The 57671-nt window shown below is 62.5% G+C and carries 46 protein-coding genes (1 of these 46 running past the window's edge); 12 read left to right on the top strand and 34 right to left on the bottom strand.

Annotated features, from left to right (window positions below):
- Positions 1-50 precede the first annotated feature (50 nt).
- From PG062_RS12345 to PG062_RS12365, 5 genes are read right to left on the bottom strand one after another with little or no spacing between them, the layout of a single operon-like run.
- A complete protein-coding gene (locus PG062_RS12345) occupies positions 51-3110 on the bottom strand; it encodes a type III restriction-modification system endonuclease (protein WP_113998981.1) in 3060 nt (1019 codons plus the stop codon).
- Positions 3110-4951: a site-specific DNA-methyltransferase gene (locus PG062_RS12350; RefSeq protein ID WP_270752519.1), complete on the bottom strand. Its 1842-nt coding sequence runs from the start codon at positions 4949-4951 to the stop codon at positions 3110-3112. The genes PG062_RS12345 and PG062_RS12350 overlap by 1 nt, the downstream gene beginning before the upstream one ends.
- Positions 4952-4969: 18 nt before the next feature.
- Positions 4970-5761, bottom strand: coding sequence for a DUF2971 domain-containing protein (locus tag PG062_RS12355; RefSeq protein WP_270752520.1), 792 nt, complete (start codon positions 5759-5761; stop codon positions 4970-4972).
- Positions 5742-6404, bottom strand: a complete 663-nt coding sequence (locus PG062_RS12360; protein WP_270752521.1) for a DUF4391 domain-containing protein — start codon at positions 6402-6404, stop codon at positions 5742-5744. The genes PG062_RS12355 and PG062_RS12360 overlap by 20 nt, the downstream gene beginning before the upstream one ends.
- 3 nt (positions 6405-6407) lie before the next feature.
- Entirely contained in the window at positions 6408-9218 is a 2811-nt protein-coding gene (locus PG062_RS12365; protein WP_333559424.1) for a helicase-related protein, read from the bottom strand.
- 253 nt (positions 9219-9471) lie between these two features.
- On the opposite strand from PG062_RS12365, the gene PG062_RS12370 reads away from it, so the two are divergent.
- Complete coding sequence (locus PG062_RS12370; RefSeq protein ID WP_333559425.1) at positions 9472-10674, top strand: helix-turn-helix domain-containing protein; 1203 nt, start codon at positions 9472-9474, stop codon at positions 10672-10674.
- Positions 10675-10827: 153 nt separating this feature from the next.
- Here the strand turns inward: PG062_RS12370 and PG062_RS12375 are convergent, their stop codons facing one another.
- The 16 genes from PG062_RS12375 to PG062_RS12450 all read right to left on the bottom strand — a co-directional run bounded on the left by PG062_RS12375 (position 10828) and on the right by PG062_RS12450 (position 33138).
- Complete coding sequence (locus PG062_RS12375) at positions 10828-12099, bottom strand: redoxin family protein (protein ID WP_113998978.1); 1272 nt, start codon at positions 12097-12099, stop codon at positions 10828-10830.
- A complete protein-coding gene (locus PG062_RS12380) occupies positions 12089-12544 on the bottom strand; it encodes an RrF2 family transcriptional regulator (protein WP_113998977.1) in 456 nt (151 codons plus the stop codon). Before PG062_RS12380 ends, PG062_RS12375 begins: the two co-directional genes overlap by 11 nt.
- Before the next feature lie 33 nt (positions 12545-12577).
- Positions 12578-13501, bottom strand: a complete 924-nt coding sequence (gene trxB, locus PG062_RS12385; protein ID WP_113998976.1) for a thioredoxin-disulfide reductase — start codon at positions 13499-13501, stop codon at positions 12578-12580.
- A 15-nt stretch (positions 13502-13516) separates the two neighbouring features.
- Positions 13517-13840, bottom strand: a complete 324-nt coding sequence (locus tag PG062_RS12390; protein ID WP_113998975.1) for a thioredoxin family protein — start codon at positions 13838-13840, stop codon at positions 13517-13519.
- A gap of 213 nt (positions 13841-14053) precedes the next feature.
- Positions 14054-16372 carry a helix-turn-helix domain-containing protein gene (locus PG062_RS12395; protein WP_113998974.1) on the bottom strand — a complete coding sequence of 773 codons (2319 nt, stop codon included), beginning with the start codon at positions 16370-16372 and terminating at the stop codon, positions 14054-14056.
- 144 nt (positions 16373-16516) lie between these two features.
- Positions 16517-17329, bottom strand: a complete 813-nt coding sequence (locus PG062_RS12400; protein WP_113998973.1) for a polysaccharide deacetylase family protein — start codon at positions 17327-17329, stop codon at positions 16517-16519.
- Between the two features lie 5 nt (positions 17330-17334).
- Positions 17335-18522, bottom strand: coding sequence for an oligogalacturonate lyase family protein (locus PG062_RS12405; protein WP_113998972.1), 1188 nt, complete (start codon positions 18520-18522; stop codon positions 17335-17337).
- Positions 18523-18525: 3 nt separating this feature from the next.
- Positions 18526-21681 carry a rhamnogalacturonan lyase family protein gene (locus PG062_RS12410; protein WP_113998971.1) on the bottom strand — a complete coding sequence of 1052 codons (3156 nt, stop codon included), beginning with the start codon at positions 21679-21681 and terminating at the stop codon, positions 18526-18528.
- Positions 21682-21819: 138 nt separating this feature from the next.
- Positions 21820-23409 carry an extracellular solute-binding protein gene (locus PG062_RS12415; RefSeq protein WP_113998970.1) on the bottom strand — a complete coding sequence of 530 codons (1590 nt, stop codon included), beginning with the start codon at positions 23407-23409 and terminating at the stop codon, positions 21820-21822.
- Between the two features lie 61 nt (positions 23410-23470).
- Complete coding sequence (locus PG062_RS12420) at positions 23471-24409, bottom strand: carbohydrate ABC transporter permease (protein WP_270752523.1); 939 nt, start codon at positions 24407-24409, stop codon at positions 23471-23473.
- Positions 24410-24427: 18 nt separating this feature from the next.
- The gene (locus tag PG062_RS12425; protein WP_242979463.1) at positions 24428-25435 is read right to left on the bottom strand and encodes an ABC transporter permease; all 1008 of its coding nucleotides are present in this window, start codon (positions 25433-25435) and stop codon (positions 24428-24430) included.
- Positions 25436-25888: 453 nt separating this feature from the next.
- Positions 25889-26707, bottom strand: a complete 819-nt coding sequence (locus PG062_RS12430; protein WP_113998968.1) for an MBL fold metallo-hydrolase — start codon at positions 26705-26707, stop codon at positions 25889-25891.
- Between the two features lie 90 nt (positions 26708-26797).
- On the bottom strand, positions 26798-28258 hold the full coding sequence (locus PG062_RS12435) for an alpha-N-arabinofuranosidase (protein WP_113998967.1): 1461 nt from the start codon (positions 28256-28258) through the stop codon (positions 26798-26800).
- A 13-nt stretch (positions 28259-28271) separates the two neighbouring features.
- Positions 28272-30431 (bottom strand): 1,3-beta-galactosyl-N-acetylhexosamine phosphorylase, encoded by a 2160-nt coding sequence (gene gnpA / locus PG062_RS12440; RefSeq protein ID WP_113998966.1) that lies wholly within the window; start codon positions 30429-30431, stop codon positions 28272-28274.
- Positions 30432-30452: 21 nt separating this feature from the next.
- Complete coding sequence (locus PG062_RS12445) at positions 30453-32087, bottom strand: GDSL-type esterase/lipase family protein (RefSeq protein WP_113998965.1); 1635 nt, start codon at positions 32085-32087, stop codon at positions 30453-30455.
- Between the two features lies 1 nt (position 32088).
- Positions 32089-33138, bottom strand: coding sequence for a glycoside hydrolase family 88 protein (locus tag PG062_RS12450; RefSeq protein ID WP_113998964.1), 1050 nt, complete (start codon positions 33136-33138; stop codon positions 32089-32091).
- A gap of 325 nt (positions 33139-33463) precedes the next feature.
- Here PG062_RS12450 and PG062_RS12455 point away from each other — a divergent pair, with 325 nt between their 5' ends.
- Genes PG062_RS12455 through PG062_RS12465 form a run of 3 tightly spaced genes read left to right on the top strand, consistent with a single transcriptional unit; the run spans position 33464 to position 36027 of the window.
- On the top strand, positions 33464-34393 hold the full coding sequence (locus PG062_RS12455; RefSeq protein WP_158538791.1) for an AraC family transcriptional regulator: 930 nt from the start codon (positions 33464-33466) through the stop codon (positions 34391-34393).
- A gap of 14 nt (positions 34394-34407) precedes the next feature.
- Positions 34408-35748, top strand: a complete 1341-nt coding sequence (locus tag PG062_RS12460; RefSeq protein ID WP_113998962.1) for a glycoside hydrolase family 28 protein — start codon at positions 34408-34410, stop codon at positions 35746-35748.
- Positions 35749-35760: 12 nt separating this feature from the next.
- Positions 35761-36027 carry a DUF6171 family protein gene (locus PG062_RS12465; RefSeq protein WP_113998961.1) on the top strand — a complete coding sequence of 89 codons (267 nt, stop codon included), beginning with the start codon at positions 35761-35763 and terminating at the stop codon, positions 36025-36027.
- Between the two features lie 121 nt (positions 36028-36148).
- Here the strand turns inward: PG062_RS12465 and PG062_RS12470 are convergent, their stop codons facing one another.
- Genes PG062_RS12470 through PG062_RS12485 form a run of 4 tightly spaced genes read right to left on the bottom strand, consistent with a single transcriptional unit; the run spans position 36149 to position 39962 of the window.
- On the bottom strand, positions 36149-37825 hold the full coding sequence (locus tag PG062_RS12470) for an ABC transporter ATP-binding protein (RefSeq protein ID WP_113998960.1): 1677 nt from the start codon (positions 37823-37825) through the stop codon (positions 36149-36151).
- Entirely contained in the window at positions 37816-38589 is a 774-nt protein-coding gene (locus PG062_RS12475) for an energy-coupling factor transporter transmembrane component T family protein (protein WP_113998959.1), read from the bottom strand. The genes PG062_RS12470 and PG062_RS12475 overlap by 10 nt, the downstream gene beginning before the upstream one ends.
- 3 nt (positions 38590-38592) lie before the next feature.
- Positions 38593-39192, bottom strand: coding sequence for an ECF transporter S component (locus PG062_RS12480; RefSeq protein ID WP_113998958.1), 600 nt, complete (start codon positions 39190-39192; stop codon positions 38593-38595).
- A gap of 29 nt (positions 39193-39221) precedes the next feature.
- A complete protein-coding gene (locus PG062_RS12485; protein ID WP_270752524.1) occupies positions 39222-39962 on the bottom strand; it encodes a nucleoside phosphorylase in 741 nt (246 codons plus the stop codon).
- A 186-nt stretch (positions 39963-40148) separates the two neighbouring features.
- Between PG062_RS12485 and PG062_RS12490 the strand changes: the two genes are divergently transcribed.
- On the top strand, positions 40149-40706 hold the full coding sequence (locus PG062_RS12490) for a cysteine hydrolase family protein (RefSeq protein WP_113998956.1): 558 nt from the start codon (positions 40149-40151) through the stop codon (positions 40704-40706).
- A 113-nt stretch (positions 40707-40819) separates the two neighbouring features.
- Here PG062_RS12490 and PG062_RS12495 read toward each other — a convergent pair whose 3' ends face one another.
- From PG062_RS12495 to PG062_RS12505, 3 genes are all read right to left on the bottom strand, one after another.
- Positions 40820-41176, bottom strand: coding sequence for an MmcQ/YjbR family DNA-binding protein (locus PG062_RS12495; protein WP_199488070.1), 357 nt, complete (start codon positions 41174-41176; stop codon positions 40820-40822).
- On the bottom strand, positions 41173-41343 hold the full coding sequence (locus tag PG062_RS12500) for a DUF3873 family protein (RefSeq protein WP_113998955.1): 171 nt from the start codon (positions 41341-41343) through the stop codon (positions 41173-41175). Before PG062_RS12500 ends, PG062_RS12495 begins: the two co-directional genes overlap by 4 nt.
- Before the next feature lie 102 nt (positions 41344-41445).
- Entirely contained in the window at positions 41446-42501 is a 1056-nt protein-coding gene (locus PG062_RS12505; RefSeq protein ID WP_113998954.1) for an alcohol dehydrogenase, read from the bottom strand.
- A gap of 125 nt (positions 42502-42626) precedes the next feature.
- On the opposite strand from PG062_RS12505, the gene PG062_RS12510 reads away from it, so the two are divergent.
- The 3 genes from PG062_RS12510 (at position 42627) to PG062_RS12520 (ending at position 44878) form a co-directional block, all read left to right on the top strand.
- A complete protein-coding gene (locus tag PG062_RS12510) occupies positions 42627-42980 on the top strand; it encodes a gamma-glutamylcyclotransferase family protein (RefSeq protein ID WP_113998953.1) in 354 nt (117 codons plus the stop codon).
- Between the two features lie 135 nt (positions 42981-43115).
- A complete protein-coding gene (locus tag PG062_RS12515) occupies positions 43116-43847 on the top strand; it encodes a YoaK family protein (RefSeq protein ID WP_242979462.1) in 732 nt (243 codons plus the stop codon).
- A gap of 32 nt (positions 43848-43879) precedes the next feature.
- Positions 43880-44878 carry a Gfo/Idh/MocA family protein gene (locus PG062_RS12520; RefSeq protein WP_113998951.1) on the top strand — a complete coding sequence of 333 codons (999 nt, stop codon included), beginning with the start codon at positions 43880-43882 and terminating at the stop codon, positions 44876-44878.
- 43 nt (positions 44879-44921) lie between these two features.
- Here the strand turns inward: PG062_RS12520 and hcp are convergent, their stop codons facing one another.
- Together hcp and PG062_RS12530 are read right to left on the bottom strand one after the other, a co-directional pair.
- Complete coding sequence (gene hcp, locus PG062_RS12525) at positions 44922-46556, bottom strand: hydroxylamine reductase (RefSeq protein ID WP_113998950.1); 1635 nt, start codon at positions 46554-46556, stop codon at positions 44922-44924.
- Positions 46557-46573: 17 nt separating this feature from the next.
- Positions 46574-46906, bottom strand: coding sequence for a cupin domain-containing protein (locus PG062_RS12530; RefSeq protein ID WP_113998949.1), 333 nt, complete (start codon positions 46904-46906; stop codon positions 46574-46576).
- Positions 46907-47171: 265 nt separating this feature from the next.
- Between PG062_RS12530 and PG062_RS12535 the strand changes: the two genes are divergently transcribed.
- Positions 47172-47486, top strand: coding sequence for a hypothetical protein (locus tag PG062_RS12535; RefSeq protein WP_113998948.1), 315 nt, complete (start codon positions 47172-47174; stop codon positions 47484-47486).
- 140 nt (positions 47487-47626) lie between these two features.
- Here PG062_RS12535 and PG062_RS12540 read toward each other — a convergent pair whose 3' ends face one another.
- Positions 47627-48472: a PocR ligand-binding domain-containing protein gene (locus PG062_RS12540; RefSeq protein ID WP_113998947.1), complete on the bottom strand. Its 846-nt coding sequence runs from the start codon at positions 48470-48472 to the stop codon at positions 47627-47629.
- A gap of 79 nt (positions 48473-48551) precedes the next feature.
- Between PG062_RS12540 and PG062_RS12545 the strand changes: the two genes are divergently transcribed.
- Both PG062_RS12545 and araA read left to right on the top strand, forming a co-directional pair.
- Positions 48552-50135: a xylulokinase gene (locus PG062_RS12545; protein WP_113998946.1), complete on the top strand. Its 1584-nt coding sequence runs from the start codon at positions 48552-48554 to the stop codon at positions 50133-50135.
- 16 nt (positions 50136-50151) lie between these two features.
- Positions 50152-51630 (top strand): L-arabinose isomerase, encoded by a 1479-nt coding sequence (araA, locus tag PG062_RS12550; protein ID WP_113998945.1) that lies wholly within the window; start codon positions 50152-50154, stop codon positions 51628-51630.
- Positions 51631-51713: 83 nt separating this feature from the next.
- Here the strand turns inward: araA and PG062_RS12555 are convergent, their stop codons facing one another.
- The 3 genes from PG062_RS12555 to PG062_RS12565 form a co-directional block, all read right to left on the bottom strand.
- Positions 51714-53771, bottom strand: a complete 2058-nt coding sequence (locus PG062_RS12555) for a beta-galactosidase (protein ID WP_113998944.1) — start codon at positions 53769-53771, stop codon at positions 51714-51716.
- Positions 53772-53790: 19 nt separating this feature from the next.
- Positions 53791-56457: a DUF8487 domain-containing protein gene (locus tag PG062_RS12560; protein ID WP_113998943.1), complete on the bottom strand. Its 2667-nt coding sequence runs from the start codon at positions 56455-56457 to the stop codon at positions 53791-53793.
- Positions 56458-56588: 131 nt separating this feature from the next.
- Positions 56589-57500 carry an AraC family transcriptional regulator gene (locus PG062_RS12565; protein ID WP_113998994.1) on the bottom strand — a complete coding sequence of 304 codons (912 nt, stop codon included), beginning with the start codon at positions 57498-57500 and terminating at the stop codon, positions 56589-56591.
- A 137-nt stretch (positions 57501-57637) separates the two neighbouring features.
- Between PG062_RS12565 and PG062_RS12570 the strand changes: the two genes are divergently transcribed.
- Positions 57638-57671, top strand: the start of a protein-coding gene (locus PG062_RS12570; protein ID WP_270752526.1) for a tetratricopeptide repeat protein. Its footprint extends 3224 nt past the window's final position; only the first 34 of its 3258 coding nucleotides appear in the window; its start codon is at positions 57638-57640; the stop codon falls past the right edge of the window.

Consider the following 57671-nt stretch of genomic DNA (forward strand, 5'->3'; position numbering starts at 1 on the left):
TTAAGATTCTCCTCGGATAATTGAATATCTCGGATAATGCGCCCTTGGGATCAGTTACTTACCAGCTGCATCAAGGTGCTATAATTGTCTACCACGCTGTAAACCACGCTGCCATTGCTGATGGCAGCAAAATGTTTTTTGGCGCATTCGATCTTTGCATTTTCTACGCCGCGTAGCTCCATAGTGTCGAGATTGCCTTTGGTTTCGGCGACAAAGTAGATGTGCTTCACGCTGCCCTCGTTAAAAGCGATCGCCCAGTCAGGGTTGTATTTTCCAACCGGGGTCGAAATATAGAAACTACCGGGCAATTTTACATACACCGCCACTTGGTCACTGACATCCAGCTCTTGTGCAAACCTGCGTTCATTGTCCGAGTCGTAGATCACATGGCTGTACAGGCTGCGGTTGGCCTCCATGGCGTTGACATCCAGTTTGCCGCGCAGTGTAGCCCTGGTAAAAACATCCTGGTCGTAGGCTGCATCCAGCCGGTTATAGGTGATATGCTCGATGATCTGGGTGGCTTTCTCGTCATTAATCAAGCGGGCGGCTTTCAAGATGAACTCCTCCGGGTTGATGCGGAACTGGGAAAAGGTCTGCGGGGCGATTCCCCGCAAAATGGCGGCCACGGTGGCCCGCGTCAGACCGGTTTCCTCCACCAGCTTGCCGACAAGGTCGTACCGCACGCTGCCAAGCGGCGCATACTTGGCGGACTCGCGGTCGCTGCGGGCTTTCTGGAAGCCTTTTCCCTGCTCCAACTGTTCCCGCGATTCCAACCGCGCTGTCTGCTCTCCATATTCCAGGTTGATCTGCACGCGGGTCACATTCAATTTGGAGTCCAGCGCCCGAATGGAGTGGTCGATCAATTCCGGCGTGTCAAACTGAACAGTATAAAAGGACTTGTGGTTGATCCGATTCCATAGGTTTAGAAACTCAGCCTTGTGCAGTTTTTCTTCGTCTACGATGGCTTGCACATTGTTGCTGTGGGCGTTTTCCGGGGCCATGGTATGAGCATCGTATACGCCGGACAAAATCCGCACCACCGAATCTGCATATCCCGACACCTCGCTGGCAACATGAAAGCTCCCGATTTCTTTATCAGCAAAATATTTGTCGGTCAGTTTGCCGCGTTTTACATAATCGTTCTGGATCAGATCTTCGTAGATTGCGTTGGCCAGGTCCTGCGTAACATGGACCTGTTCGCCGTTGGCGTCGACCAGCGTGCGGCCTACAAACAGCTGGGTGTCCACCTTCTGCGGGCGGTCTGCCAGCGACTCCGCCAAGCCGGTTTGCAGTGCCTCGGCAAATTTTCCATACTCCAGGTCGGTGATCAGCGTCAGCTTGTTCAGCTCCTGCACGTCTCGGCCCAGGACGCTTTCGTCCATGCGCTCGCCCTGCTGGTTGACACACAGGCGTAGGCCGCGACCGATCTCCTGGCGGCTGCGGATCTCAGACTCGCTCTGAGGTTTCAGTGTGCAAATCTGGAACACGTTGGGATTGTCCCAGCCTTCGCGCAGGGCCGAGTGGGAAAAGATAAACCGCACCGGTTCGTCCAGGCTGAGCAGCCGTTCCTTGTCCTTCATGATCAGGTCGTAGGCATCCACATCATCGGACAGCTGCGTTTTGCGGTCGATCTTTCCTTCCACAAAGCGGGCTTTTTTGCCCTTCTTTTTGTCGATAGAAAAATACCCCTGGTGGGTCTTGTGCACGTCAATGCCGTCCAGATAATGCAGATAGGCGTCATCGCCAAACTGGCGCTGCATCTGGCCCACAACGTTTTCGTACTCCTCCTCGAACATTTTGGCATACTCGCCGTTGCGGCCATCGTCGTTGTCGCCGTCATATAGGCGGTACTTGGATACTTCGTCGATGAAAAACAGTGACAGCACCTTGATGCCCCTGGGATACAATTCCCGCTCCCGCTGGATATGGGTACGGATGGTCTCCCGGATTTGAATCCGGCGCTGCAAGGCTGTCATCTGCTCGTTGCCGCTAATTTGTCCAGCGTAGAGTTTGAGGCCATTGAGGAAGGTGACCGAGTTGTCCCGCCCATCGATGCCGTCCGGCAAAATCACAAAGCGGTCGGCGTATTCGTCCAGCTCGCCGGAGAGGGTGTACAGGTCGTCGCCGCCCTGCACCTTGCGCACCATGGTGCGGGTGCCGGTCTTGCCCTTTATCTCAAAACCCAGGCGGGCCGTGGGGGCCTTGTTCTTGTAAATGTCCACGCCTTCCACATAGACAAAACTATTGGTGGCGGTAGTACCTGTCAGCGTGATGCCCAACGCCGCGATCTTTTTGACAAGATGCTGGTTGTAGGCATCCATAGCGTCCAGGCGGTAAACCATATCATATTTTTCTTTGTGGGTGGCGGAATAGCGCAGCGTGAACAGAGCGTTGAACTTTTTTAGGCTTTCTTTGGTCTGTTTGCCCTCCACGCTCTGTGGTTCATCGATGATCAGGATCGGGTTGGTTTGGGCGATGATGTCGATGGGACGGCGGCTGCGGAAGCTGTCCAGCTTTTTGTCGATGATCTTCTGGTTTTTGCTGGAATTGAACGCCTGCATATTGATGATCATGGCATAGATGCCGCTGTCCGAGGCAAAGTTGTCCACTTCGGTCAGCTTGTCCGAGGAGTAGGTAAAAAAGCGAATCTTCTTGCCGTACTCATCAGAAAAATGCTGCTGGGTCGTTTCCAGCGATTTGGCCACGCCTTCCCGGATGGCCACCGAGGGCACCACTATAATAAATTTGCTCCAGCCGTAGCGGCGATTGAGCTCGTACATGGTTTTGACGTAGGTGTAAGTTTTGCCAGTGCCGGTCTCCATCTCGATGGTCAGGTTGATGCCGGGACCGGCCAAAGCATCGGATGGTTTCAGATTGTTACGGATCTGCACCGCGCGCAGGTTCTCTAAAATCCGGCTGCGGGTCAGCTCCGGCACCAGCGGATGATTGCGGAAGCCCACCTCGCTAAAATCCATGCGCTGCTGCATATTGGTGGTATCGCCCAGATCGATGCGGTAATTGGCGGTACGCAGCGGCTGGTCGTTGAATACATCACAGACCGCAGCTGCAGCCTCTGCCTGGAAGGGCTGATGTTTGAATTTGAGTTTCATCAGATCACCTTCACCTTCGTGTCGGGCGAAAGATTTTTGAAGATCTCCGTCACGTTGATCTTTTCGGCATCGGTGGCAAAGGCGCTGTCGCGGAATACCGCCCGCAGCGGCTGCAGGTTGGCTATGTACTCGACCACGGCGCGGGGAACCGCCTTGTCAAAGCAGGCGGCCAGGGCGCCGTTGTCCACGTTATGTACGGTGCAGCCCGCCACCTGGGTGCTGGTGTGGGACAGATTGATCTCCACGCCCCAATCCAGCAGGCAGGCGTAGAGCAGGTCCAGGTCGGTGCGGTCCTCCTTGATGTTGCTGACCGTCTCGCCCAGCATCAGCTGGGTGACCTCCTCGGGATGATAGTAGACGTTTTTCATATTGCTCTCATCCACACGGAACACGCGGAAGCCGATGTCCAGATTTTGGGTAGTCAGCGGGTTTTCTTCTTTGATTTTCTCACCGGCGCGGCGGATGCGCTCTTTGCCGATTTCGCAAATGTTTTTGTAACCTGCTTTGAAGGCTTCACTGTTTTCGTCGCAGGGTTCGGGGAGCTGTACCATGATGAACTTGCGGTGCCCGCCGTCCTCGGCGTTGAGCTGCATGACCGCGTGGGCAGTGGTGGCGGAGCCGGAGAAGAAGTCGAGAACGATAGAGTCAGTTTTTGTTGCCAAATCCATACAGAATTTTATTAATTCTACCGGCTTGGGAGTGCTAAAAATGGTTGAATTTCCAAATAAGGATTTAATCTCTCGAGTGGCCTCTTGGTTAGATGCCAAAAAGTCGAGCCAAGTATTTGCCAGCTGTCCTTCAGATTTCTTTTCTGACAGAAACAGTTTATATCTTGGCTTTCCATCGCCGTCTCTAGGAAATACCAAGCGATTATCATTCAGTAAGCGATCATAGGTTTCTCGCTTAAAGCGCCATTCTTCGGTTATGGTCTTTCCGCTTGGCGTCATAACACTATATATGGCACCACCCTTGTTTGTACATGGCATGGTTTTGTAAGGTCCGCGAGGGTCATTGTCGGGATTTTTATAATCACGCTCATTGATATGAGCACTAATTTTATTGAGAAGATTTCCGTTACTCTTGGCGTACAAAACGACATACTCGTGTATAGGGGATATATTTTTTGATAAATTTGCTTGGCTATCCCTGCGTTTTCTGACGCATTGTGCAAGAAAGTTTTGCTCACCGAAAACTTCATTACATATTTCACGCAAATTTTCAATTTCGCCATCATCAAGAGAAATGAAAACGACCCCATCCTCCGTTAACAAATTCCTTGCCAACATCAGCCGGGAATACGTCATACTGCACCAATCAGAGTGAAACCTCCCATTGCTCTCGGTGTTCTCGAACAGTCGGTCGCCGTCTTCACTCAACTCTCCACTTTTTTCACTCCACTCTTCTCGGCTCATCCCAAAGTCATCCCGATAAATAAAGTCGTGGCCAGTGTTGTAGGGCGGATCAATGTAAATCATCTTGACCTTGCCCAAGTAGCTCTCCTGCAGGATTTTCAGCACTTCCAGGTTATCGCCCTCGATGTACAGGTTTTCGGTGGCGTCCCAGTTGCGGCTGTCCTCCTTTACCGGGCGCAGCGTCTTGGTGGTGGGGCGGGCGGCTTCGGCTATGGCCTGCTTCTTGCCCACCCAGGTAAACTCATACCGTTCATCGCCTTCCTCCACCACATCCGGGCTCAGCAGTTGCTTGAGCATTTCAAAGTTGACGCCCTTTTTGATGCTGCCATCCTCGCCCCGCATCTCGGTAACAGCCGAGGGGAACAAAGCCCCAATTTTTTCAATATTCTCTGCTGCCATATCCGACGTTTCCATTTTTAGTTTGTCCATGATTTTCACCTCGTATTGTTATGGCAGTGGAACCTCATTTAAGCGTAAATTACTATCCCAGCCAATTTTAGAAAGGGGAACATTCAAAGCACCGGCGACTTCTTTTAGTCTTTGAAAATTCAAATCTGTGCAAAATGCACCAGCAATGATTTTTGTCACGCGAAGTCCATTGGTCGTCATTTGCTGGAGCTCTCCATTCGATACCGTTGAGCTGTCTAAAATGCGATACTCCTCTTCATAACTCCAACACGTATCTTTGCTAAACAGCGGATAGTTAATACGGAGAAGAACCTTTCGGTTCTCGTAGTTATTCAAAACGAGTGATGGGTTAGCACACATCTCATTGCGCATATCATAAAACCGCTGGTATTCCTGACTTAAATCAGGGACTTCATTTTCATAAATTACTGGATAGAAACGTTCTGGTGACTCGACTCTAAACTCTACACAGTATCCCTTATAACCGGCAGCATAATGCGACCACATAAGTTTGTTATAAAGTAGAGCCGAAAAACAGCATACTTCCAGCTCCTGCTGCTTATTAAGATAATATTGTCGTGCATCGTTCTGAGCGCCCTTTAAGGCAATATGTTCAAACTCAAATGGGTCATTCAAACCACTTCGCTTTGAAAACCATATTTCCCCGGATTTTAATTGTTCAAATCGCTTCCGGGCCTCATCGGAGTCATCAGGAATACTAAAATATTTGTATAAGGAGCCGGGAATATAAGCACCAAGGGCACACCGGAAGTGCGGATAATCCGAATTCGAATCAATAAGCTCAAAATACTTATCCTTTGTAAGCGGCATCAACTCCACTCTCCAATCTCTGTATCTCTCTCCTGATCTCCATCTGCTTCGCCAGCTGCTTTTCCTTGCGCATCCGGCTTTTCAGCTGGTCGATCTGCTTTTGCAGCTTCTCCCACGCCTGGGCCTGCTCCACAGCCGCCTGCAAGGTCTCCGCCTTTGGCGCGGCCAGGGCATCGCCGGCAATTTGCCGGACGATGCCCTCATACAGCGCGTCCATATTCAGGCCGGTCAAGTTCAGCGTCAACGCCTCCGGCGTCTGCCAGACGGTGCGGTAGTTCTGCCGCAGCTGGAAGGCACTGCCGCCGCTCTGGCTGGCTTCCTTGTAAGTCACCGAAAGCTGGCATTTCCCGTCCGACCGTTCCAGCACAAACAGCAGATGGTAGGGGATCTGCTTGTCCATCAGGTTCAGCACACGGCTATCCAGCACATCGCCCGCCATGCGGATGCGGAACACCTCGATCTCTTGCACTGTCTGCCCCGGCGCCAGGTTCATCGTCTGCGCCGACAGCTTGTTGGCCCAGGTGATCAGTTTGATTTGCTCGATAAACAGACGTTTGACCTCCGCCGTGACATCCAGATTCTGATAAAACTTCTGCTTGGGGATGCGGCGTTCAAACACCGTGGAAGTAGGAAACGAAAGCATGGTTCATCCCTCCTTGACCACCAGAAAACAGATCAGTTCAAAATCATCCAAACCGGAGATCTGGTTCAGCAGCGCCGTGGTGCCGCCTGCGCGGAACAGGCTGTCCAGGTCGCTGTCCTCCTTGGCATCCACGATGGAGAGCACCGCCTCCTCCAGCAGGTCAGAGTACAGCTGCATCTCTTCACCGCAGCGGGTCTCCTCGTTAAAGGCACGGCACAGCGCCTGAATCGGCTCGGTTTTGCCGTGGCACAGCTGGCGCATGGTCTCCAATGTGCTGCGCGGGGAAAGATGGTCGTAGACGATCTCTCCCTCCTCGGTCAGGTAGACCAGATAATAGGGGTGCAGTCGGTTGCGGTCGTTGATGTTGATCTCGTTGTGCACATTTTTCAGCACGAACACCACGCCCGCCGGAGCGTCCGGCAGAGCCTGTGTCACGGCGCTGATGCCGCCGGGGGTGGTCTCCAGTTCCGGGTGGCGCTTGGCATACTCCATCACTTCCATGCGGAACTCGTTCAGGCCCAGATCGGTGATGGAGACGCCGGTGCCCATCTCCTCCAGGTCCACCACCTCGGTTTGCAACCGCTTGAGCTGCTCTCGCCGGTATTCCAAGTTGCCCTGTTCCTCCGGGCTGAGCAGGTTGTCATCGCCGGTGGAGGTCATGACCAGTGCCTTCATGCGGGTCTCTACCCGGCCTTTCAGATTGATGTAGGAGTCCAGGTCCATGTCCGGCCAGAAATTGATCAGCTGGATCACATCGTTTTTGCTGCCAATACGGTCGATCCGCCCAAACCGCTGCACCAGACGAACCGGGTTCCAGTGAATGTCGTAGTTGATCAGGCAGTCGCAGTCCTGCAGGTTCTGGCCTTCCGAAATGCAGTCGGTGGCGATCAGAAGGTCAATGTCGGGGCCATCCGGCATCAGGGCGGCTTTGTCCTTAGAGCGTGGCGAGAAGCAGGTCAGCACGTTGTTCAAGTCCGCCTTGAATTTGGGGATGGTGGTGCGGCCCTCCACCGATCCGGTGACCAACGCAGTGTTCAAACCGTACTTTTCCCCGGCAAATGCGCTGACATGATCGTAAAGATACTGCGCTGTATCGGAAAATGCCGTGAATATGATGACTTTTTTGTTGCCGGGGTTGATCGGATGCTCGATTTTTTCCGTTATTGTATCCAGCAGCATTCGCAGTTTGCTGTCGTGTGCCGGTGTGATCTGCGATACGGCCTTCAGCAGCATTCGCAACGTATGTTGATCTTCCTCCAGGTCTTTGCGCCAGGTCACATAGTCCATGTCGGCCAGTTCGATCTTGACCTTGCGGCCCACCGTGAACAGATCGGATTCCTGGTCATCGGCATCCAGGTCGGCCACACCGCTCAGGTCGTTCAGCTCCAGTGTGGCGGTTGGATCATAATGCGCGATGGTGTCAAGTGTCTGCGCGATCAGCTGTTCGATTCGTCCCAGCGTCAGCTGGAAGGAATGAAGGGAGCTTTCCAGACGCTTTAGCAGATTGATGCTCATCAGTCGGCGGATGCCCTGCTCGCGGCCCGCCTGGGTCAGGTGGTTTTTGCCCTCATGGTTCAGTTTGGCGTATTTCTCCAGCTTGCTTGGTAGAATGTAGTTGGTTGGGGTGTAGATACTTAAAGTCAGGCTGAGCAGGTCATCATAGATCTCGCTGTAGGAGATGGCGCCGGGCAGGTCGGTCAGCGGCGGCCGTTTGGAAATGGGCGGCAGCCGGGTCGGGAATTTGCCGATTTCGCTGACATCATAGTATTTTTCAATGTGGCGGCGGGACCGGGCAATGGTTACGGCGTCCAGAATTTGGAAAAATTCAAAATCCAGCATCTGCATCAGCTGGTCGGTGGTGCGGCTGGCGACGTCCAGCTTGCTCCACTCGTTGAACACCTTCTGCGCGTTGCGGAAAACCTCCTCCACGCTGCGGCTGATGTCCAGTTTGCCCTGCCATTCGCTGCTATCGCCCTCGTAGGCCAGTGCCAGCTGGTTACGCAGATCGTAAAAGCGGTTGTTCACCGGCGTGGCCGACAGCATCAGCACACGTGTGCGCGCACCGGGGCGGATGACTTTGTTCATCAGGCGGGTGTAACGGTTTTCTTTTCCCTCATTGTCCACATCCCCGCCATTGCGGAAATTGTGGGATTCATCGATCACGACCAGGTCGTAGGCGCTCCAGTTCAGTTTACTCAGGTCGATCTCGCCGGAAAATCCTTTGTCCCGGCTTAGATCCGTGTGGTAGAGTACGTCATAGCGCAGGCGATCCCCGGCGATGGGATTGTTGACATAGTTGGCCTTATAGGTCATCCAGTTGTCGCTGAGCTTTTTAGGGCAAAGAACTAACACCCGCAGGTTGCGGTTCTCATAGTATTTGATGACGGCCAGAGCGGTGAAGGTTTTGCCCAAGCCGACGCTGTCCGCCAGGATACAGCCGTTATATTGTTCCAGCTTGCTGATAATGGCAATCACAGCGTCTTTCTGGAAGGTGTACAGTTTGTTCCAGACCTGGCTTTCCTTGAAGCCGTTGGCTTCGCTGGGCAGATCGTCCTCATTGACCTGCTCCAAAAAGCTGCCAAAAATGTTGTAAAGTGCATAAAAGTAGAGGAATTCGGGGCTATTCTCTTGGTAGGCGGTGGTGATGCTCTCCAGGACTTTGTCTGTGACGTCTTTCAGGTGGCTTTGGTCGTTCCACAGCTGGTCGAACAGTTCCAGGTAAGCTTTACTTTCTGGCGCATCCACGCGGTTGATCATGCTGAACATACGGCCGCCACGGTCACAGCCCAGGTCCTCGCGGGTAAAACCATTCACTGGTGCATGCCCTCCTTTTTTCGTTTGCTTGGCAGTGAAGCCGGTGCGCTGGTACGTGTATCGAGTTCATCATTAGGCAAATGATGATGGTTTGCGAATAACTGTTTTCTCCGCTCTTTGTGAAGCCCTGCTCACACAGGGCAAGGTTCAGCTTCACCGTTTCGCGTGGATTTTCGCGGGTTGGAATAATCACACGCCAGACAGCGTACCCTCTTCGCTATCCGGTGTATCGTGCTTTAATGGCGTTATCAATATGAAAACGCCGGATTTTTCGCTGTTTTCACTTCCTTTGAAAATATCGCTGTATTTTTGCCGCTCTTTCCGAATGCCGTTCCTGCCCCTGGCTTTTCAGCGGCGTATTCCGGCATTGGCACGCTCTCCCGTGCTTTCAAACACATGGGGTCATGGCGCTGCTTCCCCTGCCGGGGGTATCCCATTCGGACGGTCATGTAATTTTCAAGGTGCTGTTGCCTCCCGACAAGTACAGTTTAACGAAAAATCGGGCCTGTTCCCGTATATCCAAGAGGTTGGAAAAAGGGTGCGAAAAGCGGAAATTTCCACGCTTATAGAAATCTGTGCTATAATGGGAAGCAGAACGAGAGGGGGCGCGGATATGAATATCAAACTGACGATCCCGGAGCGGCTTAAAGATTTGCGGACAGAGCGCAACCTGATACTGGAACAGCTTTCCGAGGCAACAGGCATTTCCCGCGCCGCCCTCGGCAAATATGAGGCGGACGATTTCAAGGACATCAGCCCGTTCAGCATCGCGGCGCTGGCAAAGTTTTATGGGGTATCCGCCGATTACTTGATGGGATTGACAGAAAGAAAAAATCACCCAAACACAGAGCTGGATGCTCTGCATTTGGGTGACGATGCGATTGAAGTATTGAAGGCGGGGCAATTCAATCACCGGCTGCTGTCGGAGCTGATTTGCCACAAAGATTTTCAGCGGTTGATGCTGGATGCAGAAATTTATGTTGACCGTATCGCGGATATGCGGATCAACGACATGAACACTGTGCTGGAGGCCGTGCGTCAAATGGTGCTGTCCAAGCGAGAGGATAGTGCCAACGATCTCTATCTCCGCACGCTGGAATTGGCGCAGGTGCCGGAGGAAGAATACTTCAGCCATGTGGTTTCGGATGACCTGAACGAAATACTCCGCGATATTCGGGAAGCCCACAAGACCGACAGCACAACGGCAGACGAGCCGTCCGCCGCAGCACAAGTACAGCAGCAGTTACAGACTGCCATGAACTTTAAAGGCAGCAGCGACGAAAAGAAGGCGCGGGCACTCTTGGCCACACTCGGCATTGACTACGATGCCATCACCAAAGAGCAGTTTGTCAATCTGATTGAGGTGCTGCGGCTGTCCAAGCACATGAAAAACCCCATAAATCGGCGCGGCAAAAGCAACATGACACACGGAAAAGGGAAAAGGAAGCGTAAATAGGCAAGAAAATACGCCGTATCCAGCAAAATCTGCTGAATACGGCGTATTTATTCGTTACCCAATCCTGCCTGACAGATGCCATAATTGTAATTCTTTCAAATTACTTTCTTATGAGCACCCACAGAATCTGCGGGGGCGTTTTGTCGTTGTGGTTCAGGAGACCCGCTGCCCGGTCATGGTCTGGGTGACGATGCTCTCCATCATGTCGGCGGTCAGCTGACCGGTCACATAGCCGAAGACGTTGCCCTCGGTGTCGATCATGAAGGTGGTCGGGAAGGCGGAAATGCCGTAGGCGCTGAGCACATCGCCGGTGGTGTCCATGACCACCGGGAAGGTGTAGCCGTTGTCCGACAGGAATCCGCTGACCTCGTCGATGCTGCCGTCCACGGCGCGGGGATTTTCGGCGCTGCTGGGGTTGGCGACGCCCAGCACGATCAGGTCCTCGCCGTTGCTGCCGTAAGACTCATAGAGCGACTGGATCTCGGGCATCTCGCTCTGGCAGGGGCCGCACCAGGTGGCCCAGAAGTTCAGGAACACCGTCTTGCCGCGGTATTCCGACAGGGTGTGTTCCTCGCCGTACTGGTCCACCAGCGTGAAGTCGGGGGCCGGGATGGCGTCGGGGTCGGTCTCGGGCTCCTCGGTGGGAGCGGGCGTGGCGGTGACCTGGGGCGCCGCACCGGACGAGGCCGACGGACTGCCGCCCGTCTGGGACAGCACCCCGCTGAGCCGCCCGGTGAAGCCGGTCAGCGTCATCAGACCCATCAGGATCAGCAGGACGGCGCCGATGCGGGTGGTATACCGCACGACGTTGTGGTATTTTTTGAAAAGGTCCAGCACGGTGCCGGTGAACAGTCCCACCAGCAGGAAGGGAATCACAAAGCCGAGGGTGTACACCCCGATGAGCAAAAATCCCCGCTCGGGCGCGCTGGAGGCCATGAGCAGCACGCCGGACAGCGCCGGACCCACGCAGGGCGTCCAGGCAAAGCTGAAGGTAAAGCCGAGGAGCAGCGCGGTCAGGGGGTTCATGGCCAGCCGGTTGAGGGGCAGATGGAAGCGGTGTTCGCTGTCCATCGCGCTGCTGCGGCCAAAGATGCCCAGCTGGTACAGGCCGAACACCAGGATCAGCACGCCGCTGCACCGGGTGAACAGGGTGCGGTTGCCGCTGAAGAAGCGGCCCAGCGCCGTGAAGCCCATGCCGAGCAGGAAGAAGGCGAAGCTGATGCCCAGCACAAAGAACAGGGTGTTGACCAGCACGCGGCGACGCGGATAGCGGATGGTGCCGTCCGGCTGCACCGCCGCCGTTCCGCCGGCCAGATACCCGATATACAGCGGGATGAGGGGCAGCACGCAGGGGGAAAAGACGCTGAGCAGCCCCTGCAGGAAAACGGTCACCGCCGAGATGCCGACGGACAGATCAAATCCCATCTGTCAACTCCTGTTCCGCCGCAAAGAGCGGCTTGCCCGCAAAAAGACGGTCCTCGATATCGGCGATGGTCACACCGGCCAGACGGCGGCGGCAGCCGGCGTCGAGATCGGCATAGATCTCATCCATCACGCCGGCCATGCCGGCACAGATGGCGCAGTTGCGGTCGGCGGCGCCGCTGTGCCAGCCGGACTCCACAAAGGCGGTGTCCACGGCGGCCGCCACCCGGTCCAGCGTGAGCTCGGCGGGGGGAACCTGGGGGCAGAAACCGCCCTCACTTCCCTCCCGGGCGCCCACCAGGCCGGCCTTTTTCAGGCGGGCCATGACCTTGCGCACCCGCGCCGCGTTGGTACAGATGTTGTCGGCCAGCGCATCGCTGGAGAGCGTGCAGCCCTTGACGCTCAGATACACCAGCGCATGGACCGCCACGCTGAAATCGCTCTTCATGCCGTTCCTCCCGTTGCGTACCGGGAAGCGGCGTCACGCCCGGTTCCCGGCCAGATATTCCTCGATATAATGTGCGGCAACGGCACCGTCCGCGGCGGCTGTCAGGATCTGACGGACCGGTTTGCGGCGCACGTCGCCCACCGCGTAGACGCCGGGCAGCGATGTCCGGGTGGTCTCGTCGGCGATCAGGTAGCCCGCCTCGTCGGTTTCGAGCTGCCCGCGGAACAGAGCGGTCTCGGGCCGGCGCCCGACGGCGACAAACAGGCCGTCCACCGGCAGGGTGCTTTCCTCCCCCGTGACCTTGTTGCGCAGGACCAGGCCGGTGAGCCGGTCATCGCCCTGCAGCGCCTTGACCTCGGTGTTCCATACAATATTTACACCATTTTCCCGGAGCTTGTCAAGGTAAACGGCAGAGGCCCGCAGCGCGTCCCGCCGATGGATCAGCGTCACACGCCCGGCCAGCCGGGCCAGCGTCAGGGCATCGCCGACGGCGGTGTTGCCGCCGCCCACGATCGCCACTTCCCGCCCGCGGTAGAGCATCCCGTCGCAGGTGGCGCAGTAGCTCACCCCGCGGCCCCGCAGAGCCGCCTCGCCGGGGACGCCCAGTTCCCGGGCTTCGGCGCCGGTGGCCACCACCACCGTGCGCCCCAGGAAGGTGCCGCGGTCGGTCTCCACCCGCTTGGGGGACTCGGTCAGCGCAACCTCGCGGACTTCGGCCAGCACCGTCCGGGCGCCGAAGCGCTGGGCCTGGCGCTGCATCTTCTCGCCCAGTTCAAACCCGTCCACCCCGTCCTCAAAGCCGGGGTAATTCTCCACCGTGCCGGTGGTGGCCATCTGGCCGCCGGCGGAGAGCCGCTCCAGCACCAGGACCGACAGACCTGCCCGCGCCGCATAGAGCGCGGCCGTGTAGCCGCCGGGTCCCCCGCCGAGCACCAGTACATCAACCGCGTTGTTCATGGCTGCCTCCTTGTCTTACAGTACGCCGTTGGCCGACAGATATTCCCGGATGTCTGCCTGGGAACGCGGTCCCACAAAGGGCCGGCCCAGCAGGCGGCCGTCCTTGAACAGCAGCAGCGTGGGGATGGTGTTGACGCCGAACCGTGCGGCGACATCCGGCGCGTCGTCCACATTGACGCCGGCAACCCGGATGCGGCCGTCCAGCTCATCGGCCAGCGCTTCAACGGCCGGGGCGATCCGGCGGCAGTAGCCGCACCACGGCGCCCACAGATCCACGAGGGTCACACCGTTGGCGATGGTCTGGTCAAAATTGGCGGAAGTCAGAGGATTCTTATTCATAATACTTCTCCTTTATATATAAGGTAGGTGTTCGGATTTTTGCACCGTGTCGGTGCTAAACTGTAAATCTTTTTGTTTCAGATTACACTGTAATTATATAATTTACAGTTCATTTTGTCAACCCCCTTCTGCAAACTTTTTTTCCGCAGCTAGTGTTTGCGTTGCGGGGCAAAAAAATACCCCCGGCGGAACAACCGTCGGGGGTGCGGGCCGTCAGGGCTTTTTCTTGCCCGTCTGGTATTCTTTTTTGTACTTGCCGGGGGTCATGCCGACCTCGCGGCTGAAGAACCGGATGAAGTTCTGCACGTTGGAGTAGTGCAGCGTGTCGGCCACCTGGGCCACCGACATATCGGTGGTGAGCAGCAGTTCCTTGGCCATCTCGAGTTTCTGGGAAGCGACGAGGTCGGTGAAGTTGGTGTTGCGCTCGTTCTTGAGGACTTTCCAGATATAGCTGGCCGAATAGTTGAGCTTTTCGGCGCACTCGTTGAGGGTCAGGTCGCCGTTGGTCTGCTTGATGAGGGCGATCACGTTCTTGACCAGCTCGCTGGTATTGTCCCGCCGGAAATTGCCCAGCAGGTCCATGACCGGGACGGCGACCTCCTCCACGAGGAAGGTGCGCATCTTGTCGTTGCTGTAAATGCGGCTGATCTCGGCAAACAGGTTGTCGCTGTGGTTGGACAATACCTTGCTGACCGACAGGCCGGCGTTTTCAGCCACCATCAGCAGGGTGCTGACCAGACGCTGGAGATAGAACATCCGCTCATAGCCGCGCACGCCCTTTTCCTCCAGCCGTTCGAGAAAGACGCCGATGAGCCGCTCGGTCTCGCGCTTGTTGCAGGCCGTCATGGCGGCGATGATCTCGTTTTCCAGCAGGGTGTCATAGCCGTGCTCGGTGTGGTTGTCCTCGGCCGTCGTGTAGTAGGTCAGGTCCTGGCGCATCTCCTCCGACGCGGCGCCCCGGCTGCGCAGTGCCTCGCTGGCCTCGTGCCAGGCCGAGGCGATCTGCTCGGGGCTTGTGAAAACCCGGCTGACGCCCGCCACACACCGGCAGCCCATCCCGGCGCTGACCACCTTGGCCGCGCCCTTGTAGACGGTTTCGACGTTGTGGGCCAGCGTTTCCTCGTTCTCGGCGCCGGCCACCATGACCACCGTGGCATCCACGGCCACCGGACAGAAGAAGAGCCGGCGGCAGATTTCGGCGGGAAGGCGCTGGGCGACGGTCTGGGCGACCGCCTCACGCACCGACCCGGTCATCTGCTTTTCAAAGACAATGCTGAGCACGAGGAGCCGGTAGCAGGCAAAGGGCTGGATGCCGAACTCCTGCATCGTGCTGTGGATGGCCTCGAGGCTGGCCTCGCTGCGCAGGATGTGCAGCAGGAACTGCTGTTCGAGCTGGCGGCGCTGGGCCTGTACCAGCTTTTGCATATCCTTCTGGTTCTGGGCAGCGCGGGTCACGCTGGAGGTCAGATAGTCGAACTCGTCCTGGTTCTGTTCCCGCCGGCCAAACACATCGTAGGCCTGGTCGAGCAGTTCCCGGATGGGACGATAGAGGAAGGCGCTGTTCCACCGGCAGACCAGCAGCACGACGACCGTGGCCAGCAGGATGAGCACCGAGACCCAGAAGGCCGCGACGCTGGACCCGAGGTTCTGCTGTTCGTCGTAGGCGGCATAACAGGTGATGCCGTTGAAGTTGATGGCCTGGCCCTGCACAAGGTAGTTGCTGATGGTGCCGGGGATGCGCAGATGCCCGTCCGAGAGGTCGCCGGCATCGGCCAGCGCGTGGGCCAGCTCGGTGTCGGTGGTGGTGACGGTCTCGCCGTTCGCGTCGAGCAGCACCACGTCATAGCCCAGCGACTTCCACTCCCCTGCCAGCTCGGACAGGTATTCCATATCGAGATGGATCAGCAGCATTCCCACCAGGCCGTTCTTGGCCGAGGTGATCCGTGCCACGAGGCACTGCCCCGACACGTTCAGCCACAGGCTGGAGGTCTGGCGCGGCGCCGCACCGGTGCGGTTGACCCAGTAGAGGGTGGCGGTCTGGCTGGCCTGGTTGTCGATGAAGGTGCGGATTTCCTCCTGATTTTTCATCTGCTCGAGCGGGAAGGTGCCGTAGTTGCTCAGCACCCAGCCGTAGCGGAGATTGATGTATTCGTACCCGACCACATAGGAATCCATATAGGTCCCGCCCCGCAGCAGCTCCTGGGCATCCCGCAGGTCGCTGTACCGGCTGTACGGGATTTCCGAACAGCTTTCCATCCAGGTAAAGCTGGAATTTCGCAGGGCCGCCAGGTAATAGCTGCGCAGTCCGTCAAACACGCTTGTCATCCGCATCGAAGCGTTGCCGGCCACCTCGCCGAGTTTGGCGCGGCCGCGGGCGGGCTCGCTGCGGTAGTACAGGATGCCGCACAGCAGGCCCACAATGAGCAGCGGGACTGCGACCAGCAGGACCAGACGGGTAAAGATCAGCGTCTCATACCGGCTGCGCTGTTTTTCCTTCGCGGTCTGACGGTTGGTAGGTTTCGGGAATTCCACTAGTCTCCTCCCTTGTCGCGGCGGAGTATCCGATCCGGCCGGACGCCCTGCCGCCGCGGGCAGTCCGGCGAAGGAACCGCGGCAGCTTTCGCGGTCCCATCCCTAGATCATACGAGTTTGCCCGGGGAAAATCAAGTCTCCCCCTCATGAAAGCTGCACCGTGGCGCCGCCGGGAATTTCGATCCGGTCGCCGTCCACCTCGATCCAGATGGACCGGGCCGCCGGGTTGTGAACGATGTCCGCCGCAACGGTGAACTGCAGACGGCGGGCGTCTTCCAGATAGTCCACAATCTCGATATTGGTCGCATACCAGGTATCTTCGCGGCCCGCCACCAGATCGCAGAACCGTTCCATCTGCTCCCAGTCGGCCTCGCAGGTAAATTCAAAGCTGTGTCCCCACACATACATCATGTACAGATACTGGGTCTTGAACAGCGCCGCAAACCGTTTTCCGTCCTCCAGCAGCTGATGGGTATGGTGGCAGGTGGATTTCCAGGTCATGAAATCATTGGGAATCGCAAAGTCGTGGGTGTCGCCGACGACGCGGGCGTACCGGATGCCCAGCGAGGGCAGCATCGCCGCGATCTCGGGCGTCCAGCTGCCGTTGGGGTAGGCCAGCCCCCGCACCGGGTATCCCATGACGGATTCCAGCCCCTGGCGGTCCTCCAGAATCTGGCGGGCCACCTGATCCAGCGGGCTGCGGGCGATCGTGGGATGCAGGCAGGTGTGGCAGGCGACCTCGTGACCGCGGTACAGGTCCCGCCACTCGCTGGGCGGAACGCGGTCATCCAGCAGCAGCCCGGCATTGAGGTTGAAGGTGCCCCGCACGCCGTAGCGGTTGAACAGCTCCACCAGGCGGCGGTCCTCCACCCGGCCGTCATCAAAGCTCATTGTCAGGACCTTGTGGCGTCCGCCGGGGAAACAGATGTAGATATTCTTCAGTTTGGGCCATTCCATGATTGTCATTCTCCTTTCGCCGCAGCGCCCGCGGTTTTGGCAAGATACACGCAGGGTTTGCCTTCCCGGTCGGAGGTGAACACCACCCCGCTGCCGTCCGGCGTGAAGCAGGGATGCGGGTGGGCGTCCTGCGGGGTGCCGTGGATGGTCGTCCAGCTGGTGCCGTGGTAGCACAGCGGGATCTCCTTCTTGCGGGCAATGTCCACCAGATAGATGAAGTCGTTGCGGACTTCCTGGCCGCGGCCCTCGCCGGTCTGCAGATGGATGGGCGTTTCCTGGCCCTGGCAGTCGCCGACGAACCAGCGCCGCTGCCGGTCACAGATGAAGTGCGCATAGGGCAGGCAGGGCATGAAGAGCTCCTCCTCGAGGGTTTCGGGGCGCATCATCCGGATGGTCTCGGTGCTGCCGTCGTCCGCCTTGCGGTAGACGTAGGCCAGACGGTCGCCGGTGGGCATCCAGAACTCGTGGGTGATGATGACATCCTTGGGCTGGGGCCGGGCACAGCGGTACCGGCTGCCGTCGCTCTGGATCAGCCACAGACGGGCGTCGATCATGTCGTAGGGGCCCTCGTGGCAGAACAGGATGGTGTCGGGATCGCCGGGGCGCAGCTGCGCATGGCCGAACCAGCAGCGGTCCTCCACGACGATGTGGTGTTCGCCGGTCTGGGTGTCCAGATAGACGATATGGCACAGCGGCTTGGCGGCGCAGGTCAGCGGGAAGAATTCCCAGCCCTTCTTGCCGGTCAGGTCGGGCAGCGTGTCGCGGCGGGTCTCGGTCATGACGAGATAGCGGTTGTCATCGCTCATGCCCCAGTTGCCGCAGTCCCAGCCGTCCGGCGCGGCATACAGGCAGGTGCGCTGCAGAGTGGCCAGGTCCAGCTTCCAGACCTTGCGGTCCTGCTGGTAGTAGACGGACTTGTCATCCGCCGAGATCATCGCGCCGTAATCGTCGAGGGCGTCACCCTCGGTCAGCTGGACGGCATCGCCGGTGGCCAGTTCCATCAGGTAGAGGTTGCGCCGGCCGTTGATCTCGGCACAGTAGAGCAGCCGGGAACTGTCCGAGGTGACCATGCGGTTATAAAAGTACATATGATGGCTGGTGTGGTCGGGCGGCGTGAGCCGGGTGACCGGGCAGCCGGTGTAGGGATCGGGCGTTGTGACGGGCGTTTGATGAAGCAGATCTCCGATAGCCATTGTTTATTCCTCCTCAAAGGCAGCTTTCAGAACATCCAGGCGGGGATCGGTGCTTTGCAGCACCAGACGGGCAAAGGCGCGGGCAAAACGCAGGGCGCCGGCCTGCTGCAGGTGGGCGTCGTCGTGCTTGTCGCCGTGCCACAGGTAGAGGGATTTGGCGTGTTCGGCGCCGGTGGCCGTGACCGCGGCCGCCGTGGCGGCGCCCAGGTCCAGCCAGACCGCGCCGGCCTGCCGGGCAAACCGGGCCATCGCCTCGCGGTATTCGGGGAAGCTCGGGTGGCAGACACCGTTCTCATCGAAGATGCGCATCGCCACCGGAGAGACAAAAATGCAGGTTGCGCCGTGGCGCCGGGCCGCGTCGAGGTAGGGCTGCAGCGAGGCGCCAAACGCCTCGGGCGCCACATAGCGCTCGGCCTTTTCGCGGTAGGCATCGTTGTGGCCGAACTGGACCACCAGGTAGTCCCCGGGCCGCAGCGAGGCCTCAATATCCGCCAGGCGTCCCTCCTCCCGGAAGGAACGGCTGCTGCGGCCGGCCATCGCACAGTTGTCGATCGTCAGGTCGGGCAGATGGTAGCGGCGCTCCTGGGGGAAGGGGCAGCCGGGACGGGTATCCACCCGGCAGAGGTTGGCGCCGCGCAGGCAGCGCCAGAGCTGCTGGCCCCAGCCGGTCTGGGGGGCTTCGGCCTCGGTGTAGCTCTGAACCGTCGAGTCCGCGGCCAGATAGACCGTCGGCCTGGCCCGGAGCTGGGGCAGGACGTTGGCAAAGTCCATATCGCTTGCATAGTAGAAGGAGGGGTACCCCGGCTGGTTGTAGCAGTTGTTCTGCCAGGCCACGCCGCAGCGGTACTGCGGGTCATGCAGCAGGGTGAAGAGCTTGTGGTGGGTCAGGTCGGTGGAGGTGTAGATGCGGATTGCCGAATCATCCTCCAGGCGGAGCAGCAGTTCCTCGCGGAAATCGCCGAAGATGTCGGCCACCAGGCAGGGGTTGCCCTTGGTGCCGTTGTTGGTGGCGGTGCCGCTGGGCATCAGCATCGTGCCGTGGGTCAGGTCGTTGACCGCGCCGCACTTGGGGCCGTGCAGATAATCCCGGCCGTCGGTGACCTGGGTGGAGAGGTCCCCCGCCCAGTAGATCTTCATGTTGGTGCCGGGCGTTTCGAGGGGCAGGCGGTTGCCGCGGCAGTCGTAGACCTCCTTGACCCAGACCTGCAGGCCGCGGGTGGCGGGGTCGATCTTGCCGATCATGCAGCGGCCCAGATCTTCCTCGGCGTACTCGCCGAACCGGACTGCACCGGTCTCGGCATCCCGCAGTGCCCAGCCGTAGGGCGCATTTTCGGCCCCCTCAAAGACATTGAAGAGGTCAAGGCCCGGGCTGTCGGGGTCGATGTCGGCCAGGTGCATGGCATCGCCGTGGCCGAACTTGGCCGGGGTGCCGTCGGGCAGCGTTCCTTCGCTGGAATACAGCAGGCTGCCGTCATGGTCGATGACCGCGGCGCCGCAGACAATCTCCATGCAGCCGTCGCCGTCCACATCGCCGGTGGAAATGCTGTGGTTGCCCTGGCCGGCCAGCGCCCCGAACACCGGATCGCTGCCCCGCGCCAGGTGACAGCCCGCATCCCGGAAGGGGTTATCCATCGGCACAAAGCCGGAATCGACGCTCCACCGCTCCGAGAAATGGCCGTCACGGAAATCGTAGGCCACGAGGGTGGCGCGGGTATAGTAGCCGCGGCAGACAATCAGGCTGGGATGCTCGCCGTCCAGGTAGGCCACGCCGGAGTTGAACCGGTCCACCCGGTTGCAGGGCTCGATGCGGGGCAGCGCGTAGTCGCCCCACAGCAGGCCGTCGTCCACGCGGCCGAACTTGAAGGGAATGGTCTCGAGTTCGCGGCCGTCGCCGCCGAACATCGTCAGGTACTCGGGGCCGGAATAGATGAAGCCCTCGAACTTTTCCAGATGGTTGCGCTCGCTGCGGGAGGGGGCGTATTCCCGGATGAAATAGTCCGCCATCGCCTCGGCGTCCTGGCGGCTCAGCGGGTAGTCGTACCGCTGCGGGATGCCGAAACAGGCTTCCAGCGTGTCGGGCCAGCGGCCGGACCGGACCTCGGGATGATCCCGCCAGCCGGCAAAGACGTCGGCCAGGTGCAGCCGGTAGTCCTCGGCCGAGCAGACATAGTTGTCGCTGTGGGAATACCCGGCTTCCAGGTCGCTGCGGGGCATCGTGATGTAGCGCTGCCACAGCACCGTGCCGTCCGGCGCATAGCGGGTCATCCGGGTGCCGGGCGCGGTCTTGACCGCCATCTCGGCGCGGCCGTCCCCGTCAAAGTCATAGACCATGAACTGGGTGTAGTGGGCGCCGGCGCGGATGTTGGGGCCCATATCCAGCCGCCAGAGCAGCGTGCCGTCCAGCTTGCAGCAGTCAATCAGGCAGCGGCCGGTATAGCCCTTGATGGAGACATCCTGCGAGTTGTCGGGGTCCCATTTGACAAAGAATTCCATCTGGCCGTCGCCGTCCACATCGCCGACGCTCATATCGTTGGCATGGTAGACAAAGGGTTTGCCGTCGGGGGTGACGCCGCCTTCCGGTCTGTGGAGCGGCAGGTCATAGTAGCCGTCCGCCCAGACACTGACGGGATTGCAGGCGGTGCCCTTGTGCCCGGCATACACCGGCGCCACGGCATAGAGGTCCCCGGCCGTGCCGTCGGGGTCCAGGTAGTTGGTGCTGTCCGTCACATCGGCAAGGCGCACGCCGTTCTTGTACACGACAAAATCCGCGCCGGTCAGGCCGGTGGCGGAGTAGCCGTCCACCTCGGAGCGCAGCAGCCGCCAGCTCAGGAACACACCGGCGGAGGTTGCCACCGCGACCAGGCCGCGGTCCAGCGCTTCGAGCTGGGGATACAGCACCCGGGCCAGCGGGGTGGTCAGCACCGGGCTGAGTTCCAGCGTGGAGCCGGCCTCGTCCAGGGCCCGCAGCCGCAGATAATACGGGATATGCGTCGAGCGGACAAACCGGAACCGGCAGTCCCGGGTCTGGCCGGCCGTGCGGAAGCGGACGGTGTCGGACATCCGGTCGGACCATTCCAGAGCATAGCAGGCAGCCCCGGGGACCGGCTGCCAGCCCACGGTGGTCGAGCGGGCATCCTGGGCCAAAAGTGTGAGGTTCATCGAAAGATCCGCCTTTCTGTGCGTTTTTGTAAAAGAATGCCGCGCTGCGGCCGACAAAAAAGGCACCGCGAGAGTGCATCCGCGGTGCCTTTCCGGCCGATGCCGCAGGGGCGCGGCCTGATTCAGATAGGAATGAAATTACTTGTTGGTATCAGCAGCGTAGAGCTCGTTGACTTCCTCAACCAGCTGGGCACCGCCGCGATCCAGCCACTGCTGGGCAGCGTCATCCAGGCCGGCGTCGTCGATCTGGCCGCAGATGTACTGGGTGCGGGCGTCGTCGATGATCTGCTCGATATCGGTGCCGACTTCGGCGTTGGTGGCAGAGTTGGCGAGGTAGCCGAGCGCGGGGTTAAAGACGGCGTACTTCTCGTTGACTTCCTGGCAGGCCTCGGACTCGATCTGGCTCTCGGCCTTCTCGAGCGGATGAGACACGCTGGACATGTTGGGGATGTAGGCGACAGCCTGGTTCAGGCCGCAGTTGGGGGTCTGAGAAGCGTCGTAATCGGGGTTCAGGACGACATTGCCGTTCTCGTTCAGGTCATAGCTGATGCCCTCGATGCCGTAGTCGGCCAGTTCGAGCATCGGATCGTCGTTCATCTTGTCCAGGAAGGTCAGGCAGTTCTTCAGATCTTCCTCGGTCTTGGCGCCAGACTTGGTGATCAGGTAGAAGCCGTTGTAGCCGCTGGTGGCCAGGGTGCGGGGCTCACTGTTGGCATCCTTGGCGATGGGTCCGACCATCGTCATCGTGGCGGTGGTGGAGGGATCCACAACGCTCGCTACGTTGTTGCTGGTGAAGTAGTTCCAGATACGCTTGGCACCGTCCATGGTGTCCAGGAAGCAGCCGGCTTCGCCCTTCTTGCAGCCGTCCTCCCAGGTGGAGGTGTCGACGGTTGCCCAGTCGGGACGGACCAGACCGTCCTCATAGATCTTGCGCATCCACTGCAGGGCTTCCTTGTACTCGGCCGTCTGATGGACCGGGACCAGTTTGCCGTCCTGCTCGACCCACTCGTTGCCGCAGCCGAACCAGGTCTGGATCACGTCCAGAGGTCCGGTGTACTTGCACAGCTCGAGGCCGTAGGTGTCGTCCACGCCGTTGCCGTCCGGGTCATCGTAGGTGAAGGCGTAGAGCATGTTGTAGACATCCTCGATGGTCTTGGGAGGCTCGGTGATGCCCACGGCTTCCGCCCAGTCGGTGCGGTAGGCCAGGCCGTAGCGGCCGATGGCACGGGTACGGGGGATGCCGATGATCTGTCCGTCAACGGTCAGGCCCTTCAGAACGTTCTCGTTGGCCTGGCTCAGGTTGGGGTAGCTCTCGCTGTCCTGCAGGTAGCTGCTCAGATCCCAGAACGCGCCCTTCTTGGCGGCGTCGACGATGTTGGCATCCAGCGCGCCGGAAGCGGTCAGGATCATCGGCATGTTGTCCTTGTCCATCAGGGTCAGGCCGAACTTGTCCTTGTAGGTATCGTTGGCCTCAAGACGCCATTCGACGGTGGTGTTGGTGTAATCCTCGTAGGCCTGGATGACCTTGTCGGAGTTGTCGTTGGCGAACTCGGTGCCGTAGAAGGTGGGGATCATAAAGGTGATGGTCGGGCGGCCGCTGGATTCCGAGGCGCCCTCGGCGGTAGCCGAAGCGGCGCTGGAAGAGGACGAGCTGCCGGAACCGCCGCAACCGGCCAGGGCAGTGACGGCCATCGCGACGCTCAGGGTCAGGGCGATTTGCTTTTTCATGAGTTGTTTTCCTCCTTTTTTTATAACACGCAGACTGCGTGATGAAACCGGATAACGGGGATCAGCCCTTCACGGAGCCGACCATGATGCCCTGGGTGAAGTACTTCTGAACGAAGGGGTAAATGCAGAGCATCGGGACCGTGGCCACGACGGTGGTGGCCATCTTGATGGATTTGGCGGGCGGCATACCGGCAGCGCCCCAGTCGAAGGTGCTGTCCTGAGTGATCTTGTTGGTCAGGAACACCATGCGGCGCAGCACGATGGTCATCAGTTCCATGTCGGGGTCGTTGATGTACATCATGGCGTTGAAGTAGGAGTTCCAGTGACCGACCGCGTAGAACAGCGCGACGGATGCCAGCACGGGGGTGGACAGCGGCAGGATGATGCGCACAAAGGTGATCAGGTCATTGGAACCGTCGATGATGGCGGCCTCCTCCAGTTCGTTGGGCAGTCCCTGGAAGTAGTTCTTGATGATGATCATATTGAATGCGCTCATGGCACCGGGCAGCCACAGGGCCCAGAAGGTGTTGCCGAGGTCCAGGATGTTCATGACCAGGATGTAGCTGGGCACCATGCCGCCGGAGAACAGCATGGTCACGATGACCATGTTGATGAAGCCGTTGCGGCCCTTGAGATAGCTGCGCGAAAGCGGGTAGGCCAGCGTGCAGGATACGAACATGTTGATCAGCGTACCCACGATGGTGACCAGGAAGGAGTTCTTGAGGCCGCGGAAAACCGAGCCGTCCTTGAGGATGTAGGAGTACGCATTGAGGGAGAATTCGTGAGGAATCAGGAAGAAGGGGCGCTCGGTCAGTTCCTGCTCGGTGGCGAAGGAACCGGCGATGACGTAGATAAAGGGCAGCACACAGAGCAGAGCAATGAGTGCAATCAGAACATAGAGCAGCACCTGCACCGCCTGATCGCCCGGCGAGCGCTTTTCCAGGGTACCCGTCGCACGGATGGCGTTGGGGTCCTGTTTCTGATGGATGATGCCAGACATGACAGTACCTCCTTGCGCTTAGTACAGGCCGGATTCACCGAACAGCTTGGCGATCTTGTTCGCGCCGACGACCATGACCATACTGACGATGGACTTGAACAGGCCGGCAGCCGTGGCAAGGGAATACTGTCCGTTGACGATGCCTTTGGTGTAGATGTAGGTGTCGAACACGTCGGAGACCGAGCGGTTCATGGCGTTCTGCATCAGGAAGATCTGTTCGTAGCCGGTGTTCAGCAGCGAGCCGACCTTCATGATGAGCATCAGGATGATGGTGCCGCGGATGGCGGGCAGCGTGACGTGCCACATCAGCTGCCAGCGGCCGGCGCCGTCGATCTTGGCGGCTTCATACAGCTGGGTATCGACGCTGGAGAGGGCCGCGAGGTAGATGATCGTGCCGTAACCGGTCTCTTTCCAGAGGTTCTGACCGACGATCATCGTCGAGAAGAGCTTGGGATCGGACATGATGTCGGGGGCGTTCTGTTTGCCGAACACCTGGACCAGCATATGATAGGCGACACCGTCGGTGGTGGAGAAGAGCTGATAGGTCAGCGCCGCCACAATCACGATGGAGACGAAGTGCGGGATATACACCAGCGTCTGGGAAAAGCGCTTGAACCATTTGCAGCGCAGCTCGTTGAGCAGCAGTGCGAGGATGATCGGCGCCGGGAAGGCGAAGATCAGGTTGGCCAGCGAGATTGCCAGCGTGTTGCGCAGCAGACGCCAGAAATCCGGGCCGGTGAAGAGTTTTTCAAAGTACTTCAGTCCGGCGAAGGGGCTGCCGAACAGCGCCTGGATGGCGGTGTCGCCATTGTAGGGGCTGAAGTCCTCGAACGCCATGACCAGGCCTGCCATCGGCGTGTAGTTGAAAATGAGCATGTACAGGATGCCCGGGATCATCAGAATGTACAGCCAGTAATGCTGCATGAACGCTTTGCGCCAGGTGTTGTGCCCGAGCTGCGCATAAGCGCGTTTGTCCTGCTTGGTCCGAGCACCGGCCGCTTTACCTGCCGTCAGTGTTTTCGCCATTGAGGGTTCCTCCTTTTTGTTGTTCCCTGCTGTTTCCGCACCGCCGCAGCCGGCTTGGACGCCGCGGAAGAGGGACTCTGCGCAGGGCCGCCCGTCCGGACGGCTCCCTGCTGCCTTTAGTCAAATTTTACGGCACCCTTTTCGGTATTTCAACAATCAAATCCTCTCATCTTTTTGACTACATTTTTCGCGTATTTACGCAAAATTATCCTCATATTTCCGGCGAAATAATCCCAAACACTCCCGTGCATATTGTCAAGTGTTTCTGCGCGTAGTTGGATAGTTTTTATATAAACCGCCAACGGTATTTATGCAATGCGCTAAAGTGTCAAATTCTCTTCTCGGCCCGGAATTTCACACAATCTTCAAAAATGTGCAAAAGGAAACCGCCCCGCAGACAGCGGAGCGGAAGGGGCGTTTTCCGGCTGTCCGGGCAGCCGGGCACCAGGGGTTTTACCGGGTTGCGAGGTCCAGTTCCACCCCGCTGTGCAGCGGGCGGAGCTGCTCCCCCAGGATGGTCTGCATCCGCTCGAAGGCGGGCAGGCCGGTGCAGTGACCGGTGTAAAAGACCGTGTTGTGCCGCGCGAGTTCCCGGGCTGTCTCGTCGATGACATCCAGTTCCTCGCAGTCGTAGGGCTGTTTCTTCATCATATGGAATCCGCTGATCACGACGTCGGGGTCGCCGCCGAAGAGGTCGCGGTAGCGGTCCAGGATGTTCAGGATGCCGTTGTGGGCGCAGCCCGACACCAGCACCCGGTGTCCGTCCTGGCTGACCACCAGGCACTGCTCGTGGGAGAAATCGTCCTGCAGGGTCTGACCGTCCCGCCGGACCCGGAGTGAGAGATTGCTCTGGGGCCAGAACCGCCGGCCGGTGATGCCCGCGAACAGAAAGAGCTCCCCGTCGATGCGCAGATCGCCCCGGACCGGGCGGACCTGGGGCAGCGCCGTGATGGCCTTGTCGATGCCGATGTAGCGGTCGCCGTGGTAGAAATCGCCGTCGGCCCCCGCCTGGAGATAGATCGGCGCCCCGGGATTGAGGGCGGCAAAGCGGAGCAGACCGCCCGCGTGGTCGTAGTGGCCGTGGCTGAGCACGACGGTATCGACGCGGGTCAGATCAATGCCGAGCGCCTCCGCGTTGTCCGCGAAGGCGCCGGTGGAGCCGGTGTCCATCAGCAGCCTGTGGTCATGGGTCTCGAGATAGAGACTCAGGCCATGTTCGCAGGCGCAGCGGGGATCACCGGGGGTATTTTCGATCAAAGTCACAATACGCATGGATGGTACCTCCCTTCCCGGCCGGGACAGCTCGCCGCGGCCGGTCTGTTTGACTGTATTATAGCGGTTCCATCCAAAAAAGCAAAGAGGTTATTTCTGGCAGACCGTGAACGCCGCCACACTGCAGGGCGGCAGCACGGCCGTGAAGCCGGTTTCGGTCGGCGTGACGGCAAGCGGCGCCGGACGGACAGCCTCGGGGCGGTCAAAGGTGTTGTGGTCGAACGGCGCACCGGCCAGGACCCGGGCCGTGACGCCGGCGGCATGGATGCCGCCCAGCAGGCAGTTGACCGGCACGGGCTCGGTGTCGTTGAGGTTGGCGGCGGTGACCAGCACGGTGCCGTCCGACTGTTCGCTGGCCGAGACATGCAGTTCGGGGACCTGCTCCTCGTCGCGGCGCAGCATCCGGGTTTCGGCATAGCTTTCCAGCTGGCGGGCACCCTGATGCCCGCTGTACATCGCAAAGACATGGCTGGTGGGCGTCAGGACCACCTTGTCGCCCTCGGTCAGCAGCATTGCCTGCAGCACATTGACGAGCTGCGCGATGTTTGCCATGACGACGGTATCGCAATGGTTGTTGAAGATGTTCAGGTTGACCGCCGCCACCAGGGCGTCCCGCATCGTGTTCTGCTGGTAGAGGAACCCGGGGTTGGTTCCCGGCTCGACATCGTACCAGGTGCCCCACTCGTCGACGCACAGACCGATGGGCCGGCCCTTGGCAAAGCGGCGGATAATGCGGCTGTGGTTTTCCACCAGTTCCTCCATCCGCAGCGTCTTGTGCAGCGTGGTGTAGTAGGCGTCGCGGTCAAAGTCGGTGGCGCTGCCCTTGTGCTGCCAGTCCGGGCCGGGGACGGTGTAGTAGTGCAGGCTGACGGCGTCGATACACTGGCCGGCGCGCTCCACCACGGTGCGGGTCCAGTGGTAGTCGTCCACATTGGCGCCCGAGGCGATCTTGTAGGGCACAAGGCCGGCATCGTAGGAGCGCAGATAGGTCGCATACTGGCGGCAGAGGTCGGCGTAGTATTCGGCGCGCATCGTGCCGCCGCAGCCCCAGGCCTCGTTGCCGATGCCCCAGTACCGCACACCGAAGGGCGCTTCGCGGCCGTTGCGGCGACGCAGGTCCGCCATCGGCGAGACGCCGGGCATATTGCAGTATTCCACCCAGTCGGAGAACTCCTGCACGGTGCCGCTGCCCACATTGCCGGACAGGTAGGCTTCGCAGCCGAGCTGTTCGCAGAGGCTGAGGAACTCGTGGGTGCCGAAGGCGTTGTTCTCGGTCACGCCGCCCCAGTTGGTGTTGATGATGGTCTTGCGCTCGCTGCGGGGGCCGATGCCGTCCCGCCAGTGGTAGGTATCGGCAAAGCAGCCGCCCGGCCAGCGCAGCACCGGGATGTGCAGCGTTTTCAGCGCCTGCAGGACGGCGGGGCGCAGCGCGCCGTCCTGGTCAGCGATACCGCCGTAGATGCAGCGGCCCAGATGTTCGGAAAACTGTCCGTAGATCGTTTTGCGGATCGTGCCCGCCGAGCGTGCGGCGTTGACAATCAGATAGGACATGACGGTGCCCCCTTCAGCGTTGGATCATCCGGGTGGCGAACGGGGCCAGTTCAGCCCGCACATCGCCCTCCGGTGTGTGGATGACGGTGGTCTGTGCTTGTTCGGTGTTGTTGATGACCACAAGGCGGCGGGCAGCCGGGAACCAGGCACATTCGCAGGCCGCATTGTCGGTCAGGTACGGGACACGGCTGCTGTCGGTCCCGGTGGCCCAGAGCATCAGGTTGAGCAGCATCCGGGCGTTTTCGGGGCTGTAGGCAAAGCCGGCCAGATATATGCCACGGCCGCGGCCGAAGGTGTGGGTGGCAATGGCCGGGCAGCCGTCCTGTTCGGCCAGGACGCGGGTCTCGCCGTCCGTCAGGTAAAGGTGGTCGCGGGTGCAGAGGGTGGCGCCCTCGGGGATCAGGCCCTCCACGAGGTCGGCCTGCACGGGCCAGCGGCCGTGACAGACACGGGCGCCGGTGTCCTCGTCCACGCCGAGGGCGCGGGCCATCCGGAAATAGTCTCCCCAGCCCGGCACGGCGGTGGGCTCATTGACGCCGATCAGCACGCCGCCCTGGGCCACCCAGGCGCTGAGCGCCGTGACCAGCGCGGCATCCTGCCAGGCATCGCCGCCGCTCCAGGCCGTGCCGGCGCGGCCGGCGTTGATGACCACATCGACGCCTTCCAGCTTGCCGGCCTTGACATCCTCAAAGCTCAGGAAGCGGGTCTCGACCGGCAGGCCGGAGAGCGCCTCGTTGATGTGGATGAGGTCGTGCATGTAGGTTTCATGGAAATGGCCGGAGAGCGTCCAGGGGCGCAGTCCGCCCCAGCTGTGCAGCACCGCCACGGTCAGCGGCATCGTGTAGACCTCGCCGGCGGCGTGCAGATCCCGCACCTCGCGGAACTCATCGGCCAGATCGGCGATATACTGGACAAAATCCGGGAAATCCTTCACCAGGTGCAGGTAGCCGCCCAGCCCGATGCGGTCAATCGGGGCACGCAGCAGGGCGCGGCGGACATGGTTCCAGTACGCGCGGGCATCGCGGGTGGGATCGCCGCCCTCGGTGAAGGTCGGCGCACCGCCCAGCCCCACCGGGAAGAGGTAGGGGTGCAGGCGCAGTTCATGGACCTGGGCGGGCACACCGGAGCACATCCGCACTTCATAGCCCGAGAACACGCATTTGATGATGCCGTCAAACCCGATGGACGGGAAATAGGGGCCGTAAGGCTCGACACCGATCCAGCTGTCGTCGTAAAAGACATAGGCCTTTTTGCCGTACTGATGGACCAGGTCCACCAGCGTGCGGCCGTAGGAGGCCACAAACCGCTGGGTGAACGCCATGTAATCCCGCTTGTGGGCCGTGGGCGGCTGGTGGGTGACCTGGAAGTTGCCCTTGTTGATGAAGTCCTCCGCCGTGAGCTCGTAGCCGTACTCGGCCGCGAAATCCGCCAGCGCCTGCTCCGACACCGTGAAGTCATAGCTGCCCCAGTCGGTGAAGAGGCTGCGGTTGCGCTCGTCGGAGCCCCAGATCCAGACAAAGTTGTAGAACAGGCTCGTGAACCGGACCACCGTCGTGTGGGGGTGGGTTTCGCACCAGTTGCGCAGCCAGTCGGTCAGGAAGGCGCGGGCTTCGGGGCGGCGGGGATCAATGGGCATCAGGTGTTCCTTGTCCCAGTGGTTGGTCAGATGGTTGTACATCGAGATCTCTTCCCAGATCCGATAGGCCAGGAAGCTGACCGTATAGCTGTGGTAGGGCGTGGGATGGTCCACGACGACGCAGCCGGTGCCGGGCTGCCAGTGCCAGGCGCCGGCGTCCAGCAGCGTGCCCTCGGTGCGGTCCCAGACCTGCCAGTACCGGCGGGCGGTCTCGCCGTCATTGACGCGGAACTGCTCGTCAAAGAAATCCGCGAGCAGCGCGACCGACAGCGGCCCCTCCCCTGCCAGGCAGGGCCGGGTGGTCAGGAAGGTCTGCTGCAGGCAGTCGGGATGTTCGCGGGCCCACTCGTTGTGGTCCCGGATCAGGCAGATCGTCGAGTAGATCGAATAGCCGGCATCGAGAATCTCGTCGGACAGTTCGGTGCCGTCGCTGTCGCGGATGACATCGGCGCCCCAGCGGTCGGCCAGTTCCAGGGTCAGCGCCTCGCATCCGGCTTCGCCGGGCAGCGTGAACCCGCCTTTCTTGGTTTGTTTCATCGCAATTCCAACCTTTCTCCTTCAAATCTGCACACGGCGGCAGATGGCCGCCCCCTGCGCCCGGGTCAGGACCCCGTTCAGGTCCGCGCCGGCGTCAATCCAGCCGGCCTGTACGGCCTGGTCGGCGACGGCCCCGGCGGGCAGCGGCCGCCGGGCCGCATAGCCGGGGCGCAGCACCTCCAGGAACTCCGCGAGCGTCACGGACTGCCCGGGATGCAGGCAGCCGTCGGCGGTCCAGTGTTCGGGGATCAGCCCGCTCTGCACCGCGCTCTGGACCGCTCCGGCAAAGGGAGCCTGGCCCACCACATCGGCAAAGGGGCTTTTATAGCCGTTGACCGGGAACAGTTTGAGCGTGGCCGTGATCTGGCACAGCGCGTCCGCCCGGGTCAGCGGGGCATCGGGCTGCTGCGTCTCATACACGGCAAAGGGTGTTTCCCCGGTGGGCGCGGCGTCAGCGGGCGGCGTCAGCGGGAGCATCGGGCCGGACGGTTCGCGGACCGGAACGGCCGGAGCCGGACGCCCCGCCAGCGCGCAGAGCCGCCCGGCCACAAAGGCTGCAAAGCGGCAGGCGCCGAAATCGTTGGTGTGGGTGTAGTCGCCGGGATAGAACCACCGCTTGGAGCGCTCCCGGCCCTCGGCACAGATGCCTTCCATCGCATAGCCGTGCAGGTCGATCACCGGGACCTGTTCCTGCCGGCCCAGATCAAAGACCGCGGCCGCATATTCGGCCAGCAGGTCGTTGTACCGGCCGTCGGCGGTCCAGGTGTTGCGCGCCAGCGGCGTGACCAGGACGGGCTGTGCGCCCCTGGTCCGGATGGCCCGCAGATAGCCGCGCAGCCGTTCGGTGTAGCCGCCCCGGGCAGCGAGATGCGGGAGCTTCTGGTCATTGTGGCCGAACTGCAGCAGGCAGAAGTCCCCCGCCCGCAGCCGCGGTTCGACAATGGCCCAGTGGCCGCCCTCGGTAAAACTCTCGGTCGTCAGGCCGGAGTGGGCATGGTTGGAAACGCACCAGTCCCCCGGCAGGAACCGGCCGAGCATCTGGCCCCAGCCCGCATAGCTGGAGCCGGGGGCATAGGGCAGGCCCGCGCACTGGTCGGTGACGGTGGAGTCCCCCATCAGGAACACCCGCGGCATCGCAGCGGGCTGCAGGCACACCGCCTGCAGGTCTGCCCCCGTCACGGCCAGATCGGCCGCCGCATTGAGGGCGGGCTGTGTCTCGCCGTCCGGCACAAGCGGCGTCACATCGAGCGGGAAGCGCAGTTCCCGCACCTGGCCTTCTGTCAGGGTGCCCTGCCACATCAGGCGGCGGCGTCCCGCAAAGACCCGGACCGGTCCGCCCCGGCCGCACAGCCGCAGCGAAACCTGATAGGTCCCCTCGCCCGGCAGGTCGGCCCGGAACCAGACCGGCAGTTCCCGTCCCGCCAGGTCGGCGGCGGGCAGGCAGGGGGCGGGGCTGGCCGCAACACCCCGGGGCCCGGCCGCAAAGCCCGCGCACCAGCCGCCGTACCACCACATCGGCTGCCAGTTGGCGGCCATCTGGGGGGTGTGCAGCCGCGGGGCATCCTGCAAGGCGGCGGCGTCCACAAATCCGGCTCCGGTGCTGCGGCGGTAGGACACCGCCGAACCGGGCACGGTGAAATCAAAGACCGTCTGCATCTTACAGGGCCCCGTCACTGCGCATCTTGTCGTAGTTCAGCACGCCGGACAGGAAGGCCAGCGCCAGGCCCTGGCCCCAGCCCTGAATCCAGTCACGGCTGATGCCGCGGTAGCCCTCGCGGTCCTTCATGACGGCCGTGCCGCCCGAGACATGGAGCACCCGGCCATCCTCGCTGATGTTCTGCAGGATGCCGCCGATGGACTTATTGATATACTTGATGTGCAGCGGGTTGCCCTTGGCGATCATGGCCGCCGCAATGCCCGCCGAGGCGCTGATCTCCTCGTAGGATTCGGGGTCGTCCACGATGGTGCGCCACAGGCCGTTTTCGGTCTGGAGCAGCTTGAGGGCGGCCAGCTGGTCGTTGAGGCTGCCCACCACGTCGAGGAATTTGGGATAGAGGTAGCACTCCGGCAGGCGCAGCCCCACCTGGGACATCGTGTAGGCGGCCCAGGCGTTGGCGCGGCCCCAGAAGATGCCCGACATATGATCGCCGGTCAGGTTGTTGTAGCCGTGATAGTACAGCCCCGTGGCCGGGTCCTGCAGGTATTTGATATGCCAGTAATACTGGTTCAGCGCGTCGTCGATGAGGGCGGCGTCCTTGAGCAGCACGCCCATCCGCAGCAGGAAGAAGGCAGCCATGAACAGCGTGTCGGCCCAGGCCTGCTCGGGGAAATCGTTGTTGACCGAGACGGTGTGCTGCAATACCCGGTCACCGAACCGCAGGGCCTTGTTTTCCAGATAGTCCACCTTGCTCTTGGCGATGTTCAGGTACCGCTCGTCGCCGGTGTGCTCATACAGCGTGATGAGGCAATGTCCCATCGAGCAGGTGTTGACGGTCCACTCGGGCAGGCCCAGCTCGATGTATTCGTCCACACGGTCCTGCACGAGTTTGAGGTACTCCTGCTTGCCGGTGACCTCGTAGGCCTCGCAGATGCCGTAATAGGCCACACCGCAGGGCCAGTCCCAGGTCATGTCCATCCGCATCGTGCGCGCCACCACGGCGTCGATGGTCTGTTCGATCTGTGCTTTGTCAAAAATCAATCCTGCCATCTGATCATCTCTCCTTTTGCAATCCGGCCCCGCGGGCTCCTTCGACAGTTGCTTTTATTATGCACGCCGTCCCGGGCATCGTCTTGGCCTTTTCAGACGATTTCTGTGCAATTTCGATCATTTATAAATTGGGGCGTGGGGCGTTTTCTCCATGATTCAGGACGATTCTTCCATGTATTCCGGGCAGACTTGTCCGTTTCGCACAAATTATGCACTTTTGGTTTGTATGAACTGCACATAAATCGCCGTTTTTGGCAAAGAAGGGTGGTTTTTTCGGCGGACAGGGCGTATAATGGGGCCATTCTATCCGGAAGGAGAATCCGCCATGTCCCGGCCGCCGCGCACCGTCATTGAGTACCGCAACTATGAACTGCCCGCCGATTTTCCGATCCAGATGCTCAGCGGTGAGAACTGGCGCATCTCGGACGTGCCGTCCGGCGTGCTGCATTTCCACAACTGCCTGGAGATCGGCCTGTGTGAGAGTGACGGCGGATTCCTGGGGTTCCGCGGGGAGCAGCGGGCCTTCCGGGCGGGGGATGTGACGATCATTTCCGGCGATGTACCGCACACGACCTGGTCGGACCCCGGCACCGCGAGCAAGTGGAGTTATCTGCATCTGGACCCGTTCGAGCTGGTGCGGCCGCTCTTTCCGGCCGAGGCGCTGCCCAACGGCGAGCTGCTGCAGCAGGCCGTGCAGGGGCATTATTACATCCTTTCGCCGCAGGAATATCCGGCGGTGCAGTCGCTGGTCCGGTCCATGCTGGCCGAGATGCAGCAGCGCCAGATGGACTATGCGATCAGCGTGCGGGGGCTGTTCGTGGCGCTGGGCGTTGAGCTGATGCGGATCACCGCCCGGCGCGAGAGTGCCCGGCTGGCCGCGACGATCCCGGTGGCCCCGGCGCTGGAATACATCAACCGGCACTATATGGAGGATTTCCCCATCGAGACACTGGCCCGGCTGTGCGGCATGAGCCAGTCGCATTTCCGGCGGGTGTTCCGGGAACTGCTGTCGGTGGGGCCGCTGGAACACCTCAACCGCACCCGCATCCTCAAGGCCTGTTCGCTGATGCGGATGAGTGAGGATTCCATCCTGTCCATCTCGGGGCAGGTGGGGTTCCAGTCGCTGTCCAGCTTCAACCGGCATTTCCTGGCCGAGATGGGCACCACGCCCAGCCAGTGGCGCAGTGCGGCCGGCAACAATCCCAAGACTTCCATTCTCAAATACCGCGGCTGGATGACGCCGCCCAAGGACTGAGTCCGGGAGGGACCATGATGCAGGAGTATTGGATCACCGAATACGGCGCCGTCGCGGACGGCGTGACCAACTGTGCCGCCGCCATCCAGGCCGCGGTGGATGCCGCCGCACAGGCGGGCGGAGGCCGGGTCATGGTGCCGGCGGGGCGGTTTCTCAGCGGCAGCGTGATGCTGCGCTCCCATGTGGAGCTGCATCTGTGCAGCGGCGCGGTGCTGCAGTCCAGCCTGCGGCCCGAGGACATCCGCCCGTTCCGCCATGCCGACGCCGACGACGCGATGGACGGCTGGAACGGCGGCTTTTTTCTGGGGGCCTGCGGCGGGCAGGACATCACGATCTCGGGCAGCGGCGTCATTGACGGGCAGGGGCGCCGGGTATTTTTTGACCGCAACGAGGACAACGGGTTCGGGGAATGTCCCAAGGCCGCGGCGGCGTTCCGCCCGCGGATGATCCTGCTGGAGGACATCACCGACCTGACGATCCGGGACGTGACGCTGCGGGATGCGGCTTTCTGGACGCTGCACATGGCGGGATGCCGCCGCGTGCGCATCCGGGACATCCGCATTCTCAACGACGACCGGGGCGCCAACAACGACGGCATTGACCCGGACTGCTGCCAGGATGTGATCATCAGCGGCTGTCTGATCCACACCGGCGACGATGCGATCGTCGTCAAGGCGACCGGGCCGATGACCCGCCGGTACGGGCCCTGCTGCAACGTGACCATCACGAACTGCGTGCTGCACTCCCGGGATTCCGCGCTGAAGATCGGCACCGAGACCTGCGGCGACATCCGCAACATCACCTTCGGGGACTGTCTGGTGAAGGACTGTTCCCGGGCCGTCGGCATCTGGGTGCGGGACGGCGGCACCGTCGAGAACATCCAGGTCCACCATCTGGTCGGGGCCGTGCGGCGGTATGCCGACCGCTATTCGGTGCCGGGGGCCCCGGGCTGGTGGGGCAAGGGCGAAGCGCTCTTTGTCAACGCGACCCGGCGGGCCGGGCAGGACAACTTTCCCGGTGTGATCCGCAATGTCAGCTTTGACCACATCACGATGAAGGCGGAGAGCTGCCTGTTCTTTGCGGGGGAATCCTACGCCCCGCTGTACAACATCCGGGCCGAGGCGGTGGACCTGACGCTCTGCCGCCAGGGCACCCAGCCCGGCGGGCTGTTTGACGAACAGCCGTCGGCGCGGCATCTGTACCCCCATGAGATTCCGGCACTGTATGCGCGCTGTGTGCAAGGGCTGCGGGTGCGGGACTGCCGGGTGCGGTCGGGCGGACCGGGCGACTGGAGCGGCCGTCCGGCGCTGCTGGAGGACTGTCCCGGCGCCGTCGTCGAACTGGATGCCGAGTGAAAGGAGTCTGCCATGGAGGAAGCCACCCAGCCCAAGGTCTGCCGCTGTCTGCTGCGGGACATGACCGGGGAGAATGACTATCTGCGGAGTGTGGAGCGGTACCGCGCCACGATGCCGCGCCGTCTGCGCACCCCCGACGCGCTGTACGAGACGCGGCTTGCCTGCTGCCGGGACTGCGAGGCGCTGCAAAACGGCACCTGCATGCAGTGCGGCTGCTATGTGGAGATGCGCGCCGCCCGCAGCGACATGCACTGTCCGCTGACGGAGCCGCGCTGGTAAACAAAACGGCACGCCGGAAAAGCCTTCTGCGCTTTCCGGCGTGCCGTATTTTTGATGGAAGGGCGCACCTTCCCAGACCCTCGCCGGTCATGCCGAACAGCGGGGGTCCGGGGCAGGCGGATCAGTCCCTGCCGCAGGCGTGCAGGAACTCTTCGACGGTCAGGAAGACGCCCTCGTACCCCAGACGGGTACAGAGCTGCGTGACGTGGGGCGGGTCCAGACGGGCGGCCTGCAATGCCTCAGCGTCCGAAAAGACGCGGCGCGGCGTGCCTTCGGCCACCACGCGGCCCTGGGCCATGACGATGACCCGCTCAAAACATTCGGCCACAAAATCCATATCGTGCAAAATGGCCAGCACCAGCTTGCCGCGCTGCGACAGGGTGCGGACAATCTCGGCGATGCGGCGGCGGCCGCGCACATCCTGGGCGATGGTCGGCTCATCCAGGATCAGCACATCGGGGTCCATGGCCAGCACCGAGGCGATGGCCACCATCTTGCGCTCATAGAGTTCGAGGTCGTAGGGGTTGCGGTCCTCCAGGCCGGCCAGGCCGGTCATGGCGAGTGCTTCGCGGGACTTTTCCCGGGCGGTCTTTTCGTCCATGCCGATGTTCAGCGGGCCGAACATGACCTCGTCGAGGACGTTGTAGCGGAAGATCTGGTCGTCGGGGTTCTGGAACACATAACCGACCTGGGCGGCCAGCGATGCGACGGTGCGCCCGGCGATGTCCTCGCCGCGGAACCGAATGACGCCGCCTTCGGGCCGGAGCAGGCCCTTGAGCAGCTTGACAAGCGTCGTTTTGCCGGCGCCGTTCTGGCCGATGATGGCGGTGGGACGGGCGTCCAGCGTCAGGCTGATTTCATGGAGCACCGGCGTGCCGGGCCGGTAGGAGAAGCGCAGCTTTTCGATCTCAAAGAGAACGGGGCGGGTCTCCACGGGGACGGCGGGCGGCGGCTGGATGGACTCGACGCGGTGCAGGCGGCCGGCGGCCTCCTCGGCCGTGACGGGATAGCTTCCGTCCGGCAGGGCGGCGCCCAGCGCACGGCAGATCCGCGTGAATGCCGGGGGCTGCACCCCCAGCTCCTCGAGGTCGGTGCGGGAGAAGATCTTCTGCGGGGTATCAAAGGCGATCTGCCGGCCCTTGTGCAGCAGCAGGATGCGGTCGCAGTAGGCGGCAATCTTCTCGATCTTCTGCTCAATCATCAGGATGGTGATGCCGCTGCGGGCCAGCTTGTCCACGGTGCGGAACACTTCCTCGCTGCCCTGCGGGTCCAGCTGGGAGGTGGGTTCGTCCAGCACCAGGATGTCGGGGTTCATGACCAGCACGCTGGCGATGGCCACGCGCTGCATCTGGCCGCCCGAAAGGTCAAAGGGGTTGCGGTCGCGGTACTGCCAGATGTCCAGCAGTTTGAGGGCTTCCTCGGCGCGGCGGTGCATCTCCTCCCGGGGGACGCCCAGGTTCTGCATTCCGAAGGCAACTTCCTCATAGACGTTGTCCTTGGCGCCGGAAAGCTGGTTGAAGGGGTTCTGAAAGACAAGGCCCACCTTGCAGCACAGTTCCGAGATGGGGGTGGTCTCGGCGGGCAGGTCCTCGATCAGGACACGGCCGCCATAGGCGCCCTTGTAGAACTGGGGCACCAGACCGATCAGGGCCTGGCTCAGGGTGCTTTTGCCCGCGCCGTTCTCACCGACAATGCCGATGAACTCGCCCTTCTCGACCGTGAAGCTCAGCCCGTCCAGGGCCAGCGACTCGGTGTTGGGGTAGCGGTATTTGAGGTTTTCCACAGCAATCACAGGCATTGGACAATCCTCCACAGCAGTGCGGCCGCAATCATGGCAAGCAGCACGACAGTGATGGGGGTATCCCCGCGGTGCGGCGTGCGGTCGGCAAGGTAAGTTTTTTTCTGTTTGGCGGCAAATCCGCGCACTTCCAGCGCCACCGCGCGTTCCCGGGTGTTGATGAGCGAGCTCATGACCACCGGCGAGATCAGCGGCAGGAAGGCCTTGGCGCGGGTCAGCAGACTGCCCTCGGTTTCCAGGCCGCGGCTGCGCTGGGCATCGGTGATGGTGTTCATCGTGCCGGTCATCTGGGGCACGATCTGGAACACCGAGGTGATGATGTAGCCCATCCGGCGGGAGAAACCGCGCTTTTCCAGTTCCTCGACCAGCTCGGAGGGCTTGGCCGAGAGCACCAGAATCGCAAAGGAGAGCAGCATGTTCAAAACGTTGCAGCCGATGTGCAGCGCATACAGCAGACCCTCGCGGTAAAAGTGCAGCGGTCCGATGCTGAACAGGATGTTGCGGTTGCTCTGGTTGAACAGGCCATGGATCAGAAAGATGGTGATCAGGATCGTGAAGGAGAAGGCTATCAGCGGAACCACCCGCTTGAGCAGCCTGCCGCTGGCCAGCACCGCCAGACTGAGGGCGATGAAGATGGCAAAAAAGGACAGCTTGCCCACCAGCAGCGGCACACTGATGGCCGTGGCAATGTACGCCAGCTTGGTAAAGGGATGAACCTTGCACAGCCAGCTGCCGTTATCCACATAAAGACTGATACTTTTCATAGCTTACTCGAGGTGTTCGATCTTGGCGTTGGCGTCGTAGAGGGCCGTCAGTTTGCGGGGCAGGCCCTTGAGGACAAAGTAGACAACGATGAGGGTGATGATCTTGTCGGGAACATCGACGACGATCTCATCCAGGAAGGAGCCCAGCAGGGTGGAAAGGCCGGCGGCCTGGGTGGCGGCGAACACCATATCGCCCCAGACATTGCCGGTGGTGCCGCCCCAGAAGATGACGTTGAGCGGGGTGGAGATCAGCACGGCCACAAAGCCGGCCACGCAGGCGGTGATGAGCGCCTTGGGGAAGGACTTCATGAAGCCCAGGCGCGCCATGATGCCGGCGGCCAGGCCGATGCCCAGGCTGGTCAGCGCATAGATCAGCGTGATGTTGTCGCCGGCGGTCAACCCGTAAATCAGGTTGTTGGCCGCGCCGCAGATGCCGCCGATGATGGGGCCGCCCAGGCAGCCGCCGATGCAGGTGCCGATGGAATCCAGCCAGAGGGGCAGTTTGAGCAGGCTGGCGAACATCTTGCCCAGATAGTTGATGCCGATGCAGGCCGGGATCAGAACGATCGTTGCCGCATCAAATTTGGTCTTGAACAGATTCACGGGATATTCCTCCTTTATATTCTTCCGGTTCAGGCCCGGGAAGATCCTTGATGAAACACATCCAGCGCATCGAGCGCCGTGCAGATTTCCAGATGCTCACCGGCGGCAGCCGCCTGCTCGCCGTTCTGGTAGCGGCCCACGCTCTCGGCGACGTTCTTGTGGAAGCCCGCCACCACGTTGAGGATGGACGCACAGCGCACGCCCCGCAGCCGGCCCACGACCAGCATGGTCGCGGTCTCCATGTCGGAGGCGATGACGCCGCGGCGGGACCAGGTCTCGTACAGGGCGGGGTTGTCGTCGCGGTACATGCAGTCATGGCTGCGCGCAATGCCGATCTGATAAGGTGCCTGCTGCCGCCGGGCCGCCGTGCGGCAGGCGTTGAGCAGGTCCAGGTCGGGCACGGCGGGGTATTCGGCGGGCAGATACCCCGCCGAGGTGCCGTCGTCCCGCACCGCGCCGCAGACCAGCACCAGATCGCCCAGATCCAGCGTCGGGGTCAGGGCGCCGCAGCTGCCGATGCGGATCATCTGCCGCACACCGGTGCGGGCCAGCTCCTCGACGGCAATCGCCGTGGACGGACCGCCCATGCCGGTGGAGATGATGAGCACCGGGCGTCCCTTCCAGAGTCCGCGGACGCTCTTGTACTCCCGGTTGAACATCAGTTCCTCGGGCTGCTCCAGCAGCGCCGCCACCCGGTCCACCCGGGCCGGATCGCCGGGCAGGATCGCGTCCTCAATGCCGAGATCCTCCGGCAGCTGAATATGTGCCATACGAACGGCCATGACAATCGCTTCCTTTTTGAATATTTTGTGGTGTTTTGTTTAGTTTCTCCGGTATTGTTATTAAAGTAACACCTCCGCCGTCAAAAGTCAAACCTTGTCAATTCCCGGCGCGGTGCGGTATACTGAATCTGAAAATGCCGTCTGGTGCGGCGCGAAACAAAGGAGGAGTCCGCCATGTCCAACCATGATCTGCTGCTGGTGATTGATCTGCAGAACGTCTACACCGAGGGCCAGCCCTGGGCCTGCTGCCATATCCGGCAGGCCGCCCGCAACATCCGCAGGCTGCTGGATGCCGGCGTCTGCGGCGAGGTCCTGTTCACCCGCTTTGTGCCGCCCGCGCAGCCGGAAGGGATGTGGCGGGAGTACAACCGCGTGAATGCGGCCGTCAACGCCGACGCCTTTGCCAACGCGATGCTGCCCGAGATGGCCCCTTATCTGGAGCGGTATCCGCTGCTCGACAAGTCGGTCTATTCGTCCTTTTCGATTCCGAAGGTGCGGGAGGCCGCGGCCCGGGCCGACCGGGTGGTGGTGACCGGCGTGGTGGCGGAATGCTGTGTGCTGTCCACCGTGCTGGCGGGCATTGATCTGGGACACCGGATGGTCTATCTGACCGACGCGGTGGCCGGCGTGACGCCGGAATCCGAGGCGCAGGCCGAAGCCATTGTCTCCTACCTGACGGTGCCCCACACCGAGGTGCTGACCACCGGGGCGTATCTGGAGCAGAGCCGGTAATTTTTTCCCTCCCCTATATCATAGCGTACCGCAGGCATTGGCACAAGCGTTCCGGCAACTTTTTCCACAAAAAAATACAGGCTTCCCGGGAAAGTTCCGGGAAGTCTGCCAGTTCAGCGGGATTTGGCGGCGCGCGGCGCGGTCAGCCGATAGCTCTCGGCGATCAGGTCAAAGATCTGGTCGGCGGTCATGCTGCCGTCCAGCACAATGCCGATCCAGTGGCGCTTGTTCATATGGTAGGCGGGCACGACGGCCGGGTAGGTCTGTTTCCAGAAATCGCCCCAGGCCGGTTCCGCCTTGACGTTGACCCACAGCCGGCCCTGCCGCTCAAAGATCAGCGCGTAGGACCGCCGGTTGGTGCGGTGCCGCATCACCGTCCAGTTGGGGTCGTCGAAGGGATAGTCCTCGTAACTGTCGGGCAGCCGGCCGCACAGGGCAATGAGGTCGGCGCGGTTGAGCGGCGGGTTCAATAGCGTTCGCGGCGCATCATCCAGTCCTCACAGACTGCCTGCGCGGCCTCCGCGGTCCTGGCAACGCAGGAAAAATACTCCCCGCGCTCCGAACAGTAATCATAACGGACACCGCCGCTGACCGGAACCCAGCGTTCCTGCCCCGGCAGAAGAAAAGCAATCTCCACGTCACAGCACTCCCCATCGGATTTTGCGGGCCTGCGGCCCGCTTTGTATCATACCACGGCCGGGACGTTTTGCCCATGGAGAAAACGCCCCGGCCCTGCCTGTCACTTTGTTGCATCGGCGATCCCGCACTCGATGGCGACCTTGAGCACGCCGTCGCGGTGATGTTCAAACAGATCATACGCGCGGTCGATCTCCCGCAGCGGGAAGGTGTGGGTGATCAGCGGCGTGGTGTCCAGCCGGCCCGCCGCGATCAGGTCCAGGATCTCGCCGCAGTGGCAGCCGTCCACGCCGCCCGTCTTGAAGGTCAGGTTCTTGCCGTACATCCGGGGCAGCGGCAGCGTCTGCGGTTCGTCATAGAGGGCCACCACCGTCACCACGGCGTTGGGCCGGGCACATTCCCAGGCCAGGCGGAAGGTGTCGGGGCTGCCCGCCACCTCCAGCACCGCATCGGCGCCGCCGTGGCGGCTGTTGGCACGGACAACCTCCGGCAGGCCCTCGGGCGGGACGGCCAGCACCTGCGGCGCATGGGCGCGCACAAACGCCAGCCGCCCGGGGTCCCGGTCGCAGACAATGATGCGCCCCGGCTGCAGCAGCTGCACACACTGCAGCGTGCACAGGCCGGTGGGACCGGCACCCAGGATCAGCACGGTGTCGCCGGGACGGATTTCGGCAATGCGGGCCGCCCAGTACCCGGTGGCCAGCACGTCCCCGACAAACAGCGCCTGCCGGTCGGTGACGCCGTCGGGGATGCGGTTGAGCCCCTGGTCGGCGTAGGGCACCCGGACATACTCGGCCTGGCCGCCGTCAATCCGGCAGCCCAGCGCCCAGCCGCCCTCGGGGTCGGTGCAGTTGTTGACCCAGCCGTTGCGGCAGAAAAAACAGTCCCCGCAGAAGGTCTCGACATTGACGGTCACCCGGTCCCCGGGGCGGACTGCGGTCACTGCCTCGCCCACCTCGTCCACGATGCCGACCATCTCGTGTCCCACCGTGATGCCCGGCACCGCCCGGGGCACCGAACCGTGCTTGATGTGCAGGTCGCTGGTACAGATGCTGGCCAGCGTCACCCGGACGATGGCATCCCGCGCATCCCGCAGGACCGGCCGGGGTTTGTCCCGCAGCTCAAATTTTCCGTGTTCGACATAGGTATAGGCCAACATACTGCCACGCTCCTTCGGACCAGGCGGTCCCGTTTTCTTTGAGTGTACCATGCGGCGCGCCGATCTGCAACTGTCGGTGGACCCGGGGCCTGCTTTGTGCTATACTGTCGGCGGGGGTGACGAGGATGAACAATCGTCCGGTTTTTGTTTACGGCACACTGATGACCGGTCAGTGCGCCGACAACCGTCTGGAGGGCGCCGTGTTCGCGGGACCTGCCCGTCTTGACGGCTACGCGCTGTACGATCTGGGGCGGTACCCCGGCATTGTCGCGCAGCCCGGCGGCACCGTATGGGGCGAACTGTGGTACACCGACGACCAGACGGTGGAGCAGATGGACCTCTACGAGGAGGAGGGCTCGCTGTACCGGCGCAGCCCGGTCCGGGTCCTGTGCGGCGGCACGCTCCGCGAGGCGGAGGCCTATGTGTACCTGCACGAAGTCCAGGGTGAGCCCTGGACCGAGCGGTGGCATGCCCGCTGACACGCACCGCAAAACGGCGCTCTCCGGTTACCGGAGGGCGCCGTTTTTTGCTGCCGGGGCGGCCATTTTTGGCTTGCGCCTTTCGTATGGCCGTGTATAATAAAAGGGAACTGAACTGTAGAAAGGGCGCATATCGTGAAAGAACAACATCCTGCCGAACCGCATTACCTGACCTGTGAGAGGAACTGGGTCTACTTCACACTGATCGCCGTCGCGGGGTTCTGGGGTGCCTACACCTATCTGCTGCGCGGCAACGTATTCTGCAACGCCCAGACCGGCAACGTCGTGCTGATGGGCCTGGCGCTGGGGTCCGCCGAATGGGCAAAGGCGGGGTATTATCTGGTCCCGATCTCGGCCTACATTCTCGGCGCGTTCGTGTCGGAGCTGCTGCCCAACCCGATCAAGCACCGGTTCAACGTCCGGTGGGACACCGTGCTGATGCTGATTGAGATGATCGCGGTGCTGGGGCTGGGGTTTCTGCCCGAGACCGCGCCGGTGCAGATCTGCCAGGTGGTCATCAACTTTGTGGCCTCGATGCAGTACAATACCTTCCGGCAGGCCGAGGGCGTCCCGGTGGCCACCACCTTTGCCACCAACCACATCCGGCAGATCGGCGTCGGGCTGGCCAAGGAGCTGCGGCACCGCCACAGCGCCGACAAATCCCACCGCCGCAAGCTGGCCCGCCACTGCGGGATGCTGTTTTTCTTCATCCTGGGCGCCGTGACGGGCACGGTCTTCTGCCATCTGCTGGTGGGCCGGGCCATCTGGCTCACCATGATCCCGCTGGGGATCATCTTCCTCACGCTGCTCCACGCCGACCGCACCACCGAGAAGGAACTGGTGGAACAGAAACCCGCCGGCCACTGACCCGGGCCGCGCCGAACAGAAAGGAACCGTCTATGAAATTTGGAATTCTGGGTGCCGGATTCATCGCCGCCGTCATGGCGGACACGCTGTGCCGGATGGCGCAGCAGGGCGAAACCGGGGCCGAACTGTATGCCGTTGCGGCGCGGGACATCGGCCGCGCCCGCGCCTTTGCCGCCGAGCACAACGTGCCGAAAGCCTACGGCAGCTATGAGGAGATGCTGCGGGACCCTGCGGTGGAGGTTGTCTACATTGCCACGCCCCACTCGCTGCATTACCGCCACATCAAGCTCTGCGCCGACCACGGCAAGCACATCCTGTGCGAGAAGCCCTTCACGGTCAGCGCCCGCCAGGCCGAGGACGCCCTGCGCTACGCCCAGGCCCGGGGCGTGCTGGTCACCGAGGCCATCTGGACCCGGTACCAGCCGATGCGGCGCATCATCCGGGAGGCGGTGGAATCCGGAAAGATCGGCGAGCCCCGGCTGCTGACCGCCAATCTGGGCTATGAGATGACCGGCAAACAGCGCATCATCCTGCCCGAGCTGGCCGGCGGCGCGCTGCTGGATGTGGGGTTGTACCCGCTGCATTTTGCCGAGATGGTGTTCGGCCGCCCCGATGAGGTCCGGGGTCTGTGCACCAAGAACACGCACGGCGTGGATATGACGGACTGCATCACGCTGACCTGGAAGGACGGCCGGGTGGCCAACCTGACGGCCGCGGCGAACGCGGTGTCCGACCGGTACGGCGTGATCTACGGCACAAAGGGGTATCTGATGGTGGACAACATCAACAACCCCCAGGGGCTGCGGATGGTGGATGACACCGGCCGTCTGATCGAGGAGATTGCCTGTCCGCCCCAGCTGACCGGCTACGAGTACGAGGTCCGCGAGACGGTGGACTGCATCCGCCGGGGGCTGCCGGAATGTCCTTCGATGCCCCACCGCGAGACGGTCCACATGATGGAGCAGATGGATCATCTGCGGGCCCAGATGGGCATCCGTTACCCGTGTGAGGAGACCGACGATCCCGCATGATTCCAAAACCCCCGGCACCTTGCGGTGCCGGGGGCATTCTTGTTTATTCGCCGATCAGAAGGCGCAGATCCTCCTCGACACTGCCGATCCCGGCAATGCCGAACTGTTCGACCAGCACCTTGGTCACGTTGGGGCTGAGGAAGGCCGGCAGCGTGGGGCCGAGGTGGATGTTGTGGATTCCCAGAGAGAGCAGGGCCAGCAGCACGATGACGGCTTTCTGCTCATACCAGGCGATGTTGTAGACGATGGGCAGGTCGTTGATGTCGTCCAGCCCGAACACTTCCTGGAGCTTGAGGGCAATCAGGGCCAGCGAGTAGGAGTCATTGCACTGGCCGGCGTCCAGCACCCGGGGAATGCCGCCGATGTCGCCCAGCGCCAGCTTGTTGTACTTGTACTTGGCGCAGCCGGCCGTCAGGATGACGGTATCGCGGGGCAGGGCCCGGGCGAACTCGGTGTAATACTCGCGGCTTCTGGCACGGCCGTCACAGCCGCCCATGACGACGAACTTTCGGATGGCGCCGCTCTTCACGGCCTCCACGATGCGGTCCGCCAGCGCAAAGACCTGGGCATGGGCAAAGCCGCCGACGATCTCGCCGGTTTCCAGCTCGGCGGGCGGCGGGCAGGTCTTGGCCTGCTCGATGATGCGGGAGAAGTCCTTGGTCTCGCCGATGCCGCCCGGAATGTGGGGGCAGCCCGGATACCCCGCCGCCCCGGTCGTGTACAGCCGGTCCTTGTAGCTGTCCTTGGGCGGGACGATGCAGTTGGTCGTCATGAGGATCGGGCCGTGGAAGGCCTCGAACTCCTCCTTCTGTTTCCACCAGGCGTTGCCGTAGTTGCCCACAAAGTTCGGGTATTTCTTGAAGGCCGGATAATAGTGGGCGGGCAGCATCTCGGAATGGGTGTAGACATCCACGCCGGTGCCCTGGGTCTGTTCGAGCAGCATCTCGAGGTCGCGCAGGTCATGCCCCGACACAAGGATGCCCGGATTGCCGCGCACGCCCAGCGACACACGGGTGATCTCGGGGTTGCCGTAGGCCTCGGTGTTGGCCTTGTCCAGCAGCGCCATGCCCGCCACGCCGTACTTGCCGGTTTCCAGCGTCAGGTTCACCAGGTCCTGCACGGTCAGGCTGTCGTCCAGCGTCGCAGCCAGCGCCCGCTGCAGGAAGGCGTCCACCTCGGGGTCGTCCTGAAGCAGCACGTTGGCGTGCTTGGAGTAGGCCGACAGGCCCTTGAGTCCGTAGGTGATGAGCTCCCGCAGCGAGCGGATGTCCTCGTCCCGGGTGGAGAGGACACCCACCGTCCGGGCCTTCTCCTCCCAGTCGCCGCTGCCGTCCCACAGAGCCGCCTCAGGCAGGCCGTCCCGGCGGTTCAGCCGGGCCAGCTGCTCCTGCCGCGCCTCCAGCGTGGCACGGATGCGCGCCTCGATGCTCTCGCGGTCAAAGTTCGCATTCGTGATGGTGGTGAACAGGTTCAGCGTGATCAGGTGATTGATCCCGGCGGGGATGGTCTGCCCTTCCCGGCGCAGCGCCGTCGTCACGGCGGACAGCCCCTTGCTCACATACACCAGCAGGTCCTGCATGGCCGCCACATCGGGCTGCTTGCCGCAGACGCCCACCATCGTGCAGCCTTTGCAGCCGGCGGTCTCCTGGCACTGGTAACAAAACATCTTCTCGTTCATGGGTGTTCTCCTTTGGTTCAGAATACAACCACCAGCAGCATCTTGAACATCTCGGCGCCGCTGACGGCATGGGGATGGCCGGCAGGCATCACGATGGACTCGCCCTCGTGCAGAAGGTACTCGGTGCCGTCCAGCACAATCCTGCCCACACCGTCCAGGCAGGTCACAAAGGCGTCGCCGCCCGCGGCATGGGTGCTGATCTCCTCGCCCTTGTCAAAGGAAAACAGCGTGATGCTCACCGCATCATTCTGGGCCAGCGTCTTGCTGACCACCTGGCCTTTCTGGTACGAGATTTCATCCTTCAGCGTCAGCACTTCGGACTGCGCAATATTCTTCATCTTGACGTTCATTCGATAACCTCCCGGTGTATTCAGTGTTTGTCTTCCGGCCCGGTTTTACTCATTCGCTGCAACCGTTTTCCGCCGGATAACGCCCTTATCATATCTGTCCCGCGCCGGAAAGTATGTTGTCAGAACCACAAAGTCAAAACTTTCCTGGCGCCGATGCAAAAACATAGTGTTGTTTTTTATGAAAAGAATACAAAATGTATTGTGCGGGACCGCTTGCAGACAGGCGCCGCCGGGCTTATACTGAAACCGACAGGAGGGGTTATCCATGAAAGTATACGGAACACACATCTGCATTGACTGCCGCAATTACCAGGCCATCCAGGCCAGCCGCGGGTTTGAGGCGGAGTTCATCGACATCACGGCCGACACGGCCAACCTGAAGGAATTTCTGGCGCTGCGCGACCACGACCCGGTGTTTGCCCCGGTGCGGGAGCACGGCGGCATCGGCATCCCGCTGTTTGTGCGGGAGGACGGCCGCAAGACCTTTGACATCGACGAGGCACTGTCCTGGATCGGTCAGCCGCCGGTGCGCGAGGAAGAGATCGTCGAGCACCGCCCTTGCTGCGACAGCTGCCAGTGAACGGCAAAGCCCCCCGGCCATCCGGCCGGGGGGCTTTTGCTGTGCCGACAACGATTTGCGAACAAAAATCCAGCAATCCGAACATCTGTCACTATACGGGCAGGGGGCGGCGGGGGTATGATAGGAGCAGAAGTGCCCCGTCAGTCGGTGCCTGAGAACTGGCGGCGGTAGGCCTGGGGCGTAAAGCCGGTCTGGCGGCGGAAGACGCGGAAAAAGTAGTTGTAGTCCGCAATGCCGATCTGCTGGCAGATCTGGTTGTTGGTCAGCCGGGTGGTGGTCAGCAGGCGGATGGCGCGCTGGATGCGCAGCCGGCGGACCGACTCGTTGATGCCGCAGCCGTAGGTTTCCTTGGAGAGCTGGTACAGCGCGGTGCGGCCCATGCCGAGCGCCGCGCAGATGCGGTCGCTGGACAGATCCTCGGCCAGGTGATCGGCCAGAAAGCGGTTGAGTGTCTCGGCCGGGCTGCCCGGCACAAGGCGGGCCATGTGGACCTGACACAGCGCCCGGGCCGAGAGGGCGAGCAGGTCGCACGCCGCCCGCAGCCGCTGGTACGGGGTGCGGGGAAGCTGGCGGTAGGCCCGGTAGAGTTCCTCCTGACGAATCGGATACCCGGCGCAGAGCTGCCAGGCGCGCTGCCATTCGGCCTGTTCGTCGGCGCCCTGCACGATATGGCTGAGCAGCAGATACCCCACGACCACACCGTCGATCTGGATGGGCGTGATGGCCTCGATGAGGCCGGCGTGGCAGGGATAGATCCAGGTGGTCTTTTCCTGCCGGGCCTGGCGGCAGGCTTTCTGGTCGCACAGGCGGCAGCCCATCTCGCCCTGGGGGGTGGCGCGCACCAGACGGCAGTAGTCCGGCAGCTGCTGCGGGTAGGACAGAATGTCCATCCCCCACTCGTCAAAGACGACGGTGCGCAGACCGGTCAGCTCATAAAAATCCCGCAGCAGCACCAGCAGCTCCCCTTTGTCAAAGACCGCACGCACGAATCATTCCCCCTTTTTCCTGTATTGTAAACGGCCCCTGCGGCCGTGTCAATTCCCATTTCCGACAGGCGGTGATCCTATGCAGAAACTTGAACAAAAATCCACTTCTCTGGGCCTGGAACTCGGTTCGACCCGCATCAAGGCGGTGCTGGCCGGGCCGGACGGCACCGTGCTGGCGTCCGGCGCCCACGACTGGCAGAACCGTTTTGAAGGCGGGTACTGGACCTACCATCTCGACGAGGTCTGGACCGGCGTACAGCACGCCTTCCGCGATCTGGCCCGCAACTATGAAGCGGCCTTCGGCGAACCGCTGCGGACGGTGGGCGCCCTGGGGGTCTCGGCGATGATGCACGGTTACCTGCCCTTTGACCGGCAGGGCCGTCCGCTGACCGCCTTCCGCACCTGGCGCAACACAACGACCCGGGCCGCGGCCGAGGCACTGACCGAGCGGTTCCGGTTCAACATTCCGCAGCGGTGGACGGTGGCGCACTTTTACCAGGCCATCCTCAACGGGGAGGACCATGTCCGGCAGGTGGACTTCCTGACGACGCTGGCGGGCTATCTGCACTGGCAGCTCACGGGGCAGAAGGTCCTGGGCATCGGGGATGCGTCGGGCGTCTTTCCGATTGACAGCCGTACCTGCGACTACGATGCCGGGATGCTGGCCTCCTTTGACGAGCTGCTGGCCGGGGCGGGGCTGCACTGCCATCTGCGGGACCTGCTGCCCCGGGTACTCTGCGCCGGTCAGGACGCCGGCACCCTGACCGAGGCGGGGGCGCGGCTGCTGGACCCGACGGGCACGCTGGGCGCCGGCATACCGCTCTGCCCGCCGGAGGGAGATGCCGGCACCGGCATGGCCGCCACCGACAGTGTGGCCGTGCGGACCGGCAACGTCAGCGCCGGCACCAGCGTCTTTGCCATGGTGGTGCTGGAAAAGCCGCTGGCAAAGGTACACCCCGAGATTGATCTGGTCACGACGCCGGACGGGCGGCCGGTGGCCATGGTCCACTGCAACACCTGCACCTCCGATCTGGACGACTGGGTCAGGCTGCTGGGCGAGATGGCGGCGGCCGCCGGGGCGACGCTGAGCCGGAATGAGCTGTACACCCTGTTTTACCGCAAGGCCCTCGAAGGGGACCCCGACTGCGGCGGGCTGGTGAATTTCAACTGTTTTTCGGGCGAGCCGGTGACCGGATTGCCGGACGGACGGCCGCTCCTGGTGCGCCGCCCCGATGCCCGGTTCACGCTGGCCAACTTTGCCCGCGTCCAGCTGTACGCCTGTCTGGCCACACTGAAATACGGGCTGGACATCCTGTTCGAGGAGGAACAGGTCACGGCGGATCATCTGCTGGGCCACGGCGGGCTGTTCAAGGTCCCGGTGGTGGGCCAGAAACTGCTGGCCGGAGCGCTGGGCGTGCCGGTCTCGGTGATGCAGACCGCCGGGGAGGGCGGTCCCTGGGGCATGGCGCTGCTGGCGGGCTACCGGCTGCACCGGGCGGAAGGCGAAACGCTGGAACAGTATCTGCACCGCCGCATCTTTGCGGGGGCCGTCGGCAGCACCGTGCAGCCCGATGCCCGGGACAGCCGCGGATTTGCCGCGTTTATGAAACAATACATCCGCTGTCTGGCGGTGGAACGCGCCGCCATCGACGCACTGCCGTGACAAGGAGGTTTTGACAATGCGTATGCAGGAATATGAATTCTGGTTTGTGGTGGGCAGTCAGTTTCTGTACGGACCCGAGGTGCTGGAGACCGTGGCCCGCCGTGCCGCCGAGATGGCGGATCTGCTGAACGCCTCGGGCAATCTGCCCTGCAGGATGGTCTACAAGGTCACGGCCAAGACCAACCAGGAGATTGCCGACGTGGTGCGCGAGGCCAACTACGACCCCCGCTGTGCGGGCATCATCACCTGGTGCCACACCTTCAGTCCCAGCAAGATGTGGATCAACGGCTTTGTGAATCTGCAGAAGCCCTACTGCCATTTTGCCACCCAATACAACCGCGAGATCCCCAACGAGGAGATCGACATGGATTTCATGAACCTGAACCAGGCCGCCCACGGCGACCGGGAGCACGGGTTCCTGGCGGCCCGGCTGCGGATGCCGCGCAAGATCATCGCCGGGTACTGGCAGGATGAGGAAGTCCAGAAGCGTCTGGGCCGCTGGATGCGCGCCGCCGTCGGCGTGGCGGTCTCCCGCCAGCTGAAGGTCATGCGGTTCGGCGACAACATGCGCGAAGTGGCCGTGACCGAGGGCGACAAGGTGGAGGTCCAGGCCAGGCTGGGCTGGCAGGTCAACACCTGGGCCGTGGGCGACCTGGTCCAGGTGATGAACGAGGTCACCGACGCCGAGATTGACGCCCTGATGGAAGTCTACCGCGCCAGCTACGACTTTGCGACGGATGACATCGGTGCCATCCGCTACCAGGCCCGCGAGGAGATCGCGATCAAGAAGATGCTGGATGCCGAAGGATGCCAGGCGTTCTCCAACACCTTCCAGGACCTGTACGGCATGGAGCAGCTGCCGGGTCTGGCCAGCCAGCACCTGATGGCGCAGGGCTACGGCTACGGCGGCGAGGGCGACTGGAAGGTGGCCGCGATGACCGCCATCCTCAAAGCGATGGGCGAGGGCGGCAACGGCTGTTCCCTCTTCATGGAGGATTACACCTACAACCTGGTGCCCGGCGCCGAGTACAGCCTGGGCGCGCATATGCTGGAGGTCTGCCCCTGCTGCGCGGCCCAGCGGCCCCGCATCGAGACCCACCCCCTCGGCATCGGCATGAACGAGAAGGACCCCGCCCGGCTGGTCTTTGAGGGCAAGGCAGGCAAGGCCATCGTCGTGAGCCTGATCGACATGGGCGGCCGGCTGCGGCTGATCTGCCAGGACATCGAGTGTGTCAAGCCGATTCTGCCGATGCCCAACCTGCCGGTGGCCCGCGTGATGTGGAAGGCCCTGCCCAGCCTGACGACCGGCGTGGAGTGCTGGATCACGGCGGGCGGTGCGCACCACACGGTGCTGAGCTACGACGTGACCGCCGAACAGATGCACGACTGGGCCAACATGATGGACATTGAGTTTGTGCACATCGGCAAGGACACCACCCCGGAAGCGCTGGAGCATGACCTGTTCCTGGCCGACCTGGCCTGGAAGCTCCGGTAACCGGCCCGACATTTTCACTGTTTCTTCCCCTATTGCAAAAACCGCCCGGCTGCACGGAATGTGCGGTCAGGCGGTTTTTGCTGTCAGGGGTCCATGAACACGGCATCGGAGGGCGGCGTCATGACCAGATAACACTGCCGGCCGTACAGCAGCGAGGCGGGCACCCGCCACGGCTCGCCGTTGTAGAAATTGTCCGCCGCCAGCGCCCCGTCGGCATAGATCTGCGCGACATCGCAGCGCTGCGGGAAGCGCAGGAACCCTTCGCTGCCCGAGACCTCCAGTCGGTACCAATGGCGGGGCACCCGGCCGCCGAGGCAGAGTTCCTCCTCATACGGCGGCGCAAACGGTTCCGGGCAGGGGGTCATGGTGAGCTGCGCCGGGGTGAAGGAGCGCGTTTCCTCCCGCGGGACAAAGTGGTCGTCCTGCCACAGCAGGTACCGGAAACTCCCGGGCTGCACGGCGCGGATGGTGCCGTCCTCCTCGTAGAGGTCGCACCCCTGCCCGAGGACGATGCGCTGGCCGAGCCGCCGCAGCCAGAGCGCCTGCCCGAGCGGGAGGGTGACCAGCCGGACCGGACCCGCCGTCTGCACCGCGATTCCCTGCCCGGCCGTGACCAGCGTGCCGTCCGCGAACCGGTACCGGGCCGGGATGCCGGGGATGGCCGCAAAGAACCAGGTATCGCCGGACCGGCAGATCGGCTGGGCGGTGGCCCAGCGCAGCGTCCGGCCGCCCAGCGAGAGCCCGAACGGGAAGAGGAAGGCCAGGTCCCCCGCCACCGTGATGGGCGGGAAACACACCGTGCCGGTATCCAGCACGACATCGGACACCGGGCAGAGCGCCGCGTGCCGCTGGTGATGGTTGACAAAGACGAAGCCGGCGGTTCCGTCCGTCCGCAGACAGCAGCGCAGTGTCTGCCGGTCCTCCGGCGTCGGATGGGTGAGGGAACTGACATATTCCATGCGGGCCAGTTCGCGGCCGAAGTCGGCGGCCAGCAGATGGAGCAGGTTGAGCCACCGGTACTGGGGGCGGGTTTCGCCGTACTGGCTCAGCGCCGTGGCAAAATCATAGTTGAGGATCGGGTAGTCGTTGGGGTAGCCGGTGGCGCGGGATTCCTGCAGGGTGGAGTCCCGGCCGATGGGGTTGGTGCCGCCGTGGTACATATAATATCCGATCAGGTTGTTGCCGCATCCCAGCTTGACGAGCGAGAGGGCGTAGGCGTCCATGCCGGAGATCCGCACCCGGCGGTGGTAGGTGGACTGCTGGCCCGCGCCGATCTCGCAGGTAGCGAAGGGGTAACGGTCATAGGGCAGCTGCCAGCCGTCCGGCGCGGCGGTGTGCAGCAGGTCGGCGCCCACCGCCGTGTCGTTGCGGGTGGGGTTGAACAGATACTGCGGCGAGAGGGGCAGCGGATCGCGGTGCTGGGTCCAGGGGGCGTCGGGATAGGCCGCAAAGACCGGCAGCACCTCCGCCGTCGGGATGCGCGCCCCGCTGACCGCGTTCCAGCCCGTGACAGTGTAGAGCGGCACCTCGAACCCTTCCTCCACCGCGATCCGTTTGAGCGCCGCGAGATGGTCGCTGTTGTCCACCAGCTCGTTTTCCAGCTGGATGCCGACAATCGGCCCGCCGTCGCGGTAGAGCAGGCCGCGGACCTGCCGGTAGATGCTGCGGTACCATGCCCGGACCAGCGCCAGATAGGCCGGGTGGTTCTGCCGCAGCGGGATGCCCTTGTGCAGCAGCCAGTCGGGGAATCCGCCGTTGCGGCATTCGCCGTGGGCCCAGGGGCCGATGCGCAGCACCACATCCAGCCCGGCCCTGCGGCAGCACAGCACGAACCGGCGCACGTCCAGCCGGCCGGAGAACCGCAGCTCCCCTTCCCGCTCCTCGTGGTGAATCCAGAACAGATAGGTGGAGACCATCGTGACGCCGCCCGCCTTCATCTTGCAGAGCTCGGTCTGCCACTGTGCGGGGTCGCAGCGGGAAAAATGGAACTCGCCCATGACGGGCAGCCAGGGCTGTCCGCCCCGGGTCAGGCAGAGACTGTTGACTTCGATCCGCTCCCCGCCGGGGTTGCTCCCGCCCAGATGCAGGTGTCCGTGCAGGATTTCGGATCTGTGATAGGGTTCAAATTCAACGTGCATCATAATTCTCCTTGTCGGGATCTTACCGGGGCGATACCCGGATCAGCCGGCGCAGCTCCTCCGGCGTGACGGCGGCCATGGGGGCGGCCGGTCCGTCGAGGTAGGCGGCCAGACATTCCAGCAGGTAGCGGCATTCGGGGAACTCAAGGTGCCCCGCAAGGTCCATGCCGCTGACGAGCAGCCGGCCTTTCCCGAGCCGGGCCTCCCACAGCAGGCCCAGGTTGTCCAGCCGGGTCACGCTGTCCAGCACCCGGACGACCGGCTCGATCGTGCGGGGCAGCCGGAAAGCCCGGCCGTGGGACTGGGTCCACCACTGCCAGTTTGAAGCGGTCCCGGTCGGATAGTCCTTGAGGGCCGGGTGTTCCGCCCGGATCAGCAGCCCCATCGTGCCTTCCTGCTCCGGGAAGGTGCCCACCGACCAGAAATCGGTGCTGAACTGGCAGCGCACCGACGCCGGGCATTCCGTGCCGTCGGCGGGCAGGTCGATCAGGGCACTGGCCCCCGCCTCGATCCGCCGCAGGTCTGCCTCGGTCAGGCGGCGCAGCACGGCGGGTGCGGCCTTGGCGCAGGGATAGCTCCACAGCGGATAGCGGCTGTTGAGGTCCCCGGCGGACAGTTCGAGCGTCAGGGCATGGGGACGCGCATCGCCGGGCATCTGCCACCGGATACGGCCCGCCTCCCGCAGGCCGCCCGCCGGCCATCCGGCCGGGGCGTCCAGCGTTCCCTGTCCGAGGATGGTCCGGCCTTCGGCAATCCGCCAGCAGAGCGGCCCCGCCAGCGTCTGCCGGCCGTAATTGGCCACCCGCAGATCCGCCGTGAACCACTCGCCGGCCTCGTAGGTATAGCGGTCAAAGCAGGCCAGCAGCACCACCGGCGCAAAGAAGGCCGCAAACCGCTCCGGTCTGGCAAAGTCGGCGGGTTTGGGGGTGAGGTGCGCGTCCATCATGCCGACGAGCGCCGTCCCCTGCCCCGGAAAATCCTGCAAGCCGAGCAGCGAGAGCCCGCTCATTCCGGGTGTGCGCAGCACGGCCTCGACCTCCTCGCGGTAGCACCGCAGCGCCAGCTCCCCGCTGGCCTGCACGCCCGCCTGCCAGTATGCCGCCGCCCCGGTCTGTTCGGCACGGCGGCGGATGGCCCGAAGATTTTCCGGGATGGTGATGCCCCGGAACCGGTCAATCTGGTCAAAATCCGGCCAGCTCTCGTACTGGCCCACCTCAAAGCCGAACACCGGCACCCCGCCGGTTTGGGCGGCGGCCTCCCGGTAATTCTGCCGGGTGCCGGGCCGGCACCGGTTCAGATGCCCGATCATCGGGGAGCTTGTGGCGCGGAGCATCCGGTCCCCATACGCCGCCGCGGTGTAGAAGTCGCTGACGCCGTCATATCCCTGTTCCCCGTACTGGCCGTTGGAGGACCCGGCATACCGTCTGGTGGGGTCCAGCTGCCGGGCCAGCCGGACCAGCTCTGCCATCCGGCGGTGTCCCTCCTCGCCGGTGCAGAGTTCGTTGCCCAGCGTGAGCATGACAAAGGAGGGGTGGTTGGCGTAGCAGAAGAGGATCTGCCGCAGTTCCGCCTCATAATATGCGGCGCTGTGCGGGGTTTCCAGCGCGTTGGTGCAGTTCCAGTCGGACAGTTCGGGCTGGAGCAGCATTCCCAGTTCATCAGCCGCCGCAAAGGCCGCCTCGGGCGGGCACCAGGAATGGAACCGCAGACAGTTGACCCCGTAGGCCCGGTAGCGACCCAGAACCTCCCGCCAGGCCCCGGTCGTCATGGGCGGGTGGCCAGTCTCGGGAAAGACGCAGCAGTTGGCCTCCCCGCGCAGCAGAAACACCCGGCCGTTGAGGGTGAGCCGTCCCCCGTCCGCCCCGAAGGTCCGCAGGCCGAAGTCCGCCCGGGCGCGGGACACCGTCCTGCCGTCCAGCACGAGCGACGCCGTGATCTGCGTCAGGGCGCCGCAGGCTTCCTCCCACAGCGGGGCCTCGGGGGCAACCGGCAGATCCCGGCACCAGAGGGTGCAAAGCCCCTGCCGCAGCGATTCCGGCTGCCAGTCCCGCCGGAGCAGGCAGAACGGCCGGGCCAGGGCGGGGCCTTCCAGCACCAGTTCGCCGTCGCCGACCGCGTCCAGCGCCTGCCGGGGCACCGCCAGATCCACCGCCGCATCCAGCGTCCGGCCGTGGGGATAGACCCGCACCGACCGCACCCAGAAGTCCGCAACGCTGTGCACGCACAGCCGACCCAGAAGGCCGTTCCAGTTGGTCTGGGTCTCGTCGGTCGCCGCCGAGGCATGGACAATCTCCTCCCGCGGCCAGCCCGGATACCGGTTGTCCGAGAGCAGGCAGAGCCGCACCCGGCGCCCCGCCCAGCGGGTCAGCTCAAACAGGTAGGGGGTGCTCAGCGTCCCCTGCAGGGTGGGGACCGGCTGCCCGTCCACCGTAAGCCGGAGCTGCCGGGCGCGCTCGGCTTCCAGGATCAGCCGCCGGCCGGGGTGGTCGGGCAGCGTCACCTCTCTTGAAAAGACCGCCTCGCCCTCCCACCGGAACCGGCGGGTCAGCCGGCTTTCCAGGGCCGGGGTTTCGGGTTCGCCGAGGCCGTTTTCCTCCAGCGTGCCGGGCAGATGCACCGTGGCCGGCGCCCCGTCGCCCAGCCGCACTTCCCAGAGGCCCGAAAGATCCATCGTTGTCTGCATCGTCATTCTCCCCCACTGTACGGTTTTGGTTTTATTGTACCGTGGCGGTGCGCCGCCGCCAATGGCAAATCCTGAAAAAAGATGGACAATCTTGCTTTGTCCGCGGCAAAAAAAGAACCAACGGAAGGTTCCGTTGGTCAGGTTTCCTCGTCCCCGGGCGGGTCGGACCGGCCGAGGCCGTTCTGGTAGCTGCGCGGCGAGACCCCCATCACCTTCTTGAAGGCCCGCGAGAAATAGTAGGGGTCCCGGTAGCCGAGCTGCCGGGCGACCTCGTAGACATACTCCCCGCCGGAACGCAGCATCCGGCAGGCCTGCTTCATCTTGAGGCGGGTGAAGAAGTCCATCGGCGCATGGCCGGTGCACTGCCGGAACACCGCGCTGAGGGTGCTCGGGGAGGTGCCCATCGCGGCGGAGAGTTCCGCCAGCGTGAGTTCCCGGTCCAGGTGGCGGTACATATACCGCACGGCCCGGGTGACCTGCCGGTTCTGCCGGGCCGTGGTGCCGTCCTCCTGCCGGCGGGCGTAGGTTTCGCCCAGGATGAGCGCCAGCAGCTGGGAGAGGTAGATGAAATTGCCCAGCGTATAGTCCTGTTCCAGCGTGCGGAACAGCTGGTTGAAGAGGAATTCCATCCGGCGGACCGTCCCGGCCGACGAAAACCGGCAGACCTGCGGCCGGTCCAGCGGGTAATAGCCGCAGTCCTCGCCCTGGAAATGCACCCAGAGCAGGCTCCAGGGGTCCTCCTCGTCGGCCCAGTAGCGGTGCGGGCAGAGGCGGGGGATGCACAGCGCCTCGTTGTCCCGCAGCGGGAAGGTCCGGCCCTGCACCTCCACGACGCCGCGGCCGCTGGTACAGCACAAGAAGATGTATTCCTCAATGCCCTCGCTGCGCTCGCGGTAATGGTGGGCGGCATGGGGAAAGAAGCCGGCGTCCGTCAGATACAGACGGCGCACCAGCGGATGCCCGATATAGTCCGAGAAGGCTTCGGTGGGCAGGACGATGTAGGTCTCCCCCGCAAAGCCGTCGGGTTTTCGTTCAATCTGCAGTTCCATACGCACAGTATAGCGCCGCCGTGCAAGATTGTCCATCATTTTTGAGAATAAGCCATTTTTCCCGCCGGCCGTCCGCGGTACAATGGGAGCATCGGGGCGCGGCGGAAAGCCCGCCCTGCCAGGAAAGAGGGTTGCTGATGATGAACCACGCCGCAAAAATCTGGGAGGAGA

Source organism: Gemmiger qucibialis, from assembly GCF_027689445.1.
GTDB classification, from domain to species: Bacteria; Bacillota; Clostridia; order Oscillospirales; family Ruminococcaceae; genus Gemmiger; species Gemmiger qucibialis.

Bases quoted from the DNA above. Each gene is read 5' to 3' on its own strand.
- PG062_RS12345 (WP_113998981.1), bottom strand. From the start codon at position 3,110: ATGAAACTCAAATTCAAACATCAGCCCTTCCAGGCAGAGGCTGCAGCT.
- PG062_RS12350 (WP_270752519.1), bottom strand. From the start codon at position 4,951: ATGGACAAACTAAAAATGGAAACGTCGGATATGGCAGCAGAGAATATT.
- PG062_RS12355 (WP_270752520.1), bottom strand. From the start codon at position 5,761: ATGCCGCTTACAAAGGATAAGTATTTTGAGCTTATTGATTCGAATTCG.
- PG062_RS12360 (WP_270752521.1), bottom strand. From the start codon at position 6,404: ATGCTTTCGTTTCCTACTTCCACGGTGTTTGAACGCCGCATCCCCAAG.
- PG062_RS12370 (WP_333559425.1), top strand. From the start codon at position 9,472: ATGAAAACGCCGGATTTTTCGCTGTTTTCACTTCCTTTGAAAATATCG.
- PG062_RS12375 (WP_113998978.1), bottom strand. From the start codon at position 12,099: ATGGGATTTGATCTGTCCGTCGGCATCTCGGCGGTGACCGTTTTCCTG.
- PG062_RS12380 (WP_113998977.1), bottom strand. From the start codon at position 12,544: ATGAAGAGCGATTTCAGCGTGGCGGTCCATGCGCTGGTGTATCTGAGC.
- trxB (WP_113998976.1), bottom strand. From the start codon at position 13,501: ATGAACAACGCGGTTGATGTACTGGTGCTCGGCGGGGGACCCGGCGGC.
- PG062_RS12390 (WP_113998975.1), bottom strand. From the start codon at position 13,840: ATGAATAAGAATCCTCTGACTTCCGCCAATTTTGACCAGACCATCGCC.
- PG062_RS12400 (WP_113998973.1), bottom strand. From the start codon at position 17,329: ATGGAATGGCCCAAACTGAAGAATATCTACATCTGTTTCCCCGGCGGA.
- PG062_RS12405 (WP_113998972.1), bottom strand. From the start codon at position 18,522: ATGGCTATCGGAGATCTGCTTCATCAAACGCCCGTCACAACGCCCGAT.
- PG062_RS12410 (WP_113998971.1), bottom strand. From the start codon at position 21,681: ATGAACCTCACACTTTTGGCCCAGGATGCCCGCTCGACCACCGTGGGC.
- PG062_RS12415 (WP_113998970.1), bottom strand. From the start codon at position 23,409: ATGAAAAAGCAAATCGCCCTGACCCTGAGCGTCGCGATGGCCGTCACT.
- PG062_RS12420 (WP_270752523.1), bottom strand. From the start codon at position 24,409: ATGTCTGGCATCATCCATCAGAAACAGGACCCCAACGCCATCCGTGCG.
- PG062_RS12425 (WP_242979463.1), bottom strand. From the start codon at position 25,435: ATGGCGAAAACACTGACGGCAGGTAAAGCGGCCGGTGCTCGGACCAAG.
- PG062_RS12430 (WP_113998968.1), bottom strand. From the start codon at position 26,707: ATGCGTATTGTGACTTTGATCGAAAATACCCCCGGTGATCCCCGCTGC.
- PG062_RS12435 (WP_113998967.1), bottom strand. From the start codon at position 28,258: ATGTCCTATCTGATTGTCAACGCCGCACGCTCGGCGGGCACGATCCGC.
- gnpA (WP_113998966.1), bottom strand. From the start codon at position 30,431: ATGAAACAAACCAAGAAAGGCGGGTTCACGCTGCCCGGCGAAGCCGGA.
- PG062_RS12445 (WP_113998965.1), bottom strand. From the start codon at position 32,087: ATGCAGACGGTCTTTGATTTCACCGTGCCCGGTTCGGCGGTGTCCTAC.
- PG062_RS12450 (WP_113998964.1), bottom strand. From the start codon at position 33,138: ATGGCAGGATTGATTTTTGACAAAGCACAGATCGAACAGACCATCGAC.
- PG062_RS12455 (WP_158538791.1), top strand. From the start codon at position 33,464: ATGTCCCGGCCGCCGCGCACCGTCATTGAGTACCGCAACTATGAACTG.
- PG062_RS12460 (WP_113998962.1), top strand. From the start codon at position 34,408: ATGATGCAGGAGTATTGGATCACCGAATACGGCGCCGTCGCGGACGGC.
- PG062_RS12465 (WP_113998961.1), top strand. From the start codon at position 35,761: ATGGAGGAAGCCACCCAGCCCAAGGTCTGCCGCTGTCTGCTGCGGGAC.
- PG062_RS12470 (WP_113998960.1), bottom strand. From the start codon at position 37,825: ATGCCTGTGATTGCTGTGGAAAACCTCAAATACCGCTACCCCAACACC.
- PG062_RS12475 (WP_113998959.1), bottom strand. From the start codon at position 38,589: ATGAAAAGTATCAGTCTTTATGTGGATAACGGCAGCTGGCTGTGCAAG.
- PG062_RS12485 (WP_270752524.1), bottom strand. From the start codon at position 39,962: ATGGCACATATTCAGCTGCCGGAGGATCTCGGCATTGAGGACGCGATC.
- PG062_RS12490 (WP_113998956.1), top strand. From the start codon at position 40,149: ATGTCCAACCATGATCTGCTGCTGGTGATTGATCTGCAGAACGTCTAC.
- PG062_RS12505 (WP_113998954.1), bottom strand. From the start codon at position 42,501: ATGTTGGCCTATACCTATGTCGAACACGGAAAATTTGAGCTGCGGGAC.
- PG062_RS12510 (WP_113998953.1), top strand. From the start codon at position 42,627: ATGAACAATCGTCCGGTTTTTGTTTACGGCACACTGATGACCGGTCAG.
- PG062_RS12520 (WP_113998951.1), top strand. From the start codon at position 43,880: ATGAAATTTGGAATTCTGGGTGCCGGATTCATCGCCGCCGTCATGGCG.
- hcp (WP_113998950.1), bottom strand. From the start codon at position 46,556: ATGAACGAGAAGATGTTTTGTTACCAGTGCCAGGAGACCGCCGGCTGC.
- PG062_RS12530 (WP_113998949.1), bottom strand. From the start codon at position 46,906: ATGAACGTCAAGATGAAGAATATTGCGCAGTCCGAAGTGCTGACGCTG.
- PG062_RS12535 (WP_113998948.1), top strand. From the start codon at position 47,172: ATGAAAGTATACGGAACACACATCTGCATTGACTGCCGCAATTACCAG.
- PG062_RS12545 (WP_113998946.1), top strand. From the start codon at position 48,552: ATGCAGAAACTTGAACAAAAATCCACTTCTCTGGGCCTGGAACTCGGT.
- araA (WP_113998945.1), top strand. From the start codon at position 50,152: ATGCGTATGCAGGAATATGAATTCTGGTTTGTGGTGGGCAGTCAGTTT.
- PG062_RS12555 (WP_113998944.1), bottom strand. From the start codon at position 53,771: ATGATGCACGTTGAATTTGAACCCTATCACAGATCCGAAATCCTGCAC.
- PG062_RS12560 (WP_113998943.1), bottom strand. From the start codon at position 56,457: ATGACGATGCAGACAACGATGGATCTTTCGGGCCTCTGGGAAGTGCGG.
- PG062_RS12565 (WP_113998994.1), bottom strand. From the start codon at position 57,500: ATGGAACTGCAGATTGAACGAAAACCCGACGGCTTTGCGGGGGAGACC.